Raw genomic sequence first — 52,778 nt, forward strand, 5'->3', positions numbered from 1 at the left:
TGCTCGGCGCACAACAAAAACGCCCGCTACTGAGTAGCGGGCGTTTTTTTAAATCTGAAGAGTCGATTACTCTACTTCATCCATTTTACCAAGAAGGTTACGGATGCGATCTTGCCATGCTGAATGCTCTTCCTGCATTTGCTGAGTTTTTTGCTCTAGCTCGTGACGGCTTGCTTTAAGCTCACCAGCTTCTGTTGCTAGTGCTTGTTTCTCTTCTTTAAGCTCTTCCACTTCCATTTGAAGAAGTGCAATTGTATCTACTGCTGTTTGAATTTTTGCTTCTAGCTGCTCTAGTACTTCAAAAGACATTCTGGCCTACCTTTAAGTTATCCGTTTGATGGTGAAGGTTCACTCCACTTATTTCCCCATTCTACTCAGCAGAGCAAGGATAAACACTCAATATATTCGATATTTTGCGCCATTCGATGAAAAAAACAGCACTTTTTACCGAATATTGACGTGAACGATTACCGCCACAACGGCAAACCGATTATTTTGATGAATAATAACTGTTTTCCACTGCGAATTGATCGAGAGCAATCTCCAAAAAACAAAAAGGCAAACGTTTCCTTTTGGATATGGTAAAATTCGCCGCGAAATTTCTATTCCCCCTTTGAAAATTTTGGAGTCCGCATGAAACGCGATTTAGCAATGTCATTCTCTCGTGTCACAGAAGGTGCAGCACTAGCTGGTTACAAGTGGCTTGGCCGTGGCGATAAAAACGCTGCAGATGGCGCTGCTGTAGAAGTAATGCGTAGCCTATTAAACAAAACCGAAATTAGCGGTGAGATTGTTATCGGCGAAGGTGAAATCGATGATGCACCTATGCTATACATCGGCGAAAACGTAGGTGTGGGCGGCGACGCTGTCGACATCGCAGTTGACCCAATTGAAGGGACACGCATGACAGCAATGGGCCAATCAAATGCATTGGCTGTATTGGCTGCGGGCGAAAAAGGCAGCTTCCTTAAAGCGCCTGATATGTACATGGAAAAGTTGGTTGTTGGCCCTGGCGCTAAAGGCGTGATTGACCTAGAACTGCCACTAACAGAAAACCTAGAAAACATCGCTAAAGCACTAGGTAAAACACTTGATACTCTAGTCGTAACCACGCTTGCTAAGCCTCGTCATGATCAAGTCATCGCCGACATGCAAGCAATGGGCGTTCGTGTATTTGCTGTGCCAGACGGTGATGTTGCGGCTTCTATCTTAACCTGTATGCCAGACAGTGAAGTAGACGTCATGTACTGCATCGGCGGCGCACCTGAAGGTGTGGTCTCAGCGGCGGTAATTCGCGCACTCGACGGCGACATGCACGGTCGTCTTCTACCTCGCCACGAAGTGAAAGGCGACACAGAAGAGAACCGCAAGCACGGTGAACTTGAACTTGAGCGCTGCGCAGAAATGGGCGTAACGGCGGGTATCGTATTGAAGATGGAAGACATGGCACGCAGCGACAACGTTGTATTCTCAGCAACAGGCATCACTAAGGGTGACTTGCTAGAAGGTATTTCTCGTCAAGGTAATATCGCAACCACAGAAACCCTGCTTATCCGTGGCCGCTGCCGTACAATTCGCCGCATCAAATCTATCCACTACCTAGAGCGTAAAGATCCAGAAGTAGTAGGTCATATCCTGTAAGCCTAAATTCGGTGAAACAGAATATTCCAAGGCTGATACCTAGTATCAGCCTTTTGTTTTATTAGCGCACCAGAATCTGACCATGGCAGCCAATAGAGTAAAACGCTATCTATAGAGTAAATTATCATCAATATAGTAAATGGTTTGCTTTATAAACACCTTGCCTCATAATAGTAAGGTTCATTAGGTAGGGATAGTATGAAAACAAGCGACAGAATCTTACAGACCATTAAGCGTCAAGGCGCGGTAACCGCGAAACAACTGTCAGAAGAATTTGGCATGACGACAATGGGGGCAAGGCAACATCTGCAAAGCCTGGAAGATGACGGTATTCTTGCGTTTCATGATGTGAAAGTGAAAGTGGGTCGCCCGACTCGCCACTGGTCCCTGACTCAACAAGGTCATAACCAATTTTCAGACCGACATGGTGAACTCACCATTCAAGTGATTGATGCTGTCGAGAATCTATTTGGTAAAGAAGGGCTGGCTAAGGTTGCTGCCGAGCGTGAACAACACACTCTTAAGCAGTATCAAACTGCGCTGTCTGGCTGTGATTCACTCATCAGCAAGCTTAAAAAACTCACCCAGCTTCGTGAAGACGAAGGCTACATGGCTGAGCTTCAAGAGCATGATGATCACTACATCTTAATTGAGAACCACTGCCCTATCTGTAAGGCTGCAACTCGCTGCCCTAGCCTGTGCCAATCTGAGCTCAACGTGTTTACTGAGTTACTAAAAGATGAGTGTCACGTGAGCCGTACAGAGCACATCATTGCTGGCGAACGACGCTGCACTTACACCTTAACACCCGCCCTTTGATTGCAAAGGTAATCGGCTAATACCGTCTCAATATTGAGAAAATACAAATAGATTAAAATTTGTACAGATTTCTTTCTTAAGCTTAGAGCATATGAAACACGCTTAATGCTAAGGAAGGAATGATGGCGCATCCACAACCCGCTCAAAAACTGCCACCCTTTGATGAACTTGTCCAACTCGCGAAAAGCGACCCGAAAGCATTCAATCAATTCAAACACGAGATGTGCGAACAGATGATTTGTTCGGCTTCAGACGTGATGCAAGACCGACTTCGTGCGCAGCAAAGTCACATCGACTTAGTGGTTAGCCGTTGTAAAAACCCACACCACGCCAATGTCGTACTCATGCAAGAGCTGCGCTGTCAGGTCTGTAAGTTCCAAGATGCACTCGAAGGGCGCTGCGGCTTTGAAGAATCTCTGCCTGAAAATGTCGTGCCTTTTAAGCCGAATACCGAACCTAAAATGTACTGAAATTAGCAAAGCACTAAAAAGAAAAAGGGAGCGTAATGCCCCCTTCTTATTGGTTCGCTGTTCAATATTTACATGGGTCTTCGCCGTAGTCATTACGGCCTTCTGTACCTTTCAACAAACCACACTCAATCAGAATCCAGAAACCACACACTAATGCCGCGACGGTTGCCGCCATATGAATTGGCGATACCGGCTCTGTCGTCGTTGCAACCATTGGCGAAGCTAAACGACCCAATACTAATGGCACATTCAATAGTAGCCAGTAATTAGACTTATTGCGGTCGTGCCAGCGCTTAGCGGTTACCGCAAGGTCTGGGATCACAAGCATCAATAGGATGATTGGTAGCAGGATATAAGAGTAAGCAGGGAACAACACAGAGATACCTGAAGCAAAACCGGTAATCGCTATGTAGTAGAAAACATTCCAAATCCAGTAAGTCTTACGACCAATTCTCCCCTTGAAAGAGAGCAGTAATTCTTTCATCGACATCTTAAATACTCAAATTTATACGCCGCTAAAAGTCAGCAGCAATGGTTAGTTTATTACTTTTTGAAAGCAACTTTTATCCATATCACGAATATTCACCGTTAAGCTTCTTACATGACTCGCTTGTTCTTGCAGGATCTGCATTAACGATCGTGACAATTCTCGCTTTTGCTCTTCCGTTCGTCCCGAAAGTAACTCAAAGCTGATATGAATAAAGTCTACACTATCTTCCTCATCACCGACCAACCAATTATGGCAACGCAGTGAACGAGATTTCACTGATGGCACATCAAACAAGCCACATGTGAGAGCGACTTGGTGGAGATCTTCCAGTAAGCCTTGGATATTTACTCGCTCATCCACTGAATTGGAGTACTCTAGAACTAGATTCGGCATTGTTACTTCCTGTTGTTAACGCAATCGTTTGTCCCTTAATAACAACTAACGATGAAAAATCCGAGAAGTTAGCTATTATTCTGTCTGCCGGATCACTGATATATGCTCAAAATCTACTCTGACCATTGAGTAAGATCCAAGAAAGTCATGACCACAGTCATGATCTGTTGATATTAATCTGTTATATTATTTCGTAATAAAGTTTACTTTTTTACATTCGATTTATTTAAATACTTTGGAGATATTCCTATGCGTCATCCTGTAGTTATGGGTAACTGGAAACTAAACGGCAGCAAAGAAATGGTTGTTGATCTACTAAACGGTCTTAACGCTGAACTTGAAGGCGTAACAGGCGTAGACGTAGCAGTTGCTCCACCAGCACTTTTCGTTGATCTAGCAGAGCGTACGCTTACTGAAGCGGGCAGCGCGATCATCCTAGGTGCTCAAAACTCTGACCTAAACAACAGCGGTGCATTCACTGGCGACATGTCTCCAGCAATGCTTAAAGAGTTCGGCGCATCTCACATCATCATCGGTCACTCTGAGCGTCGTGAATACCACAACGAATCAGATGAGTTCGTAGCTAAGAAATTCGCATTCCTAAAAGAGAACGGCCTAACTCCAGTTCTTTGTATCGGTGAATCTGAAGCACAAAACGAAGCAGGCGAAACTGTTGCAGTATGTGCTCGTCAACTTGACGCTGTTATCAACACTCAAGGTGTTGAAGCTCTTGAAGGCGCTATCATCGCTTACGAACCAATCTGGGCTATCGGTACTGGTAAAGCAGCTACAGCTGAAGATGCACAACGCATCCACGCTCAAATCCGTGCACACATCGCAGAGAAATCTGAAGAAGTTGCTAAGAAAGTTGTTATCCAATACGGCGGTTCTGTTAAGCCAGAAAACGCAGCAGCTTACTTCGCACAACCAGACATCGACGGTGCTCTAGTTGGCGGCGCAGCTCTAGACGCGAAAAGCTTCGCAGCTATCGCTAAAGCAGCAGCTGAAGCAAAAGCTTAATTTAAACCTCACCGTTTAGATTAGATGAAAGGTCAACTTAGGTTGGCCTTTTTTGATCTCGCTCGAAAACCGCCACTCCCAACCTCTTTTTTGCACTGAGCTCTTTGTAACTTAATAACATTCCGGTTTATTAGACTGCGTTATGAAGATTTATACACAAGCTCATCTAAACACATTTCGAAAACAGCTCCGAAACAACATGCCTCAACCAGAACGCAAGCTATGGTTTTATATACGGAACAAGCAGCTTGGTATTAAGTTTCGCAGACAACATAGCATCGGAAAGTACGTCGTGGATTTCTTCAGCTGTGAACTAAAACTGGCCATTGAGATAGATGGTAATAGCCACTTTTCAGAACAAGCACAGGCTTACGATCATCAGCGTACACGAGACTTAAACAAGATTGGAATCAAGGTGCTTCGCTTTACCAATAATGAAGTTAATCAGAATCTTGAAGAAGTTTTGGTGAAAATCATGAATTCAATCCCCAAATAAACTTCTGTGTACACATCCCCCTCTAACTCCCCCTTATTTCAACATTTTCGATTACCCTGCCGATCTAAGGTAAAGGGGGAGAACTTTCTTTGTTCACTTAGGTTCCTAGGCTTACTGAAACCATAAAATGTTCAATAAATCGCTAATAGGAAAGCTTACGTTAATCGCTAAAATTTGTTGTAGTCGGTATATGCTCCAACAACTACGGAACGGTTCCTCCCCTTTCCAATGAAAGCTAAAGGGCTCTAGAAACCTGACATAAGGGGAGGCTAGGAGGGGATTTTACAATGAATCTAAAGAACGGCAGGCACAAAAAAACCGCTGAATAATCAGCGGTTTTTAAATTCTTTAAGCGAACGCTAAGCGTGGCTTAGAACAACTCTTCTGCAACGCGGAACAGCTCAGAACGGTCTGGGTTCTGCATGTTCTCGATACAATCGATGATGTCGTGGTGAACAAGTTCTTCTTTCTCGATACCCACACAACGACCACCGTGACCTTCTTGAAGAAGGTGAACAGCGTAGTTACCCATGCGAGAAGCCAATACACGGTCAAATGCAGTAGGACGACCACCACGTTGGATGTGACCAAGAACCGTTGCACGAGTTTCACGACCTGTTGAAGATTCGATCTCTTTAGCCAGTTCGTTAGCATCCATCATTAGCTCAGTTAGAGCGATGATTGCGTGCTTCTTACCTTTCGCAATACCATCTTGGATGTTGCTGATAAGCTGTTCTTTATCTAGGCCAGTCTCTGGAGTAATGATGTACTCACAACCACCCGCGATTGCTGACATAAGCGTAAGGTCACCACAGTGACGGCCCATGATTTCAACAATAGAAATACGTTGGTGAGAAGAAGACGTGTCACGTAGACGGTCAATTGAATCAATAACAGTGTTAAGCGCTGTTAGGTAACCGATTGTGTAGTCAGTACCCGCGATATCGTTATCGATTGTGCCTGGAAGACCGATACATGGGTAACCCATTTCAGTCAGCTTCTTAGCACCCATGTAAGAACCGTCACCACCGATAACAACAAGTGCTTCGATACCGTGTTTCTTAAGGTTCTCAATGCCTTTCTCACGAACAGCAACGTCTTTAAATTCAGGGAAACGTGCAGAACCTAAGAAAGTACCACCACGGTTGATCACGTCAGATACGCTTGAACGGTCAAGCTTTTCGATACGGTCTTCAACAAGGCCTTGGTAGCCATCGTAAATACCGTAAACTTCAATGCCAACTGATAACGCAGTACGAACAACGCCGCGAACTGCTGCGTTCATACCTGGAGCGTCACCACCACTGGTCAAAACACCGATCTTCTTAATCATGCTCACCCTCGATTTTTGGGAATCTATTATTCAATTCTTGTTCTTGCTGATTGTATATCAACAAGATTTTAAATCTATATTTGTGCGTTATGTTACATTTCCTCAACAGGAATAGCACTCAAATCGCGTAAAATTATGTAACATTTCTACTTCTGTAAGAGTATTACAGTTTTACTCAATAACTTTGTTGATTCACATCAGAATCAACATTAATTGTTACTAAGGTGGTTTTTGAATCACCTAACAGTTAATAATTTTTACTCACTTTAGTTCAAAAGCCACTCACTTACCATTTGCCCGCTGATTTTTAGCACGCATTACCACGAGTGGAATTTCTGCTGCTTCTCTGGTCCAAATACGACCGAATACGGGTCTTGGTGAATTAATACATCAGCATCAGGGAACACGGAGATAAGCTTAGCCTCTACTTCGTCAGAAATGCGATGCGCTTCAATAAGTGGGATATTATCTTCCAATTCTAGATGCAGTTGGATGAAGCGTATTGGCCCCGAGCGACGCGTTCGTAATTGATGCACACCCAACACGCCTTCCACGCTCAATGATGTCTCTTTAATCTGTTTCAGCTCATCATCTGGCAGCTTATGATCAAGCAGAGACTGAACCGCTTCCATCGCCATTTGATAAGCGCTGTACAGAATGTAGATACCGATACCGACCGCGAATACTGAGTCCGCCTGACCAATCCCAAACCAGCTCAATGCCAGTGCCAGCATGATCGCAGCGTTCATATAAAGGTCTGATTGATAGTGCAGAGAGTCGGCCGCAATAGCTTGGCTGCCTGTTTTGTTGACCACATGCTTTTGGAATCGAACCAAACCGAAGGTCATCACCATCGCAAATAAGCTGACATAGATACCAATCTCTGGAGAATTCAGTTCATGAGGTCGGAAGAAGCGCTCAATACCATTGAGAATAAGGAAACATGCAGAGCCTGAAATAAACATTGCCTGCGCTAATGCAGCGAGAGATTCAGCCTTACCATGACCAAAGGTGTGCTCTTTGTCGGCAGGCTGCAGAGAGTAACGAACCACGATAAGGTTAACGACAGAGGCCGCGATATCTAGCATTGAATCCACGACGGAAGCCAACAGACTCACGGAACCTGTCACCCACCAAGCTGCGACTTTCACTATCAATAAAATAGTGGCGATGGTGGTGGCTGCCCAAGCGGCGAGCGTAACTAAACGTGCGTATTCTTGTTTCATAACTTGGCTATAAAGTGACTGATAGCACAAAGTATAACCTGCAAACCACCAATTGAATATGACAGCCATGATGTAAAACATTCATTTTTAAGGATCAAAAAAAGCGACACTCGGCCGCTTCTTTCTAAACACTTTCATTCAACGCTGATTTCTCAAGCAATGAATTACTTGTCTTTGTTCATGCGTTTTCCCATTTTGTCAGCACACTTAGTCATGCGCTCTTGTTGGATTTCTTTCAGTTGAGTCTTTTGCTCAGCCGTTAGTACGCTCATCATTTGGTGTTGCTTCTTAAGCATTGCTACGCGACGCTCAGTTTGCTTCTCAACCATTTGGCTTGCTAGGTCGTTTGCTGCTGCTTCGTCAAAGTTGTCAGCAAGTACCAATGCTTGAACCTTTTCGTGATGCGCTTTCATTTGCGCCATTTTTGCCGTTTTGTTTGCACCGCGCTTTGCTTTCATCTCAGCACGGTCTGCTTCACGCATCTCTTTTAACTGTTCTTTTTGAGCGTCGGTTAGGTCTAGTTGGCGCATTACTTTTTTATCGAAACCGCCACACTTGTCGTGCATACCTTTGTGGTCACCTTTATCACCACCACCGTAAGCATACGCGCTTGCTGTACCAAAAATAAGTGGAAGTGCCGCAGCTGCTAGTACAAGTTTCTTAGTCATTTTCATAATTGTTGCCTCAATTCGGTATAATAAGTCATGTGTTGCGTCTGTTTCTCAGCGCTTGAATATAGATTAGTCTTTCCCTCGTAAAGTGACGTTTAGAAAGCGTAAAGAATCGTAAAGAGTGAAAGTTGACGAATAATTAGCAGTATTATTAACCTAACTAAATGATTAAGGCTTCCCAATGGCGAACATTCTTCTTATTGATGACGACACAGAGTTAACCAGCTTACTTAAAGACATTTTGAGCTTTGAGGGCTTCACTGTCTCCGAAGCCAATGATGGCTATGCCGGGCTTGAAGCGATCAATGATGAGATTGACCTGATTCTTTTGGATGTGATGATGCCGCGCCTTAATGGCATGGAAACGCTAAAAAAGCTGAGGGAAAATTGGGAAACGCCGGTACTAATGCTGACCGCAAAAGGCGAAGAGATCGACCGTGTGATTGGTCTTGAACTTGGCGCGGATGATTACCTACCTAAACCTTTCAGTGACCGAGAGTTGTTAGCTCGTATTCGAGCTATCTTGCGTCGTACTCAAACCAACACCGCACCTAAGGCGGCCAGTGATAGAGTTCAATATCAAGACATCGAAGTCTTCCCGGGCAAACAAGAAGCCTACTGCAATGGGGAGCTCATCGACCTCACCACAACCGAGTTCGCCCTACTGAGTCACCTTATCCAAAACCCAGGGCAAGTGATCACCAAAGAAGCATTGAGTTTGGATGTGCTGGGTAAAAGGCTCGCAGCGTTTGACCGCGCGATAGACATGCACATCTCTAATCTACGTAAGAAGATTCCTGAGCGCACTGACGGCAAATCACGTATCAAAACCTTACGAGGCCGTGGCTACTTATTGGTAGAGGAAGATTAATGCGTATACCTAAAATCACCAGCTTATATGGACGTATCTTTGCTATCTTTTGGTTCACCATGTTACTGGTGCTTTTGTCGGTGCTGTCACTTCCCCATTTAGACCCTCGAGTCGCGCGAGATGTGCCCGCAGATCACCTCGATAAACTCGAGCGTATCGCTAAAATCACAGAGAAACGCTACGCCAAAGAACCTAATCTGGGCAAGATTGTCTTCCAACTGGAGGCGCCACGCAGCCGCAAGGATTCTAGAGCTCGCATCTACCTGACCGATCTTGAGGGCGCAGTCCTTACCTCGAAAAGGCATTCAGACTATAAGCTAAAGGCGATTCGTAACTTTGTTACCTCGATTGATAACCCTGACATACCGAAGCAAAAACTCTACGGACACTACATGGTCGCAGGGCCAGTGCCAATTACTCTCGCTGGTGAAGAGTTGCTGATGTATGCCGGAGTGAAGTGGAACCAACCACCGCCATTCTTACTGCGCCTGTTTGATAGACCTCTGCAGCTATTGCTTGCCGTGATGTTGGCGAGTACCCCGCTATTACTTTGGTTAGCTTGGGCACTGAGTCAACCCGCTCGCAGGCTAGAACGCGCGGCACAACGCGTGGCGAAAGGTCAATTCGAGGTCGATCCAACACTCGAAAAAGGTACTTCAGAGTTCAGACAAGCTGGTGAAAGCTTTAACCAGATGGTAGAAGCGGTAAACCAGATGATTTCGGGGCAACAACGCCTGCTCTCTGATATCTCACACGAGCTCCGCTCGCCACTGACACGTCTTCGCATGGCCAATGCACTGGCAATTCGTAAACAAGGCGAGAGCCAAGAGTTAGAACGCATTGATACCGAAGCACAGCGTTTGGAACAGATGATCAGTGAGCTGCTGACGCTATCTCGTATGCAGGTCGACAGCCATATTACTCGTGAGGTTCAGCCTATCTCGAGCCTATGGGAAGAGATCTTAAAAGACGCAGAGTTTGAAGCCGAACAGATGGGCAAACAACTGACGTTCTCGGAGATCCCAGAACGCTCTATTTCGGGGAACCCTAAACTGCTGATGAGTGCGCTAGACAACATTACACGCAATGCCATCTACTACGGTAAAGACCAAGTGGATGTACAGTTCCATGTGGTTCAAGATCAGCTAACAATTTGCGTCAATGATAATGGTGATGGTGTTCCAGAGGATGAACTCGATTCTATCTTCAGACCTTTTTACCGTGTCTCAACAGCGCGTGACAGAAACTCTGGCGGCACAGGGCTTGGATTAACCATTACTGAAAGTGCGATTCGCCAACACAGCGGAACCATCACCGCAACCCGCAGCCAGCTCGGTGGATTACAACTCGAAATCACCCTGCCTATCTTACCGGTGTAATACCCCTACAAAGATCGCAGTTGATAATGATTGCTATTATCATTATGGTGAATCCTCTAATTATGGAGGATTTACCATGTCGCACACTTTCCCTGAACTACCCTACGCTTACGATGCCCTAGAACCTTACATTGATGCTAAAACGATGGAAGTGCATTACAGCAAGCACCATAGAACCTACTACGATAAGTTTGTTGCGGCGGTGTCTGGCAGCGAACTAGAACAGCAATCTCTGACTGAGATCTTCGCTAATATCTCACAGCACAGCCCTGCCGTGCGCAACAATGGTGGCGGCTACTACAACCATATCTTGTACTGGAACTGCATGTCGCGAGACGGCGGTGGTGAACCTACGGGCGAGCTTGGTGAGGCTATCAAGAGTACCTTCGGTGATTTCGAGACATTCCAAGATCAGTTCGCCCAAGCGGCGATCAATACCTTTGGCTCCGGCTTTGCTTGGCTAGTGGTAGAGCAAGGGCAACTGAAGATCATCTCAACCTCGAACCAAGATAATCCGTGGATGGATACCGTTGTCAGTGATGGCGAACCGATTCTTGCGCTCGATGTTTGGGAACACGCCTACTACATCAGCTACCAAAACCGTCGTCCTGATTACATCAACGCATGGTGGAATGTGGTGAATTGGAAGGCGGTTGCTGAAAACTACGCACAAGCACTCGCGAATAAAGCGTAAGCGAATGGTGGTGAACTGTACTCACTCAGCTTGCCACCGTATACTCGGGCTATCTTTGATTACTCTTGTGAACCAACATGTTTGATATCGCTCTATACGAACCAGAAATTGCACCCAATACGGGTAACATCATCCGCCTATGTGCTAACTGCGGCGCAAACCTGCACCTGATTGAACCGCTTGGCTTTGATTTTGAAGAGAAGAAGGTTCGTCGTGCTGGCTTGGATTACCACGACCTTGCGCGAGTTAAGCGTCACAAGAACCTAGAAGCTTTCCTTGAGTATCTTGAGAATGAACGCGAGGGTGACTTCCGCATCTTTGCCTGCACCACTAAAACGACAGGTCACCACGTTGATGCAAAATTCCAACAAGGTGATGTGTTGATGTTTGGCCCAGAGACTCGCGGGCTGCCTGCTGAATTCATCGAAAGTATGCCAATGGAACAACGCATTCGTATTCCAATGATGCCAGACGCGCGCAGCCTGAACCTGTCTAACGCAGTGGCAATCATTGCTTTTGAAGCATGGCGACAAATGGGTTTTGAAGGCGCGGTATAACCGAACACTCAAGCTTATCTTTTATCTGTTATCTGTTATCTGTTATCGATAGTAAACAGTAAGTAACAGCTAGCGACAGACAATAAAAAAGGCTCTTACCATTATCACTTTCTTGCGAAGGATAAAGGTAAGAGCCTTTTCTGTTTTCCCTCTTTATAAAGAGAGAAAAAATTAATTAGTTTAAGCGGTTACGATCGTTGTTGTCGTCGTCTTTCTTCTCAAACTCACCTTCAAAGGTGTTGCCGTCTTTTGATTGGTCAGATGGATCGCGATTGAATGGGTCTTGTCCAAATGGGCTCTGGCCAAAACCAGCTTGTCCACCGGCATGGAAACCACCAGACATGTTGGTCACCACCATTTTTTCCATCATTTTCTTGGCAATCATCGCTCTTGGTGCTGGCAATAATACCAACATACCGAGTGCGTCCGTCATAAAACCCGGAGTCAGCAGCAATACACCGGCAACTGCAAGCATCACGCCTTCAAGAATCTGTTGTGCTGGCATTTCGCCTTGTTGCAAGCGACCTTGCACAGACATAAGTGTCTGAATGCCTTGGCTACGAACCAGCGATGCACCCACAAATGCAGTGATCAGAACCAACGCAATAGTTGGCCACAATCCTAAGAAGCCACCAACTTGAATAAATAGCCCAATCTCAATGATGGGTACGAAGATAAATAGTAATAATAAGATAGGAAACACACGCCCTCCTTTGTTACTTGCAGTTTACGCTGAAAGCCCTAACAATCTCAAATTTATCCTGTAAATAAGCGTGTTTATTGACCAAGAATAACTTTGCAAAATATTGACGAAACAAAACCGAAAAAGGTGATCCACTTAATATTTTTATGCGCTAAGTACAGTATCATGTGCCACATAAGTCAGGACGGATTTATCAGCCCAATATTCTAGCGAACGGAGTATTTGCACACAGAATAGGCTAATAACTATATAATCAGAATAATTCTCTAAGGATCCTGTTATGGCTACTCAATCAGAAGCTCAAGTTGAAGCTCCTCAAGCTACTCGTCTCGAAGAAGATCTATTAGGTCAACGTCATGTTCCGGCTGATGCTTACTACGGCATCCACACTCTACGCGCAGTTGAAAACTTCAACATCTCAAATGTAACGATCTCAAATGTACCTGAATTCGTTCGCGGTATGGTGATGACTAAGAAAGCGGCGGCTTTAGCAAACAAAGAGTTAGGTGTAATTCCAAGCGAAGTGGCTAAATACATCATCCAAGCTTGTGACCTAATTCTAGACACGGGTAAGTGCATGGATCAGTTCCCATCGGACGTTTTCCAAGGTGGTGCTGGTACTTCTGTAAACATGAACGCAAACGAAGTTGTTGCGAACGTGGCTCTTGAACTTATGGGCAAAGAAAAAGGCCAATACGAGTTCATCAACCCGAACGACCATGTAAACCGCAGCCAATCTACAAACTGTGCTTACCCAACTGGCTTCCGTATCTCTGTTTACAACAGCGTTCGTAAACTGATTGATGCGATCGAATACCTAAAAGGTGCATTCGAGCTTAAGAGCCAAGAATTCAACACGATTTTGAAGATGGGTCGTACTCAGCTTCAAGACGCAGTTCCAATGACGGTTGGCCAAGAGTTCCACGCTTGGGCTGTAACCATCAATGAAGAAATCAAAAACCTAGAATACACTTCAAAACTACTGCTTGAAGTAAACCTAGGCGCAACGGCTATCGGTACAGGTCTGAACGCAGCACCGGGTTACCAAGGCCTAGCAGTGAAACACCTAGCAGAAGTAACAGGCCTAGAGTGTGTAGCGGCTGAAGATTTAATCGAAGCAACGTCTGACTGTGGCGCATACGTAATGACGCACGGCGCACTTAAGCGTCTAGCAGTTAAGCTATCTAAGATCTGTAACGACTTGCGTCTACTTTCTTCAGGTCCACGTACTGGTTTGAACGAGCTAAACCTACCTGAACTGCAAGCAGGTTCTTCAATCATGCCTGCTAAAGTAAACCCAGTTGTACCTGAAGTAGTAAACCAAGTTTGCTTCAAAGTTCTAGGTAACGACAACACGGTTTCTTTCGCTGCGGAAGGTGGTCAACTTCAACTGAACGTAATGGAACCTGTTATTGCACAAAGCATGTTTGAGTCTCTAGACATCCTAACAAACGCTTGTGTGAACCTACGCGACAAGTGTGTAGACGGCATTACGGTGAACAAAGAAGTATGTGAAGCGCACGTATTTAACTCTATCGGTATCGTCACTTACCTAAACCCATACATTGGCCACCACGAGGGTGACATTGTTGGTAAGATCTGTGCTGAGACAGGTAAGAGCGTTCGTGATGTGGTTCTAGAGCGCGGTTTATTAACCGAAGAAGAACTTGATGACATTTTCTCTGTTGAAAATTTGATGCATCCTCAGTATAAAGCGAAGCGCTACGAATAAAGTTAGCGAGAAAGGGTTCCAAACGGAGCCCTTTTTTAGGCTCCAATACGGTTAACCATGATTATTTTGTGGATTTCCGTTGGTTGCGCTTTTGCCAAATTGAATCTAAACCATAGAACTATTATGTGAACATTCCAGCGGCGAATGTTCACATAATAAAATCTAAATGAGGTGTTACTTATGATTGCAGTAGAACTGTTTGTCGTCCTGCTCTTTATCTTTTTGGGGGCCAGAATTGGCGGTATCGGTATTGGTTTTGCCGGTGGTGCTGGTGTTATTGCCCTTTCACTTATTCTTGGCGTTCCAACAAGCCAATCTTTCATCCCGATCGACGTAATCTTGATCATCATGTCAGTTATCACCGCAATTGCTGCAATGCAAGTTGCTGGCGGTATGGACTGGTTGGTACAAATTGCCGAAAACTTTTTGCGTAAACACCCTGAACGCATCACCTTTTACGCGCCGATTGTGACCTTTGTAATGACATTAATGGCGGGTACTGGTCACACAGCATTCTCTACGCTTCCTGTTATTGCAGAAGTAGCGAAAGGCCAAGGTGTTCGTCCTTCTCGTCCACTGTCTATCGCAGTTGTCGCTTCTCAAATTGCTATCACAGCTTCGCCAATCTCGGCTGCAGTTGTGGCTTTCGCAGCAATGTTGGCACCATTTGGTGTTGATTACCTAACGCTATTGATGGTTTGTATCCCAACAACCTTCATCGCTTGTATGGTTGGTGCGGTTGTTGCTAACTACATGGGTAGCGAATTGAAAGACGATCCTGTTTATCAAGAACGTCTAGAGAAAGGTCTAATCAAACTGGCGACAGAAGAGAAACGCGAAATTCTACCTACAGCGAAGAAAGCAACGTACATCTTCCTAGCAGCGATTGGTTTCGTGGTTTGTTACGCAGCGGCTATCTCTAGCTCTGTTGGCCTAATTGAAAACCCAGCTCTGGGCCGTAACGAAGCGATCATGTCTGTGATGCTGGCAGCAGCAGCGGCTATCGTGATGTTCACTAAGATTGATGCGGCGAAGATTTCTTCTGCGCCAACGTTCCGCTCTGGTATGACGGCATGTGTATGTGTACTTGGTGTGGCTTGGTTAGGTTCAACATTTGTAAACGCACACGTAGCTGAAATCAAAGACGTAGCAGGCGCTCTACTGGCTGACTACCCATGGATGCTGGCTCTTGTTCTGTTCTTCGCTTCTATGCTGCTTTACTCTCAAGGCGCAACAACGGTTGCACTGATGCCTGCAGCACTAGCGATTGGCGTAGCACCACTAACAGCCGTTGCTTCTTTTGCTGCGGTAAGTGCGCTGTTCGTACTTCCAACTTATCCTACGCTACTGGCAGCGGTTGAGATGGATGATACAGGCTCAACGCGTATCGGTAACTACGTATTCAACCACCCATTCTTCATTCCAGGTGTGGTAACAATCAGTACTGCGGTAGCACTAGGCTTCGCATTCGGCGGTCTGTTTATCTAACATTCGCTGGTGATTGAACATTTAAAAGGAAGCTTCGGCTTCCTTTTTTGTTTTCTACTCAATGTGTTATTTGATACGCATCAAATAACCATTATAAACTTTAAAAACCGCCTAAAAATAAAGTTTGAATAAAATTCCAAGATTATTCAAACCGATCATAAACAACACCTATCAAATCAATCTCCTCCCACTTCTAGTTAATCCACAACGAATATTAATCCAAGCTAACTAACCAAAAAACCTAGGCGATTTCCTGCCATTTTTCAGCCCATTCATTAGCCATTATTTTTGTGAACAGCACCAAACTTAAATACCAAAGTAAGGAATAAAATAACCGCAGCTAAATTAAATCTAACTTCATTTGGATTAGTAAATATAAAAAACCTTAATTTAAAGTCAGCAACTTTATATCGTTGAGTGCTTTATAAGTGTCCGTGTATTTACAATCTATAAATCATTAGTCGCTAATTCACATCACTTCTATTTAAGATGATGTAAGGAGATAGCCATGACAACTCAAACGATACCAAGCGAGAAAAAAAAGGGCGGCTTCTTTGCCAACTTTAAATTCCCTTCTGCCTACACCATTCTATTTATTCTGATAGCGTTCGTCGCTCTGCTTACCTGGATTGTTCCAGCAGGCCAATACGACCGAGCAATGAATGAAGAGCTAGGCCGAGAAGTACCCGTAACCGGAACCTATCAAGCGGTAGAAGGTAACCCTCAAGGCGTGATTGACGTACTGCTAGCGCCTATTGACGGCTTCTACGACCACAATAGCTATGAAGCTGCGGCAATCGACGTTTCGCTGTTCATCCTAATCATTGGTGGCTTCTTAGGACTAGTAACTAAGACGGGGGCGATTGATGCCGGTATCGAACGCGTTACCGCCCGATTAGAAGGGCGAGAAGAGTTGATGATACCAATACTGATGGCACTGTTCGCCGCAGGCGGTACTGTCTACGGCATGGCGGAAGAATCACTACCATTCTATACATTGTTGGTGCCTGTAATGATGGCTGCTCGCTTTGACCCTCTGGTGGCTGCTGCGACGGTACTACTTGGCGCAGGGATTGGGGTGCTAGGTTCAACCATTAACCCATTCGCAACCGTGATCGCTGCCAACGCCTCTGGCATTCCATTTACCGACGGTATCGTGTTGCGTATTGCGATGTTGATTATTGGTTGGGGTATCTGTGTCGCCTACGTGATGCGCTACGCAAGAATGGTTCAAGCCGATCCAAGCAAATCCATTGTGTACGACAAATACGAAGAGAACAAAGCGCACTTCCTTGGCAACGCAAGTGGCGAAAAACTGGAATTCACCGCAACTCGTAAACTGATTCTGACCATTTTTGGTGGTTCATTCGCGGTAATGATTTACGGTGTATCCGTTGCTGGGTGGTGGATGGCAGAGATCTCTGCAATGTTCTTAGCAGCAACCATCATCGTCGGTATTGTGGCTCGTATGAGCGAAGAAGAGTTTACCACCAGCTTTATTGATGGTGCCCGCGACCTACTTGGTGTTGCGCTTATCATAGGTATTGCACGTGGTATCGTAGTGGTGATGGACCGCGGTATGATCACCGATACCATTCTCTTCTCTGCAGAACAAATGGTAACGGGGCTTTCTTCGGTTATCTTCATTAACGTGATGTTCTTCTTAGAGATTCTACTGTCGTTCTTAGTTCCATCGACCTCTGGCTTGGCGGTACTTACCATGCCAATCATGGCACCACTGGCTGACTTTGCTGGCGTAGGTCGTGACCTGGTTATCACTGCGTACCAATCAGCATCTGGCTTGGTGAACCTAATTACGCCAACCTCCGCGGTGGTGATGGGTGGCTTGGCGATTGCTCGCGTCCCTTATGTACGCTGGGTTAAATGGGTAATGCCACTAGTCGGTATCTTGATGGTGTTCTGCATCATTGTTCTGAGTATTGGTGCGCTTATCTAAAACCTACACACCTCACTTTCTCACTCAAAGCCGCTTTCTAGCGGCTTTTTTTGTCACTATCGATGACCAACAAAACCCTTCCATCGAAACACCCTCACAAGCTGCACACGCATCATTTAAAGCCACTCTATTAATCTATCTACCTATCAAAGCCGCAAAGCCTAAACGAGCTGAGACACTTGCTAGAAAGCAAAGATAACCTTTAAATATCGATACTAAGGTTAATTAAAAATCAAATATTCATCGCTACTATATTTAGATAAATACTTAGTCACTTATTAGAGTTAATTATATTCAAAGTAAATTAATCTGTAATAACCAAAGGACAAGCATTAGCTATTTTCATAGAAAATCGGATTAAAACACTCGATTGTAAAGTGTGACCGCAATAGCTTTATTCGCATTTAAATTGTTAAAGAATAATTAATTTCATATTCAAAATTAAATATATAAATACTAACATTGCATACTTCCATCTTAAGCTCATTCTTATCAATAAAATTATTTTGCATATAAACCCCTGTAATTCCCACTCTAGTAATACGAGTGAAAAAAGTATGCATAATGTTCCCAAAGAGTTAACTATTTAGAAGGGATAGCCAATAGTTAAAAGTGCATAAAGTTTGTTAAAACCCTTAATTTTAAAGGGCTGAGGGATAAAAAACGATTTGTGATAGATCTCTAAGAATACCTGACTAGCAGGCGTAATATTAATTCCAGACAAGAGATATGAATAAATAATTCATTCTTCTCAACTGAAAATAAATAATTACTCTTAGCGATAAAAGTAATTCAAATATATAAGAGAGAGACGATCATGAGTAAGTTCTATGTAGGTTCTGAAATAGGTCAATTACGCCGCGTTCTAGTTCACCGTCCAAGACGCGCACTGACTCACCTAACACCCTCTAACTGTCACGATTTACTATTTGATGACGTACTGGCTGTTGAGCGTGCAGGTAAAGAGCATGACGCATTTACTCAAACGCTACGTGATCAAGGTGTTGAAGTTCTTCTTCTTACTGACCTACTAGCGGACACGCTAGCAGTGCCAGAAGCGAAAGATTGGCTTTTGAATCATCAAGTTTCTGATTACCGCTTAGGCAAAACTTTTGCTAACGACGTGCGCTGCTACTTGGGCGACTTACCAAACCTAGAGCTAGCAAAAATCCTAACGGGCGGCCTGTCTTACGCTGAAATGCCAATGAAATCATCTTCAATGATGCAAGGCATGCATGCACCAACCGACTTCATTATCGAACCGCTACCAAACCACCTATTTACTCGTGACACATCTTGCTGGGTATACGGTGGTGTATCCATCAACCCGATGGCGAAACCAGCTCGTCAACGTGAAACCAACCACGTTCGCGCTATTTACCGCTGGCACCCAACATTCGCAGGCCAAGATTTCATTAAATACTTCGGCGATGAAGAAAACATCAGCTATGACAATTCAACGATTGAAGGCGGTGACGTTCTTGTAATCGGTCGCGGCACGGTGCTTATCGGTATGTCTGAGCGCACAACAGCACAAGGTGTTGAGCACTTAGCGTCTAGCCTATTCAAACACGGTCAAGCGAAACAAGTTATCGCAATGCAACTACCGAAACACCGCTCTTGCATGCACTTAGACACCGTGATGACGCACATGAACGAAGATACGTTCTCTGTATACCCTGAAGTGGTGAGTAAAGACGTGCAGTGCTGGAACCTAACTGGCGATGAGTCTGGCGCAGTGAAAGTGAAAGAAGAAGGCTACTTCGTAACAGCTATCGAAAAAGCACTTGGCGTAGACAAGCTAAACCTAATCACGACCGGTGGTGACAACTTCCATGCAGAGCGTGAGCAGTGGAACGATGCAAACAATGTTCTAACGGTTAAACCTGGCGTCGTGATTGGCTACGAAGGCAACACCTACACCAATGAAAAATACGACAAAGCAGGCATCACAGTTCTTCCTATCCCTGGTGATGAACTTGGCCGCGGTCGCGGTGGCGCACGCTGCATGAGCTGCCCTATTGAGCGTGATGGTATCTAATCACTAAGACGAAACGGCCAAGTTGGCGAACGCAAATAACCTCAACTTGGCCACAATGAGAGAACACAATTATGACTAAACAAACTGTTGTTGTTGCACTCGGTGGTAACGCCCTACTTCGTCGCGGTGAGCCGTTAGAAGCTGACGTTCAGCGCCGTAATATTGAAACAGCGGTGAAAACCATCTCGGAAATCGCCAAAGAGTACAACGTGGTGTTAGTACACGGTAATGGCCCACAAGTTGGCTTACTTGCTCTGCAAGGTTTGGAGTACAAGAAAGTAAATCCATACCCACTGGATGTATTGGGTAGCGAAACGCAAGGCATGATCGGCTACATGCTGATGCAAGAGTTCAAGAACTATCTACCTAACCGCAACATCTCGTGCATGTTGACGCAAATGACCGTTGATCCAAACGATCCTGCATTCGCCGATCCAACGAAGCCGATTGGCCCGATCTACGAAGAAGCGGAAGCGCGTGAATTGGCGGAGAAATTCCACTGGATCGTCAAACCAGACGGCCAACACTTCCGTCGCGTTGTGCCAAGCCCACGCCCTACTGGCATTGTTGAGCACGAAGCGATCACCCAACTTATCGATGCAGGCCACCTAGTGATTTGTACTGGCGGCGGTGGCATCCCAGTGAAAAAAGAGAACGGCAAATTAGTGGGTGTTGAAGCGGTTATCGACAAAGACATGTCAGCGGCTTTCTTAGCGAAACAACTGGATGCGGATGCACTGCTTATTTTGACCGACGCGGACGCTGTTTACCTTGATTGGGGCAAACCGACTCAACACGCACTGCGCAGCACCACACCAAGTGAACTGGCGAAATTCGAATTTGATGCAGGCTCTATGGGACCAAAAATTGAAGCATCGTGCGAATTCATTCAGCAAGGCGGCAAAGTCGTCGGTATTGGTGCACTCGAAGATGGTTTGCAAATCCTGCAAGGCTTGGCGGGCACCAACATCACCAAAGATTAATCTACTCGCGAGCTTTTCAAACCTTGCGAGAAAACTGAATCACCGTTTGAACTGAAATTAATACACAAAAATTGAATCGCGCTTTCTTGAATTTTCTTTCCCTGTAACAAGAAAGCGCCTAAATCTAAGAAGGAATACATCATGGCTTTTAACCTACGCAATCGTAACTTCCTAAAACTACTAGATTTCACTCCACGCGAAATTCAACACTTATTAGATCTTTCTATGGAGCTAAAAAAAGCGAAGTACAACGGTTACGAACAGCCAACACTAACTGGCAAAAACATTGCGCTTATCTTTGAGAAAACCTCAACTCGTACTCGCTGTGCATTCGAAGTAGCGGCATTCGACCAAGGCGCTCGCGTGTCTTACTTAGGCCCATCTGGCTCTCAAATTGGCCACAAAGAATCAATGAAAGATACCGCTCGCGTTCTTGGCCGTATGTACGATGGCATTGAATACCGCGGCTTCGGTCAAGAGATTGTTGAAGAGCTAGGCGCTTACGCTGGAGTTCCAGTATGGAATGGTCTGACTGACGAATTCCACCCTACACAAATTCTTGCTGACTTCCTAACCATGACGGAATACGGCCGTGGTAAACAACTGCATGAAATCAGCTTTGCTTACCTAGGTGATGCTCGCAACAACATGGGTAACTCTCTGATGGTTGGCGCAGCGAAAATGGGCATGGACATTCGCCTTGTTGCTCCAAAACAGTTCTGGCCACAAGAAGAACTATTGGCTCAGTGTCGTGAAATCGCAGAGCACACAGGTGGCAAAATTACACTGACTGAAGATGTTCAAGAAGGCGTGCAAGGTTGTGACTTCCTGTACACCGACGTTTGGGTATCTATGGGCGAAGCGAAAGAAGCATGGGCTGAGCGTATCAACCTAATGATGCCTTACCAAGTGAACATGGAAATGCTGAAAGCAACGGGTAACCCACATGTGAAATTCATGCACTGTCTGCCAGCTTTCCATGGCGAAGATACCACGGTAGGCAAACAACTTGCGGCTGAATATCCACAGCTAAAAGACGGTGTGGAAGTGACTGATGAGGTAGTTGAGTCTGAATACTCTATCGTGTTCGATGAAGCTGAAAACCGCATGCACACCATCAAAGCAGTAATGGTTGCAACACTAGGCAGTTAATTACCTAAACAGCTAAGAATCGAAACAACTAAGAAGTTAAGCACTCACTTGTTCGCGAGACATTGACAAGTTAAGTGTAATGACAGGGAAATGCGGGCGGCGAACTTGGGATTTAGCCCTTGGATAAAGCCCGCATTTTTTTTCATGTACTTGAGGGCATTATCGCCCCAAAAACCCTGAGATTTTCTGTTTCAACAAGGGCTTAAATCAAAGCAAAATGTAGAGGTTGTTTCGCATAAAAATCCATTAAATGAATACTTTACGGAAAGTATTGCATGGCCTTTTTATCTGAGTATAATCCTCCGCAATTTGTCTTAAGAGAGCAAAAAATGAACTGCAATTCTGTCGCACATGATTGTCAAACTACACGCCAAAGAGTGGCGGTGGTGTCATTTTTATTTTGCTCTATTGATCGTTTCGAAGCCTCCTATTTTTAGGGGGCTTTTTTTTGTCCGCAATTTGACTGTATGCATAGAAGGAAGACCCGTTATGGCGCATTCGTTATTTAACAAGCACATCATCTCCATACCTGAGCTCACTCGTAATGAACTGGAGCTTATCGTCGACACAGCAGCAAGACTCAAGGCCGAGCCAAACCCAGAGTTGCTGAAAAATAAAGTCGTTGCGAGCTGCTTCTTTGAGCCTTCAACTCGAACTCGCCTTTCATTTGAGACCGCCGTCCAGCGCCTTGGTGGCACGGTCATTGGCTTTGATAATGGCGGTAACACCTCACTGGCGAAGAAAGGCGAAACACTTGCCGATTCGGTACAGGTTATCTCTTCTTACGTTGACGCCTTTGTGATGCGTCACCCACAAGAAGGGGCAGCACGTTTAGCGTCTGAATTTTCTAACGGTGTGCCGGTAGTAAACGGCGGCGACGGTGCTAACCAGCACCCGACGCAGACCTTGCTGGACCTGTTCTCGATTTACGAAACACAAGGCACGCTCGATAACCTCAATGTGGCGTTCGTCGGCGACCTAAAATATGGCCGTACCGTGCACTCATTGACGCAAGCACTATCGAAATTCAATAACGTGCGTTTCTTCTTTATCGCGCCAGAAGTCTTAGAGATGCCAGATTACATCTGTGAAGAATTGGAAGAGATGGGCATCCAATACAGCACTCACTGCAGCATTGAAGAAGTCGTGCCGGAACTGGATGTTCTGTACATGACTCGCGTGCAGAAAGAGCGCTTTGATGCGTCGGAATACGCACACATGAAATCGGCTTACATCCTCACCGCCGATACATTGAAAGACGCTCGTCAAAACATGAAGGTACTTCACCCGCTGCCACGCGTCGACGAAATCACCACCGACGTTGATAAAACGCCACACGCTTACTACTTCGAACAAGCTGAAAACGGTGTATACGCTCGCGAAGCCCTATTGGCCCTAGTTCTTAACGACACTTTATAAGCAGGAGAAACAGTCATGGTTAAACAAACTCAGCTACAAGTAGAAGCGATCCGTAACGGCAGCGTGATTGACCACATCCCTGCTCACCTTGGTATCAAAATCCTTAAACTGTTTAAGCTACACAAGACAGAACAGCGCATCACTATGGGCTTAAACCTGCCATCATCGGCACTTGGCCATAAAGATCTAATCAAGATTGAGAACATCTTTCTGACCAAGGAACAAGCCAACCAATTGGCTCTGTACGCCCCGCAAGCGACGGTCAATCAGATTGAAGAGTACAAGGTGGTTAACAAGCTAACATTAGTGCTGCCAGAGCAAATCAACAGTGTCTACTCTTGCCCGAATAGCAACTGTATTTCGCACGGTGAGCCAGTCGAAAGCAGCTTTAAAGTGCAGCTAAAACAGGAAAACGTGCAGCTAAAATGTCACTACTGTGAAAAAGTATTCTCTCGCGAGATCATGAGTGAAATTCGCTAACCCTTAGCGCCATTATCACGGTCTCCAAAGCACCCTAATACCGATGGATATTTATGCCAAACTTGGAATAAATATCCATTTAACAAAAGAATAAAACTCCAAAATAAAAGCAATTAACTAGAATTTTATTTGGTGATCCCCTTCAAAAAGATAACTATCCTTTAGTGGTAGACTCAATGGGTAGACGATCATACATCACGCATACCTTCCCTCTTTATTTCGGGATTCATCGGTAAGCCCTATTTAACAATCGTACTCTACGGCTTTGGGAGCACGCTCGGCGCTATGGACAAGCGATAACCACATGTTGACCTTAAGGAGTTGTTCATGAACCCAATCACTGAGCACGGTTGCTTGTATTCAGCTGAAGATAAAACACTGACTGCAGCGTGCAAACGCTTACTACAACAACAAAGCTTCTCGACCCAAAATCAACTGCGAGAGAAACTCGTCGATATTGGCTATACCGGTATCAGCCAATCGACCGTATCTCGTATTTTGTCACAGCTTGGTGTTGTCAAAATTCAGAATGCTTGCGGTAAAAAGGTTTACTGCATCACGGTTGAAAGTGCACCGGTTCGTGTCGATGCATCCATCTCATCGCAAATCGAATTCATCACTCATAACCAAGCGATGGTCATCGTAAAAACTCATCCAGGTTGTGCTCAATTAGTCGCAAGATTAGTCGATATCGACCCACATACTGAGATTATCGGCACCGTTGGCGGTAATGATACCGTGCTTATTATTCCAAAAGATACGATGAATATTGATGCTTGCGAACAAGTAGTAAAAGCACGCTTGGGTGTAGCTTAAATGTCTCTTTTACAAAGGCAAGTCACTCAAGTTGAATTGCAGCTCCCCACTCGATTACCCAATAAAATCGCTATCCCGCCTTAGGGGATATTTGTTTGCCGATGAAACTAATAGCAAACTATTACGGTCTGATTGAGTTAAGATACCTTCAACTCCATTTTGATGACTAAATAGTATGCGACGACTTGCCACATTACTTTTTGTTTGTGTTTCCCTATTCACCCAGCCTGCGTGGGCGCTATTTGGGAACGACAACGCCGAGCCAAGCTTCGGAGGCAATAACAATGGTTTTGTCCCTGTAGACCAAGCTTTCCCTTTCAATTACTACCAGCAAGACGACAAAGTCCTTCTCGACTGGCAAGTAAAAGAGGACTACTACCTCTATCAACATAGCCTCTCGTTCACCGGGCAAAATCTCGCTATCGGTAATGTTGAATTAGAAGATGGTAAGCCGCACCAAGATGAATTCTTCGGTGAGGTGAGCATTTATACTCAGCCGTTATTCGTGCAAGTTCCTCTGCAGAGTTACCAAGATGGCTCACAGCTGATCGTTAAGTATCAAGGCTGTGCGGACGCAGGGTTCTGCTACCCACCAGAGACTCGTATCATCGACATTGAACCTTTCACAGCAACAGGTTCTGCTAATTCGCAAGGTAGTGACTCACAAGCTTCATCTTCTGCTGGCAACGAAACCGATGTTTCTATACAACCAACATCTCCGAAAGCAGACGTTGTAAGTAACACGACTCAACAGCCAAATACCCCTGTTTCAAAAGAAGCAGGCTTAGCCGATAAGCTCGGTGACAGTTGGTGGACCCCTCTATTATTCTTAGCACTCGGTGTTGGTTTAGCCTTTACGCCGTGTGTGCTGCCTATGTATCCGATTCTAACGGGTATCGTTTTAGGTGGTGGCAAACTCAGCCAAGGTCGCGCGCTGATGCTGTCCTTTATTTACGTGCAAGGCATGGCGTTAACCTACACCTTATTAGGTTTAGTGGTTGCTTCAGCAGGCATGCAATTCCAAGCCGCTATGCAGCACCCTTACGTGCTGATCGCGCTGAGTGTTCTGTTCGTGGCGTTAGCAATGTCGATGTTTGGCGTTTATAACCTGCAACTGCCAAGCAGCATCCAAACTTGGCTCAACAACCAAAGCAACAAGCAGCAAGGTGGCAATACCTTGGGCGTATTCGCAATGGGCGCTATCTCTGGCTTGGTGTGTTCACCTTGTACCACGGCGCCATTGTCAGGCGCACTGCTGTATGTGGCTCAGAGTGGTGACCTATTTACCGGTGCAATTGCTCTGTACGCGTTGGCTATGGGTATGGGTATCCCACTGATTTTAGTGGCAGTGTTTGGTAATAAGCTATTGCCTAAAGCGGGCAGCTGGATGAACAAGGTGAAGATCGTATTCGGCTTTATCTTGCTTGCCGCGCCTATCTTCCTGCTAGAGCGCATCATTCCTGAATTGTGGGCAACCGTGCTTTGGTCTGGCCTTGGCTTCATCGCCTTTGGTTGGCTTTACCACAGTAAGAATGCACTGCCATTTGGTGGCTGGAAGCAAAGCGCTGTGGGCATCATTGCGATGCTTGGCCTGTTCGCATCAGCTCAACCTGCGCTCAATTACTGGTTTGCAGAAAAGAGCGTGACGGTAGAACAACAGCACATCCAATTTGCACGCATCAACACGGTTGAAGAGCTAGAAATCCAGCTCATCGAAGCGAAGAAACTCGGTAAGCCTGTGATGCTCGACTTCTACGCCGATTGGTGTGTGGCGTGTAAAGAGTTCGAGAAGTACACCTTCCATCAAGCTGATGTGGAAAACAAGCTTTCTGACTTTGTACTGCTACAAGCCGATGTAACGAGAAACATGCCTCAAGACATTGAACTGCTTAAACAATTACAGGTACTTGGCTTACCGACGATTGAGTTCTGGGATGGCGAGGGTAACCATGTTCCAAATGCTCGTGTAACCGGTTTTATGCCTGCTGATGTATTCTTAAAACACATGCAAAACCACCAGCTATAACGGCAATATTCACTAAAATATAAGCCGAATCGAAAGCCGCACCGCCCCTCCGTAACGAGATGGCAGTGCGGCTTTTTTGCTATTCAGAGTAACGCTTTCTTATTCCGGGGATAAAAGTCGATATGGTTCAGACTTTTAATGCATAGATATTGTCCACATACTCAATCAGGATGATAATAAATATTAACTAAATTGTTAAAAGTATGAACGTCATGGACTCGACCTATACCATCATCATTGCTGATGACCACCCTCTCTTTCGCAACGCCCTGTTTCAGTCAGTTCATATGGCGATCAGTGGTGCGAACCTGCTTGAGGCCGATTCTCTCGATGCCTTACTGACTCTGCTAAAGAAAGAAGGCGAGCCGGATCTATTACTGCTCGATCTGAAAATGCCGGGCGCCAATGGCATGTCAGGCTTAATTCAACTGCGCGCTGAATACCCAGATCTACCGATTGTGGTGGTTTCTGCCAGTGAAGATGCCAGCGTGGTCACTCAGGTGAAGAGCCACGGTGCGTTTGGCTTTATTCCTAAGTCGAGTGATATGCGTGAGTTGGTGAGTGCACTGAATCAAGTGCTGAATGGCGACCCGTTCTTCCCTGAAGGGCTTATCACCAATAATGCAGCGTGTAGCGACCTTGCAGAAAAGATTTCCACACTGACGCCTCAGCAATACAAGGTATTAGGGATGCTTTCTGACGGCTTGCTTAACAAGCAAATCGCGTATGAATTGAATGTTTCGGAAGCGACCATCAAAGCACATATGACGGCCATCTTCCGTAAACTGGATGTGAAAAATCGTACTCAAGCGGTTATCTTGCTACAAGAAGTCCACAATTAAGCTTCACTGATATCCTCTTCTAAAGTCGTCTTAGGTAAACATAAACCCAACCTGACGACTTTATGATCATCTATCTCTGCAACCACCCAAGTGATGTCATGCCACTCAAAGCTATCACCCAATACAGAGTGTGCGCCAAGCTCTTGAGCAACCAATTGTTTTAGCGTCATTTCTCGCTCTTCTTCCGAGCCAAGTTCAATACCATAACAATCACTCACTGCCGCAACTGATAGCTCAACATCCAAGAAGAAGTCACCAAAGAATCGTGCCGCCTCTTCTGCTAGAGGCGCCTCACTGAACAACGAACTTAAGCTGTCCAAATCTTTGTCTTGACCAAGCACACATAAGATATCGTTCGCCTCTAACACGGTGCTGCCTGATGGGTGAAGCAAGGCATCCTTTCTAAACAGTGCAGTAATTCGCGTTCCTTCCGGCATAGACAAACGCTTTAGTGGTTCGCCCACACACCACTTCTCTTCTTTCAGCTTGTAGACAAACATCTCCCACTCACTAGCAGGGTAAATTTCAATGCCAGTACGAGAAATCGGTGTCGGCGTTGGCGGTAGCGTCACTTGAGCCAATCTCGCGACTTTCATCAAGCTGCCGCCTTGAACAATCAGCGACACCATAACCACGAAGAAGGCGATATTGAAATACAGCTGAGCATTGGGCAGGCCTGCCATCATCGGGAATACCGCTAAGATGATTGGTACTGCACCACGCAAACCTACCCAAGAAACAAACCAACGTTCCTTGGTGGTAAAGCTTCTGAACGGCAGCAAACCCAACCAAACCGACAGCGGACGAGCAAACAAAATCATACCGAAGGCCAGTGCCAGCGCAGGCAGAGCAATGTCCATCAACGTTGATGGCGTCACCAATAAACCCAATACCAAGAACATCACGATCTGGCTTAGCCACGTCATGCCATCAAGAACATTAAGAATCGAGTGTCGCGAGCGCGTCGGACGATTACCAATGAACAAGCCCACTAGGTAAATCGATAAGATGCCGCTGCCGCCAAGCATGTTAGAGAACGCAAACAGAGCCACGCCCCCACTGAGTACCAGAATGGAATAAAGGCCATCAGCCAATTGTACTCGATTGATTAAGCTCCATAGAACCCAGCCGCCGCCAATACCAACAAGAGTACCGATACCAAACTGCATCGCAAAACTTTGCAGTAGGAAGTTCATTCCCATCTCAGCGTCAGGGTTACCTAACAGCGCAATTAAGGTCACCGTCAGGAAGACCGCCATTGGGTCGTTAGTGCCCGATTCGATCTCTAGGGTTGAGCCAACACGCTCATTGAGACTCTGTCCTTTCAGCAAAGAGAATACCGCTGCCGCATCGGTTGAACCAACAATCGCCCCGACCAAGATGCCCTGCATTAATGACAAGTCAAACAGCCAAGCCGCCATTAATCCGGTTAAGGTTGCTGTACATGCGACACCTATCGTCGCCAGCGAGAGCGAAGGCCAGAAAGCGACCTTGAAGCTCGCCACCTTGGTTCGCATACCGCCATCCAACAGAATCACGGCAAGCGCAAGGTTACTCACCAAGTAGGTCAGTGAGTAATCATCGAAATGAATATTACCGGGTCCATCTTCACCCGCTAACATACCAACGAACAAAAAGATCAAAAGAATAGGAACGCCCAATCGAGAGGACACTTGTGAGAAAAGCACGCTGATGGCGATGAGTACGGCACCAGTCAAGAATAAGTGGTTAATGGTTATTGCGTCCAATTCGTTCCCCCAAAGAATAAAATCCGAGCTTTAAGCCTGTTGATCTTTTGCCACTAGCTTGTTGATCTTCTGCCGTTTAGCAAGGCACGGTCGGTGAAAGTGCCGTTGTTACTATAACAAACTTATGTTTCGCTTCGTGTCATAAGCAGGGCTAAATACCGTTTCTCGGTCATTTAGTTGTTAAATTTTATGACTCGCAGTCTAATTCATCCCTTTTTGTTAGACCTTTGGCTAATTTAACAACATTGTAACATCACATTTTTCTATGGTTATGTCTCCTAGCTCCCATATTTCAGTACATTAGCGCTAATACCATCCCGACTAAAGTTGCACAGATCCCTTGACTTATCCTTGCTACATTCTAAATCGTAACATTACGTTAACACGCTATTTTACAAAACGGTTTCACAAAAACAGTTTCTACGAAAACGGAATAAAGGAGAAGGCAATGGCGTTCGAATCTACGGAACATGCTCAAGCCTACTGGAAGGAAAACTTGGGAATTATGGGAACACTGCTTGCGGTCTGGTTTGCGGTGTCTTACGGCGCTGGCATCTTATTTGTGGATGCCCTCAATACCGTTCAGTTTGGCGGGTTCAAGCTAGGATTTTGGTTCGCTCAGCAAGGTTCGATATACACCTTCGTGGCGCTGATATTTATTTACGTTGTCCGCATGAATGCGCTCGACAAAAAATACAACGTACAGGAAGACTAGAGGCTAGAACATGGATATTCAAACTTGGACGTTTATTCTCGTCGGTATTACTTTCGCGGTATATATCGGCATCGCAATCTGGGCTCGTGCAGGGTCTACTAGTGAGTTCTACGTTGCTGGCGGTGGTGTACACCCAGTAGCAAACGGCATGGCGACCGCCGCTGACTGGATGTCGGCAGCATCATTCATCTCAATGGCAGGTATCATCTCATTCGTTGGTTACGACGGTGCGGTTTACCTAATGGGTTGGACAGGTGGTTATGTACTACTTGCGCTATGTTTAGCACCTTACCTACGTAAGTTCGGTCAGTTTACGGTTCCTGATTTCATCGGTGAGCGTTACTACTCGAAAACGGCACGTATGGTAGCGGTATTCTGTGCAATCTTCGTATCGTTTACGTACGTTGCAGGCCAGATGCGTGGTGTGGGCGTTGTATTCTCTCGTTTCCTAGAAGTTGATATTAACCTAGGCATCATCATTGGTATGGGTATTGTGTTCTTCTACGCAGTACTAGGTGGCATGAAAGGCATCACTTATACGCAGGTAGCTCAATTCTGTGTCCTCATTTTCGCCTTCCTTGTTCCAGCAATCTTTACCTCAATCATGATGACAGGTAACCCACTTCCACAAGTTGGTATGGGCTCTACGCTATCAGGCACAGATGTTTACCTTCTTGATAAACTGGATGGACTGACCGAAGAACTCGGATTTACCGCCTATACCGAAGGTAACAAGAGCATGGTAGATGTATTCTTCATCTGTGCGGCTCTAATGGTCGGTACTGCGGGTCTTCCACACGTAATCATTCGTTTCTTCACGGTACCAAAAGTACGTGATGCTCGTATCTCAGCGGGTTGGGCACTACTGTTCATCTCGTTGCTATACACAACAGCACCAGGCGTTGCAGCATTCGCTCGTGTAAACATGATCGAAACAATCAACGGCCCTGACATGCAAGGTGTCGCTGCAGCGGACGCACCAAGCTGGTACAAAAACTGGGAAAGCACTGGCCTAGTAGGTTGGGAAGATAAGAACGGCGATGGCAAAATGTTCTACTCGGGCGATGAGCGCAACGAGATGAAGATTAACCGTGACATCATCGTACTGGCTTCTCCAGAGCTAGCGAAACTACCAAACTGGGTTGTAGCACTGCTTGCAGCCGGTGGCCTAGCAGCCGCACTATCAACAGCCGCGGGTCTACTATTGGTCATCTCAACGTCGATTTCACATGACTTGTTGAAGAAAGGCTTCAGACCAAACATGACCGACAAGCAGGAGCTGTTAGCCGCTCGTCTGGCAGCCATGGTCGCGATTGTCGGTGCCGGTTACTTAGGTATTAACCCACCAGGCTTTGTAGCACAGGTAGTAGCGTTTGCCTTCGGCTTAGCCGCAGCATCCTTCTTCCCAGCGATTATCCTAGGTATCTTCTACAAGAAGATGAACAAGGAAGGCGCAATTGCAGGTATGTTGTCAGGTATTGCCTTCACAGCAAGCTACATCATCTACTTCAAGTTCATTAACCCAGCAGCAAGCACACCTGAAAACTGGTGGTTTGGTATCAGCCCAGAAGGCATCGGTACGCTAGGTATGTGTCTAAACTTCGTAGTATCGATTGCTGTAAACAAAGTAACTGCTGAAGTACCACAAGATGTACAAGATATGGTTGAGAACATCCGTTACCCGAAAGGTGCAGGTGAAGCTCACGACCACTAAGCACGACCATTAAACAAAGATGTTTAGCAAAAAATGAATCAGTACTTACATTGTAGGGATTAGGTACTGACTCCAGAAAGCCGATACTTCGTGTATCGGCTTTTTCTTTTTCTGCTCACTTTATAAAAAGATAAACAAAGGGTTGTTTTTAAAATTTTATTTGATAATAATTATCATTAACATCCAATAAAGAGATGCAGATGATGATGAAAGAGCAGCAGGTTCTCTATTCGAGATTTTACAAAGCACAGGATCGCTTTGCTTCATTAGAACAAGTTCAAGGCCATGAGCCGTTTGTAATTCGAGAGTATATCGAGTGTGCACTGACGCTTTCGGCTTACTATGAAAAGCATGCCGCTCAAGAAAACATCTTGTTGTGCGAGCTGTATCTACGCCAAGTTTTCTTTCATTTGATTGAAGCGATTGAGTCTCCTCAGCGCAGTTTCGCCTTTCGTCATATCTGCCTAGACTCTATTCACTCACCACTATTTTATTTGAAGCGCCACTACTGCCAGCAACCTCAAGGCCAAGCGCGTTTTTTGAATCTCAGCCAAACACTAAAACAAGTCCAAGCCCCACTTGGCTAACAAGGATAGAACATGACCCTACAATTTCGGATTGAAAAAGACAGCATGGGCGAAGTGAAAGTCCCTGCCGATGCGCTATACCAAGCACAAACTCAGCGTGCAGCGGATAACTTCGCGTTTAGCTCTCACAAGATGCCGACCAGTTTTATTCAAGCACTGGCGTTAATTAAACAGGCAGCGGCAGATACCAATGCTCAGTTAGGTCTACTGGAAGGTGATATTGCCAACGCGATAGCCGAAGCCAGCCAAGAGATCATTGAGGGCAAACACCTCGATCAATTCCCTATCGATGTCTACCAAACCGGTTCAGGTACCAGTTCCAACATGAATGCCAATGAAGTGATTGCTACGCTTGCCTCAAGAAGCTTGCAAGGCGACGTGAACCCCAATGATCACGTCAACATGGGCCAAAGCAGTAACGATGTGGTGCCAACCGCAATTCAAGTGAGCGTTGCTTTGATGGCTGAAAATAAGCTATTACCTGCATTAACTCACCTTGCGGAAGCACTCACTATCAAGCAACAGGAACTTGCAGAGGTCGTGAAGACCGGCCGCACTCATCTAATGGATGCGATGCCAATGACCTTTGCTCAAGAGCTAGGTGGTTGGAAATTTCAGATAGAACACGCTAAGCAAGCAATAGAGAACACCCTGCCCGCTATCAAGGCTTTAGCACAAGGTGGTACTGCGGTTGGAACAGGGATCAATGCTGACCCACGCTTTGCCGATAAGTTTGCGAGTAACCTGTCTCAATCGACAAAGATCAGTTTTAGCTCGAGTGAAAACTTCTTTTTTAGCCTCAGCAGTCAAGACGCGATCGTTGCGCTGTCAGGTCAGCTCAAAACGGCAGCAGTTGCGATCATGAAGATCTCAAACGATCTTCGCTGGATGAACTCTGGGCCGTTGGCTGGCTTAGGGGAAATTGAATTACAGGCTCTACAACCAGGCTCATCGATCATGCCTGGCAAGGTAAATCCTGTGATTCCAGAAGCTGCAGCTATGGCGGCGGCGCAAGTCATTGGCAACGACACCACCATTACCGTAGCCGGACAATCAGGTAACTTCCAACTTAATGTGATGCTGCCAGTGATTGCTCATAACGTGTTGGAAAGTATTGAGTTATTGGCAAACAGCTCAGTCGCTTTAGCGGACAAAGCCATCGCGACCTTCACGGTACGCCAAGACAATCTCGATTTGGCACTGTCAAAGAACCCAATCCTAGTGACCGCACTTAACCCTGTGATTGGCTACTTGAAGGCGGCTGATATTGCCAAGAAAGCTTACAAAGAAGGCTTACCAATTCTGGATGTCGCAGAAAGAGAAACCGATCTTAGCCGAGAAGAGCTCAGTAAACTGCTTGATCCAACCACACTGACACAAGGTGGCATTGCTGGTTAGTTATTGAATTAACAAGCGAATCGGCGTTCGCAAAAAAAACAGAGACAAAAAAGGCCTCATCTGAGGCCTTTTCACTATCCGCTCACGAACGTACTAATCCGAGCCTGTTAACCCAAACTAGCTCACTCGATTCAAGACCGCTCTTAACTTAAGTGGTTTCACTGGCTTGGCAATAAAGCTAAAGCTGTTGGCCTTTATCGCTGCCAACATGTCATCGGTTCTATCGGCACTGATGATGACACCTTCAAAAGAATCTCCAAGGCGCAAGCGACACTGCTGCAGGACTTCGAGACCCGTTCTGCCATTATCTAAACGGTAATCAGAGAAAATCACATCAGGTAGCCAACCCTCATCTAGGCACTGCAAGCTTTCGACCAAATCAACCGCCGTCTTAACCTCACAGCCCCAACGTCCGATCAGGTTTTCCATACCGACTAAGATTTCTCGTTCATTATCGACACACAATATCTTGAGATGTTCGATGTCGCTGGTCGCCATTGGCGTCGAAGCTTGCACAACTGGAACCACTTTTTCCGCTCTAGCTAAGGTGATGGAAAAGACACTGCCTTGCCCCGGCCATGAGCGCATCGAAATTTGATGGCCAAGCACATGAGCAATACCTTTCGAGATAGCCAGCCCTAACCCCAATCCTTGATCGGCTCGTACTTGGCTGCCACGAGTAAACTCTTCAAAGATTTCTTGTTGCTTGTCTTCATCGATACCGGTTCCATTATCCCACACATCAATTCGAACCTGTCCATTCACTCTTCTCGCACCCAGTACCACTTTCCCTTCCGGGTTATAGCGGAACGCATTGGTCAAAAAGTTCTGAATCACACGCCTCAACAGCTTAGGGTCTGAATGAATGAACAATGACGACGGAATCATCTTAAACTCAATTTTCTGTTGTCTCGCTAGAGCGCTAAATTCCGCGTTCAAATTGGTTAATACGTCATGCACGGCAATCGCGTGAATGTTGGTTTCTAACTTTCCGGACTCCAATCGAGAGATATCCAGCAAGTCACCAATCAAATCTTCTGCGGCGCCAAGTGCACTCTCGATGTGAGATGACAATTGCTTCACCTCTTGCTCTTTTGCCACCTCAGACAGTGACGAAGCAAATAGACGTGCGGCATTGAGCGGCTGCATCAAATCGTGGCTTACCGCGGCTAGAAAACGACTCTTAGATTGTGATTCTTGATCCGAAATCTGCGTGGCTTTTACCAAGCGATGGTTCAGTTTTTCGAGTTCTTGAGTTCGCTCATGCACTCTCGATTCCAAACTTTCGTTGGCATCTTTTAGCGCTTGCTCTGCTTGTCGGAATACCGTGATGTCGGTAAAGCTCATCACAAAGCCACCACTTGGCATCGGGTTACCTTGCACTTCAATCACTCGACCATCAGGACGAATGCGAGAAGAGGTATGTCGAGTGCCTTGCTCCAAATGATAAACACGGCGACGCACATGATCTTCAGGGTCACCCGGACCACACAAACCTTGCTGAGCATTATGGCGAATCACATCGGAGATCGGCCTGCCCACTTGTATCAAACCAGCAGGGAACTCAAACAATTCTAGATAGCGCTGATTCCACGCCACCAGCCTCATTTGTTTGTCGATTACTGCGATGCCTTGGCCAATATGTTCAATCGCGCCTTGCAGTAAACCACGGCTGAAGTCGTACAGTTCCGAAGCTTCATCCACGATGGTCGCGACTTCTTCAAGCTGCATGTTTCTTCCCTGTAAAGCGGAAGTAAGTACTAACTTAGCAGACGAAGCACCGAATACTCCGGCGAGCACGCGCTCTGCGTGTCGAATCAGACTTGCAGGCGCTTGTTGATTAGGAAGCAGCGGCTGACCGTGTTGTTGCCAATAGCTGTGTAAGGCACTTTTGGCACGCTTACGGCCTACAAAACGCGACGCCAGCATCTCTAATTCAGCGACCGTCACTCGGTTCTGGTAAAGGCTGATATTCTCGTTTTCAGGCAGCGGCGTGCCAACAAATGCTGCTGATTGTAAGCGCTCACTTAGGCTTGGGCGAGTCGTCATCGAAACCACGGCATAGCACAAGGTATTAAGTACAATACTCAGCACAATGCCCCAGTTTGAACTGCTGATATTCCAGCTACTGAGCAGTTCTGGCGGCGTGATAATCCACAGTAAAAGGTTACTGTCACTGTCGCCAGCCAACATGCTGGTTTGGCTCATCAAGGTAATCAGCCAAATCAACGAGCCCACCATTAAGCCGACATACACGCCCTTGCGGTTACCCGGGCGCCAGTACAAACCACCAATAAGTGCTGGCGCGAATTGAGCAATCGCAGCAAAGGAAAGAAAGCCAATCGCTGACAGTGAATGGATGGTATCGAGCGCCTGATAAAACAGCCAAGCACCCAGTAACAGCAGTAAAATTAGCCCGCGGCGAATCACCAATAGCAGGCCAGAAAAGTGTCGATGGGTTCTTTGAGTTAGGCGCATACGGCGCAGTAACAATGGCATCACTAAATCATTCGACACCATGATCGCCAAGGCGATGGTCGACACTATCACCATGCCACTTGCCGCAGACGTACCACCAAGGAAAGCCAGCAAGGCAATGTGATTAGCGCCTTCTGACATTGGCACACTGATCACATAGGTATCCGCTGGCATACCAGTAAGTAGTCCTTGTCCTGCCCAAGCAATTGGCAGCACGAACAGTCCCATCAAAATCAGGTAAAGCGGAAACAACCAACGAGCGGTATGCAGGTCTTGAGGACGTTCGTTCTCTACCACCATGGTATGGAACTGGCGTGGCAGACAGACAATCGCCAACATGGTCAAAACGGTATGAATAATTAAGGTCGGAATATTGGGTGATTCGTAGGTGGAAGCCGCCACATCAAGCAAGTCGATCTTGTCGCTGCTCATCGCCAGATACATGATGAATAGGCCAACGATCAGGAATGCCGCGAGCTTAACGATGGATTCAAACGCCACCGCCATCATCATGCCACGGTGATGCTCTGTGTTATCAATGTGTCTTGTACCAAACAGCATGGTGAAAATAGCCAAAGCACCGACCACAAACCAAGACACATGATAGTCCTGATAACCGAAGTCAGCCGCTAGGTTGGGTGCAACAATATCCAACCCCATGGTAATACCACGCAGTTGCAGAGCAATATAAGGAAGGATACCAACCACGGCGATAACCGTCACCGCCACCGCTAAGCCCTGAGATTTTCCATAACGAGCCGCGATAAAGTCGGCAATGGAGGTGATATGTTCCCGCTTCGCAATCAGGATCAGCCGCGCCAAGATCCGCCAGCCTAGTGTAAAGACTAGAATCGGGGCGAGGTAAATGGGTAAAAAAGACCAAGGGTTGTTACTCGCCTGCCCGACCGTTCCATAGAAGGTCCAAGAGGTACAATACACGGCAATCGAAAGGCTATAGATCCACGGGCGCCAACGCGATAGCCAACGAACCTGCCTGTCTCCATACCAAGCGATCAGAAATAACACGCCCAAGTAGGCTAAAGAGACTGGAATTACTATCCATCCTTGCATTGAAAACCCTTTTTTCATCCATAAAAAAACCTCTCCATAAGGGAGAGGTTTCATTTAACTAAGGATGGGTGATTAACTCAATCGCATCGCTTAAATTCTGTGCTTTAGACTCTAATTATCAGCATTTGCTGTGAGATTCTGACTGTTCCGAATCTGATTGATTAATCTCAACCACTGAACTTCTTTCATCCAACTTAATGAACAGAGCAAGTGCACCCATTGCAGCCATGCCCCAGAAGATATTTGCGCCCCAAAGCTCATAACCCCAACCACTTAAGGTGGTCATCAGTGCAATAAAGGCACCTAATGGAATCGCGTTATACAGGGCTTGTAGCGCAACCATCTTGTTTTGTTCTTCAGATTGGATGTATTGAATCGCGGCGATGTGTGCCATGGCAAATGTCACACCGTGCAGCAACTGCACCATCACCAGTGCAAAAATCGCCGTGGTTGATGCGGTAATACCCCAACGCGCCATCACCCCAATAGCCGCGACGACAAACAAAGTACGCAGTGACCAGCCTGAGAATAATCGCTTACTCAGAGCAAATACGGCCACTTCAGCAACAACACCTAAACTCCACAAATAACCGATGATAGCTTCTGAGTGACCCGCTTCTTTCCAATAAATCGCACTAAAACTGTAGTAAGCCGCATGACTACCTTGCAGCAGCGCCATCAAGGCTAAAAACTTTACCACTGACGACTCACGCAGCAGTTCACCTAGTTTTGGTCGCGCCGCTTGTTGCTCAGATTGTGTTACTGGCATCACATTGGGGTTTCTCATCGCAAGAATCAATGACAGCAACACACCGGCAAGCGCAGTATACAAAATCATGTCGGTGCCGAATTGTGCCACCAAATAGCCAACAACCGTTGAACCTGCGATAAAGGCAATTGATCCCCAAAGACGAGTTCGGCCGTAGTCGAGCATTTTCAAACGACTGTAATGGTTAGCCATCGCATCAGAAAGAGGAATGATCGGCCCACAACAGAGGTTAAACAGTACCGTTGCCAACAACATCAGTATAAAGCTGCCACCGGTGAAGAAGTGGAAACCGACAAACAGCAGCGCAGCGAAACTCAAACAGCGTAGCGCTGGCATCAAGTGTTCCACTTTATGGATACGCGGCGTAATCACTAAGTTGGCCACACAACGAGTCGCAAAGCCGATACCAATCAATACGCCAATATCACCAGCAGACACGCCTTGGTCTTCAAACCACAACGCCCAAAATGGCAAATACACGCCATACGCAAAAAAGAAACCAAGAAAATACTGAGAGATCCAGCCATAGGGTGAAGGGCTAAACATAAATGACCTATAAAGTGTGCGGAAAAAGGCAGCACCAATTATGCCTATCTCGCATACGATGAAAAAGGGAATTATTACTGGGATAGTATTCCCATATTCAATGGGTCTGGATATCGCATTTCAACAAGAGATTTCACGCTCATCAATACTCATACTCGCATTTAGACTAAAGTCGTCTGGAGCTTCGCTGGTATTTTGTCAGACTGATTAAAGACTCCCATTTCTTCTTGTGATGCTTATGCCTGACAAATTTAATATGCAGCACCCGCCCTTCGATAGCCTGTCCGACGCCGAACAGTTGAAGCTTCGCTCTTCATTAGACGTGGTGTATTACCGCTCTCAAGAAGTGATACTGGAAGCTGAAAGGCCGAGCCGACACCTGAATATTTTGATCAAAGGAGCTGTTGAAGAGCGCGCGAGCAGTGATGGTGAGATTTACGCACACTATGCCAATGACGATATTTTTGATGTCCGCAGCCAGTTTGAACCCCACACCAAACACCAATATATCGCACTCGAAGATACATTAAGTTATCTGCTGCCCACCGATATTTTTCTTGAGCTTTACCACGCCAATGGCCAATTCGCTGCCTACTTTGATAGCAACCTATCAACACGAAAAGCTTTGATAGAAGCCGCCCAGCAGCAACAGAATCTTGCCGAGTTTATATTAACCAAAGTGGATGACTCTATCTATCACCCACCACTGATACTTGAACCAAACCAACCGATCAACCAAGTCACTCAAACCCTTAAAGAACAAGGGTTAGACTCGGCCCTAGTCCATTTGGAACATAATGATCCAAAAGCTTTTGGATCATCATGTTCCTTATCGTATGGAATCGTCACTCGAACCAATTTATTGCATGCTGTGATGCTCGATAATTTCACACTGGATGCGCCTGTCGGTGAGATCGCAACGTTTCCGGTGATGCACGTGAACCAAGGCGATTTCTTATTTAACGCCATGATTACCATGACCAGAAATCGAGTAAAAAGGTTGATGGTTTGTGATGGTAAAAATGCGGTCGGCATGGTGGATATGACACAGATTCTCAGTGCATTCTCCACACACTCCCACGTTCTTACTTTGCGTATTGCGCGCGCCACCAGCGTTGAGGAATTGGCAATGGCATCCAACAAACAACGTCAACTGGTCGAGAGCTTGCTCAGTAATGGGATTCGCACACGCTTTATCATGGAGCTGATTTCTGCGGTCAACGAACAGATCATAGAGAAGGCTTTTGAGTTGGTGATCCCACCTGCACTGCATAATCATTGCTGCCTAATCGTGTTGGGTTCCGAAGGCCGTGGGGAACAAATTCTCAAAACCGATCAAGACAACGCGCTCATAATTCAAGATGGCTTGGAGTGGCATCAATGCCAAAGTGCCATGAACGACCTCACTCATACCCTTCAACAATTGGGTTACCCACTGTGCCCGGGCAACGTGATGGTCAACAATCCGAAATGGGTGCATTCAGAGCAAGAGTGGAAACAAACCCTTACCCATTGGGTAAAAAAAGCCACGCCAGACACCGTGATGGATATCGCGATCATGGCAGATGCACACGCAGTAGCGGGGAATAGAGAGTTATTAAAACCTGTAAAGCAGCACCTCAGTGATTTAATGCTCGGACAAGAATTGATTCTGACGGAGTTCTGCCGCCCGGCGCTGAACTTCTCAGTTCCCCTGACCCTGTTTGGTAATGTGAAGCAATCCAAGTCCGGACTCGATATCAAACAAGGCGGTATTTTCCCTATCGTGCATGGTGTGAGAGCGCTTTGCCTAGAACATGGTGTCACGGTCAACAACACCTTCGAACGCATTGAGCAGCTGGTCAGCAAGAAAGTATTAGAGCAAAGTACTGCCGATAATCTCAGTGAAGCACTCAAGCAATTCTTTAAGTGGCGCTTAGCCCAAAGGCTTTCTCAGCAGCACAGCAGCAACAAGATTAACGTCAAACTGATGGAACGAGCAGACAGGGATCTGCTTCGTCATAGCCTGCACGTGGTGAAGAAATTCAAGCAATGGCTCGGCTACCACTATCAGATACGGGATTAGGCATTGAACGATGAATAGGTTGGTTCGCTATTACTGGCATCACAAGCTCAAAGGCTCCCTCTATCAGCCTCTGTTTACTGCGCCTATTGATCATGAATATGTATCGCTCGATTGTGAAACCACCAGCCTAGATCCCAATCAGGCAGAATTAGTTACCATTGCCGCGACCAAGATCATCGGTAACCGAATCATTACCAGCCAACCTTTTGAAGTCCGGTTGCGCGCCCCCCAATCGCTCGATTGCAATTCAATAAAAATCCACCGTATCCGTCATCAAGATCTAAAGCACGGCATCGAAGAAAAACAGGCTTTAATCGAGCTACTGAACTTCATTGGAAATCGTCCTTTAGTCGGCTATCACATCCGCTATGATAAAAAAATTCTCGACCGCGCCTGTTTAAAACAGCTTGGATTTCCACTGCCTAACCGATTAGTCGAAGTGAGCCAACTCTATCAAGACAAACTCGAAAGACAGCTGCCCAATGCCTATTTTGATCTCAGTATGGACGCCATCTGTCGCCAACTCGATTTACCTATCCCGGTCAATAAACATGATGCATTACAAGACGCTATCTCCGCTGCGCTGATCTTTGTGCGCCTGAAACATGGTGATCTTCCCCGTTTCAACTCTTCTTATTCTTAATTCAACCACTGGCGCTTCACATAGAGAGCAACATCTCAAAATTGAACTTAACTCGCTATTTTGTAAGTGAAAAGCAGCGTCTCATCCTAAAGTCTAATTGTGGAAATCGCCGTCCTAGCCGAGAGTGATAACACAAAGACGGTTCTGTAATAGACCTAGAAACTGAACACAAAGGAAGTTGCCAGTTCATTAGGAATGTAGGCACAAGGAGAGATGCAATGAGTGAAGCCCACGTTTATCCGGTAAAAGAAAATATTAAATCAACCACACACGCGGATAATGACACTTACCTAGCCATGTACCAGCAATCTGTTTCTGACCCTGAAGGCTTTTGGGGTGAACACGGAAAAATCGTTGATTGGATCAAACCTTTCACACAAGTAAAAAACACCTCTTTCGACCCTGGCCACATTGATATTCGCTGGTTTGAAGATGGCACGCTTAACGTTTCGGCTAACTGTATCGACCGCCACCTTGCTGAGCGCGGTGATGAAGTCGCTATCATCTGGGAAGGCGATGACCCGGCAGATGATAAAACTCTAACTTTTAATGAACTGCATAAAGAAGTGTGCCTGTTTTCGAATGCTCTAAAAGAGCAAGGCGTGCGCAAAGGTGATGTGGTTTGTTTATACATGCCAATGGTGCCAGAAGCGGCAGTAGCCATGCTGGCGTGTACCCGTATCGGTGCGGTTCACACAGTCGTATTTGGTGGTTTCTCACCAGAAGCACTGTCTGGTCGTATTATCGATTCAAATTCTAAAGTCGTTATCACTGCCGATGAAGGCGTGCGTGGCGGCCGTGCTGTTCCACTGAAAAAGAATGTCGATGAAGCACTGACGAACCCTGAAGTGAAAAACATCGAGAAGGTTGTTGTATTCAAACGCACTGGCGGTGATGTGGCATGGCACGAACATCGCGATGTGTGGTGGCACGATGCTATTGCCAATGTATCTGCAGATTGCCCACCAGAAGAGATGAACGCAGAAGATCCACTATTCATCCTTTATACGTCAGGCTCAACAGGTAAACCTAAAGGCGTTATGCACACCACAGGTGGCTACCTTGTTTATGCTGCGATGACCTTCAAATACGTATTCGATTACCAAGAAGGCGAGACTTTCTGGTGTACAGCCGATGTGGGTTGGATTACCGGTCACACATATCTTGTTTACGGACCGCTTGCTAATGGCGCAAAAACGATTCTGTTTGAAGGCGTGCCAAATTACCCGAACACCAGCCGCATGAGCGAAGTGGTCGATAAGCACCAAGTTAATATTCTTTATACGGCGCCAACGGCTATTCGTGCATTGATGGCGAAAGGCAATGAAGCCGTTGAAGGTACTTCTCGTGACAGCCTAAGAATCATGGGCTCAGTGGGTGAACCTATCAACCCAGAGGCGTGGGAGTGGTACTACAAAACAATCGGTAATGAGCAATCTCCAATTGTTGATACATGGTGGCAAACAGAAACGGGCGGTATCTTGATTGCACCGCTACCAGGCGCAACAGACCTGAAACCGGGCTCTGCAACTCGTCCATTCTTCGGTGTGCAACCGGCACTGGTTGATAACATGGGTAACATCATTGAGGGTGCAACAGACGGCAACCTAGTGATTCTTGACTCTTGGCCAGGCCAAATGCGTACCGTTCATGGCGATCATGACCGCTTCGAACAGACTTACTTCTCGACCTTTAAAGGCATGTACTTCACCAGTGACGGCGCTCGTCGTGATGAAGACGGTTACTACTGGATTACGGGGCGTGTCGATGATGTACTTAACGTATCAGGTCACCGTATGGGTACTGCTGAGATTGAATCGGCTCTAGTCGCGTTCGATAAGATTGCAGAAGCCGCGATTGTGGGCATCCCTCATGATATTAAAGGCCAAGCGATTTACGCTTACATCACGCTGAATGATGGTGAGTTCCCAACCGCAGAGCTTCATAAAGAAGTAAAAGACTGGGTACGTAAAGAGATTGGCCCAATTGCAACGCCAGATGTACTGCACTGGACCGACTCTCTACCAAAAACTCGTTCGGGTAAAATCATGCGTCGTATCCTGCGTAAAATCGCGACTGGCGATACAGGTAACCTAGGTGATACCTCGACACTGGCCGACCCAAGTGTGGTTGATAAGCTGATTGCCGAGAAAGCAGAACTGGCATAAGCAACCAGTCACAGCAGCTAATCACTGTTTAAAACAGCACTTTCTAAACCGTCACCTATGTGGCGGTTTTTTTTATGGCTGATCTTGATCTCAAATATCCCGCCCCAAATTAAGGCTAAGACGCTTTTTTGTTAAGTTGGTAACAATTCCAAGCTGTATCAATAGGAGATTAGACCAGTAAATTGCTGCGATTTGCGCTGAATTAGCTATAATCTGGTTCTAATTTTTAAATTTGGGTTTTTCTCACTGGAAATTAACCGCAAATTTTCAATAAAATGGCAACATTCACGTTCGTAAACACGATAAAGGAAGATAGCCCCACGATGTCTACAAAGTTTCGCATTCTAGTTTTAAATGGCCCAAACCTTAACCTGTTAGGCCTTAGAGAGCCCGCACACTACGGTTCTCAAACACTTGACCAGATTATTAGCTCACTGACCGAGCAAGCGAAAGCACACGATGTTGAGCTATCTCACTTACAGTCAAATCGTGAGTACGAACTGATTGAAGCTATCCATAGTGCTTATCAAAATGTTGATTTTATTATTATCAACCCAGCAGCCTTTACACATACCAGTGTGGCACTGCGTGATGCACTACTTGGCGTTGCAATACCATTTATTGAGGTTCATCTATCGAATGTTCACGCGCGTGAACCATTCCGTCACCACTCTTACCTATCTGATAAAGCAGAAGGTGTGATTTGTGGCTTAGGTGCCCAAGGTTATCAATTTGCTTTGACCGCTGCGCTCAGCAAGCTCAACTCAAAGTAAACATAAACAACGAACTATTACTAACCTACTCAGTCATAGAGTAAGTTCAATTAACAGATAAAGAGAAAGAAACAATGGATATTCGCAAAATCAAAAAGCTAATCGAATTGGTTGAAGAGTCTGGTATTTCTGAGCTAGAAATCTCTGAAGGTGAAGAGTCAGTACGAATCAGTCGTAACAGCACTGCACCTGTAGCACCTGTTCAATATGCAGCTGCTCCAGCACCTGTAGCGGCAGCAGCTCCTGCGGCGGCACCTGTAGCAGCAGAAGCAGCAGCTCCTGCAGTTCCAGCTGGTCACCAAGTTCTTTCTCCAATGGTTGGTACTTTCTACGGCGCTCCAAGCCCAGACGCAAAACCATTCGTTAAAGTTGGTCAATCTGTAACTGCTGGCGAAACGCTATGTATCGTTGAAGCAATGAAAATGATGAACCAAATCGAAGCTGATAAATCTGGTGTTGTAACAGCTATCCTAGTTGAAGACGGTCAACCAGTAGAATTCGACCAAGCTCTAGTAATTATCGAATAATAGAGAGCACTCATTATGTTAGATAAATTAGTAATCGCGAACCGTGGTGAGATTGCACTACGTATTCTGCGTGCATGTAAAGAGCTTGGCATTAAAACGGTAGCGGTTCACTCAACTGCTGACCGTGACCTTAAGCACGTACTGCTTGCAGACGAAACCATTTGTATCGGTCCAGCTCGTGGTATCGATAGCTACCTAAACATCCCTCGTATCATCAGCGCAGCTGAAGTTACAGGTGCAGTAGCTGTTCACCCTGGCTACGGCTTCCTATCTGAAAATGCAGACTTTGCAGAACAGGTAGAGCGCAGTGGCTTTATCTTCGTTGGCCCTAAAGCTGAAACCATTCGCATGATGGGTGACAAAGTGTCAGCTATCACGTCAATGAAGAAAGCTGGCGTACCTTGTGTACCAGGTTCTGACGGCCCTCTTGACGACGACGAAGCAAAAAACAAAGCGCACGCTAAACGCATTGGCTTCCCAGTTATCATCAAGGCATCTGGCGGCGGCGGCGGTCGTGGTATGCGTGTTGTTCGTTCTGAAGCAGAATTAACAGAAGCTATCGCGATGACTCGTGCTGAAGCAAAAGCATGTTTCAACAACGACATGGTTTACATGGAGAAATTCCTAGAAAACCCACGTCACATTGAAGTACAAGTGCTTGCAGATGGCCAAGGTAATGCTATCCACCTAGGTGAGCGTGACTGTTCAATGCAGCGTCGTCACCAGAAAGTTGTGGAAGAAGCGCCAGCACCGGGTATCACTGAAGAGATGCGTAAGTACATTGGCGAACGTTGTACTCGTGCATGTATTGAGATCGGTTACCGCGGTGCAGGTACATTTGAATTCCTATACGAGAACGGTGAATTCTACTTCATCGAAATGAACACTCGTATCCAGGTTGAACACACGATTACTGAAATGGTAACGGGTATCGACCTAGTGAAAGAACAGCTACGTATTGCAGCTGGTCAGCCTCTATCATTCACTCAGGATGACATTAAGCTGCGTGGCCACTCAATCGAATGTCGTATCAATGCTGAAGATCCCGTTCGTTTCCTACCTTCACCAGGTAAGATTGAACGTTTCCACGCACCAGGCGGCATGGGCGTACGTTGGGAATCTCACATCTACACGGGTTACACAGTGCCACCACACTACGATTCAATGATTGGTAAGCTGATCACTTACGGTGAGAACCGTGATGTTGCTATCGCTCGTATGAAGAACGCATTGGGTGAAATGATTGTTGAAGGTATTAACGTTAATACTGAGCTTCAACTGTCTATTATGAACGACGAAAACTTCCAACACGGTGGTGCAAACATCCACTACCTTGAGAAGAAACTTGGTTTGTCATAATCCGTTCGTTTAAGAACAGTCAAAATGCTCACTTCGGTGAGCATTTTTGTTTTTGAACCGCCGAAAAAATCAATCTTTAATCCCCATTATATTCCGTGGGGTTTTGGTGAATTTGCTCATATTTTCTGCTAGACTCGCCATCCAATTTTTCTCATATAGAAGATGCAGCCATGCCTTGGATTCAAATCAAGCTTAATGCTACCAATGAAAATGCCGAACAAATCGGCGACATGTTAATGGAAGAGACTGGTGCTCTTTCTGTAACTTTCCTGGATGCACAAGATACCCCTGTATTTGAGCCTCTGCCAGGCGAAACTCGCCTTTGGGGTGATACTGACATTCTCGCGCTTTACGACGCTGAGACTGATACTGGTGTCGTTCTAGCGCAGATTAAAGCAAGCAACATGTTCCCTGCAGACTTTGCTCATAAAGTAGAGCAAATTGAAGACAAGGATTGGGAGCGTGAATGGATGGACAACTTCCACCCAATGAAGTTTGGTGAGCGTTTATGGATCTGCCCTAGCTGGCGCGATATCCCTGAACCTGACGCTGTTAACGTAATGCTAGACCCTGGCCTTGCATTTGGTACAGGTACTCACCCGACAACGGCATTGTGTCTTGAGTGGCTTGAAGGCTTAGACCTTGCAGGCAAAACCGTGATCGACTTCGGTTGTGGCTCAGGCATCCTAGCGATCGCTGCGATCAAACTAGGCGCAGCAAAAGTTATCGGGATCGACATTGATCCTCAAGCTCTGCTTGCATCAAAAGACAACGCACAACGCAATGGCGTTGCTGAGCAACTAGAGGTGTTCTTGCCACAAGATCAACCGGAAGGTTTGCTAGCAGACGTTGTTGTTGCCAACATTCTTGCGGGTCCATTACGCGACCTTTCTGGCATCATCAAGGGCCTAGTTAAGCAAAATGGTGTACTTGCGATGTCGGGTGTTTTAGATACACAAGCAGAAGATGTTGCCACTTATTATCGTGATGAGCTTCACATTGATCCGATCATCGAACAACAAGAATGGTGTCGAATCTCAGGTCGCAAGCAAGGCTAGACAAGACTTTGGGCGCTAATTGACTGAAATTTAAACAAATTACAAAAACAAATTGTAAATGCTCAAATATTAGTCTTTTCACGCAGCGAAAAAATGCGTAAAATGCGCGCCCTTGCTGGTACAGAACTGTGATGACATTTTTGAAAATCGGAAATTATCAACTTAAGAACAATCTAATCGTCGCTCCTATGGCTGGCGTAACGGATAGACCATTCCGTGAGTTGTGTCTTCGCTACGGTGCGGGGATGGCAGTCAGTGAAATGATGTCCTCCAATCCGAAAGTTTGGAAAACGTCAAAGTCTCAGCAGCGTATGGTACATGAAGGCGAATCGGGCATTCGTTCAGTACAAATCGCTGGTGCAGATCCACAGCTTATGGCCGAGGCTGCTCAATTTAATGTCGATAACGGTGCGCAAATCATCGATATCAACATGGGTTGTCCAGCCAAAAAAGTGAATAAGAAGCTTGCGGGCTCAGCCTTACTGCAGCATCCAGAACTCATTGAAGACATTCTGAAAGCGGTGGTAAATGCTGTCGACGTTCCAGTAACGTTGAAAACGCGCACAGGCTGGGATACAGACAATAGAAACTGTGTCCAAATCGCGAAAATAGCCGAAGACTGCGGCATACAAGCTCTTGCGCTCCATGGAAGAACTCGCGCTTGTATGTACAAAGGTGAGGCAGAATACAAACACATTAAAGCAGCGAAACAAGCAGTATCTATTCCGGTTATCGCTAACGGTGATATCGATAGTCCGGAAAAAGCGAAGTTTGTGCTGGAGTACACCGGCGCTGATGCTTTAATGATAGGTCGACCTGCCCAAGGACGTCCTTGGATTTTTAACGAAATCCTACACTATTTGGAAAACGGCACCACGATGGACCCACTCCCGATTTCGGAAGTGAAAGACATCATGCTTGGTCATGTGCACGCTCTACATGAATTTTATGGAGAGTTTTTAGGCCCTCGCATCGCTCGTAAGCATGTGGGTTGGTATCTAAAAGAACATGAACAAGCGAGTGAGTTTCGCCGTACCTTCAACGCATTCGAAGCAGGTGATCTGCAGCTTGAAGCGCTAGAAGGTTTTTTTGATAACGTTGCACCATAATTACGAGAAGAGCTAGACCGAATATGTTCGAACAAAATCTGACTTCAGAAGCATTGACAGTAACTACAGTTACATCACAAGACCAAATCACGCAGAAGCCACTACGTGACTCAGTTAAAGCATCATTGAAAAATTACCTTGCTCAATTAAACGGTCAAGAAGTCAGCGAGTTATACGAATTAGTATTAGCTGAAGTTGAACAGCCACTACTAGACACTATCATGCAGTACACTCGCGGTAACCAAACTCGCGCAGCAACCATGATGGGTATTAACCGCGGTACTCTTCGCAAGAAACTTAAAAAATACGGCATGAACTAATCGTTCTTTCGTAATTTATTGAATTGAAAGCCAAGCTCATTGTTGAGTTTGGCTTTTTTTTGGCTTGTCGATCCGTGATAGTCGCTGATTACTCTCCAGTGCGACAGCAGCGACCTTTGTCGACGTTTGCTGAGTCCAAGGCTGCTAGAATCGAACAATGGCTTGCATCATCGTCTACGTGACCACAACACGCATCATTAATCTTTTTAAGTGCGGTGCGAATCTTAGTTAACTCGGTAATCTTCTCATCGATCATCTCTAGTTTTGCTGAGGTAATTGATTTCACTTCGGCGCAACTGTGCTGTGTGGCTTCGAGACGAATCTCAAGCAATTCTTTAATCTCGTCCAGACTCAGTCCCAACGCTTTAGATTTGAGAATAAACGTTACCTGTTTCTGGTTATTTTCATCATATAGGCGATAACCCGACTCACTGCGACTGGCTGGCGCGATCAGGTTATTCTTCTCATAAAATCGTAAGGTATCGGCTGTCACACCGCATCGTTTCGCTAATTCACCGATCTGAAACATGTTTTTTCCTACTGTTCCGTCCATTCCACAATTAACCTTATCGTTACTTTTCAGGCTGAAATGGCACTTTTCATAATTAATTTTGAGATGCCAAACGATTGCGCGAGCTTTTTTGTAATAAATTAGTTAGAATCTGCGCCATCAAATTTGGAGTTGGTTATCTTATAGCTTAATCATAAGACTAACCCAAAAGGTCTTTACCAAAACTGGCCAATATTTTATCTCTTACTGGTATCTAAGATAATCCACGCTAAGAAGATAGAAACAAGTTCTTTTTTGGCAAATATCTTTATTTTAACCCCATGAATTTGAGGAAGATGGAAGCATGAATAACGCTCGTCCAATTCGCCGCGCTCTCATCAGCGTATCAGACAAAACTGGTATCGTTGAATTTGCACAAGCTCTTGCTAACCGTGGTGTAGATATCCTATCTACCGGTGGCACTGCTCGCCTGCTTGCTGAAAAAGGCATCTCTGTTACAGAAGTATCTGACTACACTGGTTTCCCAGAAATGATGGATGGCCGTGTTAAGACTCTGCACCCGAAAGTTCATGGTGGTGTTCTAGGCCGTCGTGGCCAAGATGATGACGTGATGGAAACTCACGGTATCAACCCTATCGATATGGTTGTTGTAAACCTATACCCATTCGCAGAAACCGTTGCTAAAGAAGGTTGTACCCTTGCTGACGCTGTTGAGAACATCGACATCGGTGGCCCAACCATGGTTCGCTCTGCGGCAAAAAACCACAAAGACGTAACGATCGTTGTAAACGCACACGACTACGAGCGTGTTGTGGCTGAAATGGACGCGAACGAGAAATCTCTAACACTAGAGACTCGCTTCGACCTCGCTATCGCAGCATTCGAACACACGGCTTCTTACGACGGCATGATCGCTAACTACTTCGGCACTATGGTTCCATCATACGGTGCCTCTCTACTTGATGAAGAAGGAAAGAAGGCTGACGAAGAGTCTAAGTTCCCTCGCACGTTCAACCAACAGTTCGAGAAGAAGCAAGACATGCGCTACGGTGAGAACAGCCACCAAGCAGCAGCATTCTACGTTGAAGCGAACCCTGAAGAAGCATCTGTATCTACTGCTCGCCAAATTCAAGGTAAAGCCCTTTCTTACAACAACATCGCTGACACTGACGCAGCACTTGAGTGTGTGAAAGAGTTCGACCAGCCAGCATGTGTGATCGTTAAGCACGCTAACCCATGTGGTGTTGCACTAGGTGAAGACATCCTAGAAGCTTACGACCGCGCATTCAAAACAGATCCAACGTCTGCATTTGGCGGCATCATCGCTTTCAACCGTGAACTAGACGCAGCAACAGCAACGGCTATCACTGAGCGTCAATTCGTTGAAGTTATCATTGCACCATCTGTTTCTGCTGAAGCAGTAGCAATCGTAGCGGCTAAGAAAAACCTTCGCCTGCTTGAGTGTGGTGAGTGGACAACTAAGACAACTGGTTTTGACGTGAAACGCGTTAACGGTGGTTTACTAGTGCAAGACCGCGACCAAGGCATGGTTTCAGAAGACGACCTAAAAGTAGTTTCTAAGCGTCAACCAACGGCTGAAGAGCTAAAAGATGCTCTATTCTGCTGGAAAGTAGCGAAATACGTTAAATCTAACGCTATCGTTTACTCGAAAGGCGACATGACAATTGGTGTTGGCGCTGGCCAAATGAGCCGCGTTTACTCTGCGAAAATCGCAGGCATCAAAGCTGCAGACGAAGGTCTACAGGTTGAAGGCTGTGTGATGGCATCAGATGCATTCTTCCCATTCCGTGACGGTATCGACGCGGCTGCAGAGGCTGGCATCAAGTGTGTTATCCAACCGGGCGGCTCTATGCGTGATGACGAAGTTATCGCAGCAGCAGACGAACACGGCATGGCGATGATATTCACAGGCATGCGTCACTTCCGCCACTAATTTCCTCTTCGTATTTGGCACTGTGGCGTCGTTAGCTGCTTTCGCCCACCCCGGTCACATAGCGCGCTATGCTCCCGGGATGGGCTCAATTGCTGCCTAGCCACATCACCAACTACTTTGAGCAGAATTTATAATTTTGTTTTTTTAAATATTTAGATATTTGAGATTAAGGATTTTACAATGCGAGTTTTAATCATCGGTGCTGGCGGTCGTGAGCATGCACTAGGTTGGAAAGCAGCACAAAACCCAAACGTTGAAACAGTATTCATCGCTCCAGGTAACGCAGGTACTGCACTTGAGCCAAAACTAGAGAACGTAAACATCGGCGTTGAAGACATCGCTGGTTTAGTGGCGTTTGCTCAAGAGAAAAAAATCGAACTAACTATCGTTGGCCCTGAAGCGCCATTAGTTATTGGTGTGGTTGACGCATTCCGCGAAGTGGGTCTTCCTATCTTTGGTCCAACTCAAGCGGCAGCACAGCTTGAAGGTTCGAAAGCATTCACTAAAGACTTCCTAGCTCGTCATGATATCCCAACAGGTTACTACTCAAACTTCACTGAGATTGAGCCAGCTATCGCTTACGTTCGCGAGCAAGGCGCTCCTATCGTAGTGAAAGCTGACGGTCTTGCGGCAGGTAAAGGCGTTATCGTTGCGATGACCCTTGAAGAAGCAGAAGACGCAATCAAAGACATGCTAGCGGGCAACGCCTTTGGCGAAGCAGGCAGCCGCGTTGTTATCGAAGAGTTCCTCGAAGGCGAAGAAGCAAGCTTCATCGTAATGGTTGACGGCTCTAGCGTGCTTCCTATGGCCACCAGCCAAGATCACAAACGTGTTGGCGACAAAGACACTGGGCCAAACACGGGCGGCATGGGTGCTTACTCTCCTGCGCCGGTTGTAACTCCAGAAATCCACAACCGTATCCTTGAGGAAGTTATCTACCCAACGGTACGTGGTATGGACGCAGAAGGCGCACCTTACACAGGTTTCCTTTACGCTGGCCTAATGATCGATGCTGACGGCACACCTAAAGTTATCGAATACAACTGCCGCTTTGGCGACCCTGAAACGCAACCTATCATGATGCGTATGGAGTCAGACCTTGTTGAACTTTGCCTAATGGCTATCGACGAGAAGCTCGACGAAGCAGAATCGAAGTGGGATCCACGCGCTTCTATCGGTGTTGTTCTTGCGGCTGGCGGTTACCCTGCTGACTACGCAAAAGGTGACGTTATTTCACTACCAACAAGCGAAGTTGAAGGCCAAAAGGTTTTCCACGCGGGTACGACAAATAATGAAGCTGGCGACGTTGTGACAAACGGCGGTCGTGTACTTTGTGCAACAGCACTGGGCAATACGGTTTCTGAGGCTCAAGAGCGCGCTTACGCGTTGACGAAGCAAGTTAGCTGGAATGGTATGTTCCACCGCAATGATATTGGTTACCGTGCGATTGCGCGCGAACAAGAGCAGTAAACAATCTTGTTGCTCGCTTACTTTCCAATAACAGTAAGCAAATGACAGCAAGTGAATAACAGAAAAAGGCGCCTCAATAGGCTGTCTCTTATACAC

General features: G+C 46.0%; 46 protein-coding genes. 35 read left to right on the forward strand and 11 right to left on the reverse strand.

The features are described 5' to 3' along the window. Window positions 1-66: 66 nt before the first annotated feature. Complete coding sequence (gene zapB, locus AB4371_RS13865) at window positions 67-309, reverse strand: cell division protein ZapB (RefSeq protein WP_008219652.1); 243 nt, start codon at window positions 307-309, stop codon at window positions 67-69. 324 nt (window positions 310-633) lie between these two features. On the opposite strand from zapB, the gene glpX reads away from it, so the two are divergent. The 3 genes from glpX to AB4371_RS13880 all read left to right on the forward strand — a co-directional run bounded on the left by glpX (window position 634) and on the right by AB4371_RS13880 (window position 2,930). Next, window positions 634-1,641, forward strand: a complete 1,008-nt coding sequence (gene glpX / locus AB4371_RS13870) for a class II fructose-bisphosphatase (protein WP_017061153.1) — start codon at window positions 634-636, stop codon at window positions 1,639-1,641. 198 nt (window positions 1,642-1,839) lie between these two features. Next, complete coding sequence (locus tag AB4371_RS13875; RefSeq protein ID WP_017063674.1) at window positions 1,840-2,460, forward strand: metalloregulator ArsR/SmtB family transcription factor; 621 nt, start codon at window positions 1,840-1,842, stop codon at window positions 2,458-2,460. Between the two features lie 122 nt (window positions 2,461-2,582). Then, window positions 2,583-2,930 (forward strand): DUF3135 domain-containing protein, encoded by a 348-nt coding sequence (locus tag AB4371_RS13880; RefSeq protein ID WP_017061155.1) that lies wholly within the window; start codon window positions 2,583-2,585, stop codon window positions 2,928-2,930. 61 nt (window positions 2,931-2,991) lie between these two features. On the opposite strand, the gene AB4371_RS13885 is transcribed toward AB4371_RS13880, so the two are convergent. Then, window positions 2,992-3,420 carry a DUF805 domain-containing protein gene (locus AB4371_RS13885; RefSeq protein ID WP_017063673.1) on the reverse strand — a complete coding sequence of 143 codons (429 nt, stop codon included), beginning with the start codon at window positions 3,418-3,420 and terminating at the stop codon, window positions 2,992-2,994. A gap of 45 nt (window positions 3,421-3,465) precedes the next feature. Beyond that, window positions 3,466-3,813, reverse strand: coding sequence for a 5-carboxymethyl-2-hydroxymuconate Delta-isomerase (locus AB4371_RS13890; RefSeq protein WP_017061157.1), 348 nt, complete (start codon window positions 3,811-3,813; stop codon window positions 3,466-3,468). Window positions 3,814-4,062: 249 nt separating this feature from the next. Here AB4371_RS13890 and tpiA point away from each other — a divergent pair, with 249 nt between their 5' ends. Further along, window positions 4,063-4,833, forward strand: coding sequence for a triose-phosphate isomerase (gene tpiA, locus AB4371_RS13895; protein WP_017061158.1), 771 nt, complete (start codon window positions 4,063-4,065; stop codon window positions 4,831-4,833). A 142-nt stretch (window positions 4,834-4,975) separates the two neighbouring features. Beyond that, a complete protein-coding gene (locus AB4371_RS13900) occupies window positions 4,976-5,329 on the forward strand; it encodes an endonuclease domain-containing protein (RefSeq protein WP_017061159.1) in 354 nt (117 codons plus the stop codon). Between the two features lie 370 nt (window positions 5,330-5,699). Here AB4371_RS13900 and pfkA read toward each other — a convergent pair whose 3' ends face one another. The 3 genes from pfkA to AB4371_RS13915 all read right to left on the reverse strand — a co-directional run bounded on the left by pfkA (window position 5,700) and on the right by AB4371_RS13915 (window position 8,562). Then, on the reverse strand, window positions 5,700-6,662 hold the full coding sequence (pfkA, locus tag AB4371_RS13905; protein ID WP_017061160.1) for a 6-phosphofructokinase: 963 nt from the start codon (window positions 6,660-6,662) through the stop codon (window positions 5,700-5,702). A gap of 317 nt (window positions 6,663-6,979) precedes the next feature. Next, window positions 6,980-7,888 (reverse strand): CDF family cation-efflux transporter FieF, encoded by a 909-nt coding sequence (fieF, locus tag AB4371_RS13910; protein WP_029235400.1) that lies wholly within the window; start codon window positions 7,886-7,888, stop codon window positions 6,980-6,982. Window positions 7,889-8,052: 164 nt separating this feature from the next. Beyond that, the gene (locus AB4371_RS13915; RefSeq protein WP_017063671.1) at window positions 8,053-8,562 is read right to left on the reverse strand and encodes a CpxP family protein; all 510 of its coding nucleotides are present in this window, start codon (window positions 8,560-8,562) and stop codon (window positions 8,053-8,055) included. A 178-nt stretch (window positions 8,563-8,740) separates the two neighbouring features. Between AB4371_RS13915 and AB4371_RS13920 the strand changes: the two genes are divergently transcribed. The 4 genes from AB4371_RS13920 (at window position 8,741) to trmL (ending at window position 12,060) form a co-directional block, all read left to right on the forward strand. Beyond that, on the forward strand, window positions 8,741-9,430 hold the full coding sequence (locus AB4371_RS13920; RefSeq protein WP_017061163.1) for a response regulator: 690 nt from the start codon (window positions 8,741-8,743) through the stop codon (window positions 9,428-9,430). After that, complete coding sequence (gene cpxA / locus AB4371_RS13925; RefSeq protein ID WP_372150138.1) at window positions 9,430-10,809, forward strand: envelope stress sensor histidine kinase CpxA; 1,380 nt, start codon at window positions 9,430-9,432, stop codon at window positions 10,807-10,809. The genes AB4371_RS13920 and cpxA overlap by 1 nt, the downstream gene beginning before the upstream one ends. A 76-nt stretch (window positions 10,810-10,885) precedes the next feature. Beyond that, window positions 10,886-11,503, forward strand: a complete 618-nt coding sequence (locus AB4371_RS13930; RefSeq protein ID WP_372150140.1) for a superoxide dismutase — start codon at window positions 10,886-10,888, stop codon at window positions 11,501-11,503. 77 nt (window positions 11,504-11,580) lie between these two features. Further along, the gene (trmL, locus tag AB4371_RS13935) at window positions 11,581-12,060 is read left to right on the forward strand and encodes a tRNA (uridine(34)/cytosine(34)/5-carboxymethylaminomethyluridine(34)-2'-O)-methyltransferase TrmL (RefSeq protein ID WP_009844716.1); all 480 of its coding nucleotides are present in this window, start codon (window positions 11,581-11,583) and stop codon (window positions 12,058-12,060) included. 175 nt (window positions 12,061-12,235) lie between these two features. Here trmL and AB4371_RS13940 read toward each other — a convergent pair whose 3' ends face one another. Next, window positions 12,236-12,763 (reverse strand): FxsA family protein, encoded by a 528-nt coding sequence (locus AB4371_RS13940; RefSeq protein WP_372150143.1) that lies wholly within the window; start codon window positions 12,761-12,763, stop codon window positions 12,236-12,238. A 280-nt stretch (window positions 12,764-13,043) separates the two neighbouring features. Here AB4371_RS13940 and aspA point away from each other — a divergent pair, with 280 nt between their 5' ends. From aspA to AB4371_RS13995, 11 genes are all read left to right on the forward strand, one after another. Beyond that, entirely contained in the window at window positions 13,044-14,495 is a 1,452-nt protein-coding gene (gene aspA / locus AB4371_RS13945) for an aspartate ammonia-lyase (protein WP_372150145.1), read from the forward strand. A 180-nt stretch (window positions 14,496-14,675) separates the two neighbouring features. After that, the gene (locus tag AB4371_RS13950; RefSeq protein ID WP_017061168.1) at window positions 14,676-15,983 is read left to right on the forward strand and encodes an anaerobic C4-dicarboxylate transporter; all 1,308 of its coding nucleotides are present in this window, start codon (window positions 14,676-14,678) and stop codon (window positions 15,981-15,983) included. A gap of 508 nt (window positions 15,984-16,491) precedes the next feature. Then, window positions 16,492-17,940: a YfcC family protein gene (locus AB4371_RS13955; protein WP_048659196.1), complete on the forward strand. Its 1,449-nt coding sequence runs from the start codon at window positions 16,492-16,494 to the stop codon at window positions 17,938-17,940. Between the two features lie 817 nt (window positions 17,941-18,757). Beyond that, complete coding sequence (gene arcA / locus AB4371_RS13960) at window positions 18,758-19,981, forward strand: arginine deiminase (protein WP_017062724.1); 1,224 nt, start codon at window positions 18,758-18,760, stop codon at window positions 19,979-19,981. A 71-nt stretch (window positions 19,982-20,052) separates the two neighbouring features. Further along, window positions 20,053-20,964 carry a carbamate kinase gene (arcC, locus tag AB4371_RS13965; RefSeq protein ID WP_102394140.1) on the forward strand — a complete coding sequence of 304 codons (912 nt, stop codon included), beginning with the start codon at window positions 20,053-20,055 and terminating at the stop codon, window positions 20,962-20,964. 141 nt (window positions 20,965-21,105) lie between these two features. After that, window positions 21,106-22,116 carry an ornithine carbamoyltransferase gene (locus tag AB4371_RS13970; protein WP_017062722.1) on the forward strand — a complete coding sequence of 337 codons (1,011 nt, stop codon included), beginning with the start codon at window positions 21,106-21,108 and terminating at the stop codon, window positions 22,114-22,116. Window positions 22,117-22,605: 489 nt separating this feature from the next. After that, complete coding sequence (pyrB, locus tag AB4371_RS13975; protein WP_102394139.1) at window positions 22,606-23,535, forward strand: aspartate carbamoyltransferase; 930 nt, start codon at window positions 22,606-22,608, stop codon at window positions 23,533-23,535. A gap of 15 nt (window positions 23,536-23,550) precedes the next feature. Then, window positions 23,551-24,015 (forward strand): aspartate carbamoyltransferase regulatory subunit, encoded by a 465-nt coding sequence (gene pyrI, locus AB4371_RS13980; protein WP_050647091.1) that lies wholly within the window; start codon window positions 23,551-23,553, stop codon window positions 24,013-24,015. 327 nt (window positions 24,016-24,342) lie between these two features. After that, the gene (locus AB4371_RS13985; RefSeq protein ID WP_017063664.1) at window positions 24,343-24,831 is read left to right on the forward strand and encodes an arginine repressor; all 489 of its coding nucleotides are present in this window, start codon (window positions 24,343-24,345) and stop codon (window positions 24,829-24,831) included. Between the two features lie 175 nt (window positions 24,832-25,006). Further along, window positions 25,007-26,857 (forward strand): protein-disulfide reductase DsbD, encoded by a 1,851-nt coding sequence (locus AB4371_RS13990; RefSeq protein WP_102394138.1) that lies wholly within the window; start codon window positions 25,007-25,009, stop codon window positions 26,855-26,857. Window positions 26,858-27,069: 212 nt separating this feature from the next. Continuing rightward, window positions 27,070-27,699, forward strand: a complete 630-nt coding sequence (locus AB4371_RS13995) for a response regulator transcription factor (RefSeq protein WP_017062717.1) — start codon at window positions 27,070-27,072, stop codon at window positions 27,697-27,699. Here AB4371_RS13995 and AB4371_RS14000 read toward each other — a convergent pair. Further along, the gene (locus tag AB4371_RS14000) at window positions 27,696-29,447 is read right to left on the reverse strand and encodes a potassium/proton antiporter (protein ID WP_017066561.1); all 1,752 of its coding nucleotides are present in this window, start codon (window positions 29,445-29,447) and stop codon (window positions 27,696-27,698) included. The genes AB4371_RS13995 and AB4371_RS14000 overlap by 4 nt on opposite strands. Window positions 29,448-29,895: 448 nt before the next feature. Between AB4371_RS14000 and AB4371_RS14005 the strand changes: the two genes are divergently transcribed. The 4 genes from AB4371_RS14005 to AB4371_RS14020 all read left to right on the forward strand — a co-directional run bounded on the left by AB4371_RS14005 (window position 29,896) and on the right by AB4371_RS14020 (window position 33,861). Next, window positions 29,896-30,162 (forward strand): DUF4212 domain-containing protein, encoded by a 267-nt coding sequence (locus tag AB4371_RS14005; protein WP_010435433.1) that lies wholly within the window; start codon window positions 29,896-29,898, stop codon window positions 30,160-30,162. Window positions 30,163-30,172: 10 nt separating this feature from the next. Beyond that, the gene (locus AB4371_RS14010; RefSeq protein WP_017062715.1) at window positions 30,173-31,876 is read left to right on the forward strand and encodes a sodium:solute symporter family protein; all 1,704 of its coding nucleotides are present in this window, start codon (window positions 30,173-30,175) and stop codon (window positions 31,874-31,876) included. Window positions 31,877-32,076: 200 nt separating this feature from the next. After that, window positions 32,077-32,463 (forward strand): hypothetical protein, encoded by a 387-nt coding sequence (locus AB4371_RS14015; RefSeq protein ID WP_017068852.1) that lies wholly within the window; start codon window positions 32,077-32,079, stop codon window positions 32,461-32,463. A 12-nt stretch (window positions 32,464-32,475) separates the two neighbouring features. After that, the gene (locus tag AB4371_RS14020; RefSeq protein WP_102398375.1) at window positions 32,476-33,861 is read left to right on the forward strand and encodes a lyase family protein; all 1,386 of its coding nucleotides are present in this window, start codon (window positions 32,476-32,478) and stop codon (window positions 33,859-33,861) included. Window positions 33,862-33,978: 117 nt separating this feature from the next. Here the strand turns inward: AB4371_RS14020 and AB4371_RS14025 are convergent, their stop codons facing one another. Further along, window positions 33,979-37,410 (reverse strand): PAS-domain containing protein, encoded by a 3,432-nt coding sequence (locus AB4371_RS14025; protein ID WP_372150149.1) that lies wholly within the window; start codon window positions 37,408-37,410, stop codon window positions 33,979-33,981. Between the two features lie 118 nt (window positions 37,411-37,528). Next, window positions 37,529-38,725, reverse strand: a complete 1,197-nt coding sequence (locus tag AB4371_RS14030; protein ID WP_017062710.1) for a 3-phenylpropionate MFS transporter — start codon at window positions 38,723-38,725, stop codon at window positions 37,529-37,531. 232 nt (window positions 38,726-38,957) lie between these two features. Here AB4371_RS14030 and AB4371_RS14035 point away from each other — a divergent pair, with 232 nt between their 5' ends. The 9 genes from AB4371_RS14035 (at window position 38,958) to fis (ending at window position 48,747) form a co-directional block, all read left to right on the forward strand. Next, entirely contained in the window at window positions 38,958-40,790 is a 1,833-nt protein-coding gene (locus AB4371_RS14035; RefSeq protein WP_372150154.1) for a DUF294 nucleotidyltransferase-like domain-containing protein, read from the forward strand. A 10-nt stretch (window positions 40,791-40,800) separates the two neighbouring features. Then, window positions 40,801-41,433, forward strand: a complete 633-nt coding sequence (locus tag AB4371_RS14040; RefSeq protein ID WP_017062708.1) for a 3'-5' exonuclease — start codon at window positions 40,801-40,803, stop codon at window positions 41,431-41,433. A 218-nt stretch (window positions 41,434-41,651) separates the two neighbouring features. After that, entirely contained in the window at window positions 41,652-43,601 is a 1,950-nt protein-coding gene (acs, locus tag AB4371_RS14045) for an acetate--CoA ligase (protein WP_009844693.1), read from the forward strand. A gap of 323 nt (window positions 43,602-43,924) precedes the next feature. Beyond that, the gene (aroQ, locus tag AB4371_RS14050; RefSeq protein WP_010435475.1) at window positions 43,925-44,374 is read left to right on the forward strand and encodes a type II 3-dehydroquinate dehydratase; all 450 of its coding nucleotides are present in this window, start codon (window positions 43,925-43,927) and stop codon (window positions 44,372-44,374) included. 74 nt (window positions 44,375-44,448) lie between these two features. Next, window positions 44,449-44,901, forward strand: a complete 453-nt coding sequence (gene accB, locus AB4371_RS14055; protein ID WP_017062707.1) for an acetyl-CoA carboxylase biotin carboxyl carrier protein — start codon at window positions 44,449-44,451, stop codon at window positions 44,899-44,901. Window positions 44,902-44,916: 15 nt separating this feature from the next. Next, window positions 44,917-46,260, forward strand: a complete 1,344-nt coding sequence (accC, locus tag AB4371_RS14060) for an acetyl-CoA carboxylase biotin carboxylase subunit (RefSeq protein WP_017062706.1) — start codon at window positions 44,917-44,919, stop codon at window positions 46,258-46,260. Window positions 46,261-46,430: 170 nt separating this feature from the next. Further along, window positions 46,431-47,318, forward strand: a complete 888-nt coding sequence (prmA, locus tag AB4371_RS14065; RefSeq protein WP_372150151.1) for a 50S ribosomal protein L11 methyltransferase — start codon at window positions 46,431-46,433, stop codon at window positions 47,316-47,318. A gap of 140 nt (window positions 47,319-47,458) precedes the next feature. Continuing rightward, window positions 47,459-48,427: a tRNA dihydrouridine synthase DusB gene (gene dusB, locus AB4371_RS14070; RefSeq protein WP_032546269.1), complete on the forward strand. Its 969-nt coding sequence runs from the start codon at window positions 47,459-47,461 to the stop codon at window positions 48,425-48,427. A 23-nt stretch (window positions 48,428-48,450) separates the two neighbouring features. Next, window positions 48,451-48,747, forward strand: coding sequence for a DNA-binding transcriptional regulator Fis (fis, locus tag AB4371_RS14075; protein WP_004729744.1), 297 nt, complete (start codon window positions 48,451-48,453; stop codon window positions 48,745-48,747). Between the two features lie 88 nt (window positions 48,748-48,835). Here fis and zntR read toward each other — a convergent pair whose 3' ends face one another. Then, complete coding sequence (zntR, locus tag AB4371_RS14080; protein ID WP_048612394.1) at window positions 48,836-49,276, reverse strand: Zn(2+)-responsive transcriptional regulator; 441 nt, start codon at window positions 49,274-49,276, stop codon at window positions 48,836-48,838. Between the two features lie 325 nt (window positions 49,277-49,601). Here zntR and purH point away from each other — a divergent pair, with 325 nt between their 5' ends. Further along, a complete protein-coding gene (purH, locus tag AB4371_RS14085; RefSeq protein WP_009844686.1) occupies window positions 49,602-51,212 on the forward strand; it encodes a bifunctional phosphoribosylaminoimidazolecarboxamide formyltransferase/IMP cyclohydrolase in 1,611 nt (536 codons plus the stop codon). A 180-nt stretch (window positions 51,213-51,392) separates the two neighbouring features. Next, the gene (purD, locus tag AB4371_RS14090; protein WP_280542193.1) at window positions 51,393-52,682 is read left to right on the forward strand and encodes a phosphoribosylamine--glycine ligase; all 1,290 of its coding nucleotides are present in this window, start codon (window positions 51,393-51,395) and stop codon (window positions 52,680-52,682) included. The last annotated feature ends 96 nt before the right edge of the window (window positions 52,683-52,778 follow it).

This window comes from Vibrio sp. 10N.261.51.A3 (assembly GCF_041471965.1).
GTDB classification, from domain to species: Bacteria; Pseudomonadota; Gammaproteobacteria; order Enterobacterales; family Vibrionaceae; genus Vibrio; species Vibrio crassostreae_C.

What these genes read in the sequence shown, in the direction of transcription:
- AB4371_RS14010 (WP_017062715.1), top strand. Translation starts at nt 30,173, where the DNA reads ATGGATATTCAAACTTGGACGTTTATTCTCGTCGGTATTACTTTCGCG.
- AB4371_RS14025 (WP_372150149.1), bottom strand. Translation starts at nt 37,410, where the DNA reads ATGCAAGGATGGATAGTAATTCCAGTCTCTTTAGCCTACTTGGGCGTG.
- acs (WP_009844693.1), top strand. Translation starts at nt 41,652, where the DNA reads ATGAGTGAAGCCCACGTTTATCCGGTAAAAGAAAATATTAAATCAACC.
- AB4371_RS13890 (WP_017061157.1), bottom strand. Translation starts at nt 3,813, where the DNA reads ATGCCGAATCTAGTTCTAGAGTACTCCAATTCAGTGGATGAGCGAGTA.
- glpX (WP_017061153.1), top strand. Translation starts at nt 634, where the DNA reads ATGAAACGCGATTTAGCAATGTCATTCTCTCGTGTCACAGAAGGTGCA.
- accC (WP_017062706.1), top strand. Translation starts at nt 44,917, where the DNA reads ATGTTAGATAAATTAGTAATCGCGAACCGTGGTGAGATTGCACTACGT.
- AB4371_RS13985 (WP_017063664.1), top strand. Translation starts at nt 24,343, where the DNA reads ATGAACCCAATCACTGAGCACGGTTGCTTGTATTCAGCTGAAGATAAA.
- purH (WP_009844686.1), top strand. Translation starts at nt 49,602, where the DNA reads ATGAATAACGCTCGTCCAATTCGCCGCGCTCTCATCAGCGTATCAGAC.
- AB4371_RS13930 (WP_372150140.1), top strand. Translation starts at nt 10,886, where the DNA reads ATGTCGCACACTTTCCCTGAACTACCCTACGCTTACGATGCCCTAGAA.
- pyrI (WP_050647091.1), top strand. Translation starts at nt 23,551, where the DNA reads ATGGTTAAACAAACTCAGCTACAAGTAGAAGCGATCCGTAACGGCAGC.
- AB4371_RS13920 (WP_017061163.1), top strand. Translation starts at nt 8,741, where the DNA reads ATGGCGAACATTCTTCTTATTGATGACGACACAGAGTTAACCAGCTTA.
- AB4371_RS13970 (WP_017062722.1), top strand. Translation starts at nt 21,106, where the DNA reads ATGGCTTTTAACCTACGCAATCGTAACTTCCTAAAACTACTAGATTTC.
- AB4371_RS13900 (WP_017061159.1), top strand. Translation starts at nt 4,976, where the DNA reads ATGAAGATTTATACACAAGCTCATCTAAACACATTTCGAAAACAGCTC.
- AB4371_RS13950 (WP_017061168.1), top strand. Translation starts at nt 14,676, where the DNA reads ATGATTGCAGTAGAACTGTTTGTCGTCCTGCTCTTTATCTTTTTGGGG.
- AB4371_RS14030 (WP_017062710.1), bottom strand. Translation starts at nt 38,725, where the DNA reads ATGTTTAGCCCTTCACCCTATGGCTGGATCTCTCAGTATTTTCTTGGT.
- AB4371_RS13885 (WP_017063673.1), bottom strand. Translation starts at nt 3,420, where the DNA reads ATGTCGATGAAAGAATTACTGCTCTCTTTCAAGGGGAGAATTGGTCGT.
- arcA (WP_017062724.1), top strand. Translation starts at nt 18,758, where the DNA reads ATGAGTAAGTTCTATGTAGGTTCTGAAATAGGTCAATTACGCCGCGTT.
- AB4371_RS14040 (WP_017062708.1), top strand. Translation starts at nt 40,801, where the DNA reads ATGAATAGGTTGGTTCGCTATTACTGGCATCACAAGCTCAAAGGCTCC.
- prmA (WP_372150151.1), top strand. Translation starts at nt 46,431, where the DNA reads ATGCCTTGGATTCAAATCAAGCTTAATGCTACCAATGAAAATGCCGAA.
- AB4371_RS14005 (WP_010435433.1), top strand. Translation starts at nt 29,896, where the DNA reads ATGGCGTTCGAATCTACGGAACATGCTCAAGCCTACTGGAAGGAAAAC.
- AB4371_RS14035 (WP_372150154.1), top strand. Translation starts at nt 38,958, where the DNA reads ATGCTTATGCCTGACAAATTTAATATGCAGCACCCGCCCTTCGATAGC.
- pyrB (WP_102394139.1), top strand. Translation starts at nt 22,606, where the DNA reads ATGGCGCATTCGTTATTTAACAAGCACATCATCTCCATACCTGAGCTC.
- AB4371_RS13955 (WP_048659196.1), top strand. Translation starts at nt 16,492, where the DNA reads ATGACAACTCAAACGATACCAAGCGAGAAAAAAAAGGGCGGCTTCTTT.
- purD (WP_280542193.1), top strand. Translation starts at nt 51,393, where the DNA reads ATGCGAGTTTTAATCATCGGTGCTGGCGGTCGTGAGCATGCACTAGGT.
- AB4371_RS14015 (WP_017068852.1), top strand. Translation starts at nt 32,077, where the DNA reads ATGATGATGAAAGAGCAGCAGGTTCTCTATTCGAGATTTTACAAAGCA.
- AB4371_RS13995 (WP_017062717.1), top strand. Translation starts at nt 27,070, where the DNA reads ATGGACTCGACCTATACCATCATCATTGCTGATGACCACCCTCTCTTT.
- accB (WP_017062707.1), top strand. Translation starts at nt 44,449, where the DNA reads ATGGATATTCGCAAAATCAAAAAGCTAATCGAATTGGTTGAAGAGTCT.
- zapB (WP_008219652.1), bottom strand. Translation starts at nt 309, where the DNA reads ATGTCTTTTGAAGTACTAGAGCAGCTAGAAGCAAAAATTCAAACAGCA.
- AB4371_RS13880 (WP_017061155.1), top strand. Translation starts at nt 2,583, where the DNA reads ATGGCGCATCCACAACCCGCTCAAAAACTGCCACCCTTTGATGAACTT.
- fieF (WP_029235400.1), bottom strand. Translation starts at nt 7,888, where the DNA reads ATGAAACAAGAATACGCACGTTTAGTTACGCTCGCCGCTTGGGCAGCC.
- pfkA (WP_017061160.1), bottom strand. Translation starts at nt 6,662, where the DNA reads ATGATTAAGAAGATCGGTGTTTTGACCAGTGGTGGTGACGCTCCAGGT.
- AB4371_RS13915 (WP_017063671.1), bottom strand. Translation starts at nt 8,562, where the DNA reads ATGAAAATGACTAAGAAACTTGTACTAGCAGCTGCGGCACTTCCACTT.
- AB4371_RS13990 (WP_102394138.1), top strand. Translation starts at nt 25,007, where the DNA reads ATGCGACGACTTGCCACATTACTTTTTGTTTGTGTTTCCCTATTCACC.
- aspA (WP_372150145.1), top strand. Translation starts at nt 13,044, where the DNA reads ATGGCTACTCAATCAGAAGCTCAAGTTGAAGCTCCTCAAGCTACTCGT.
- trmL (WP_009844716.1), top strand. Translation starts at nt 11,581, where the DNA reads ATGTTTGATATCGCTCTATACGAACCAGAAATTGCACCCAATACGGGT.
- aroQ (WP_010435475.1), top strand. Translation starts at nt 43,925, where the DNA reads ATGTCTACAAAGTTTCGCATTCTAGTTTTAAATGGCCCAAACCTTAAC.
- zntR (WP_048612394.1), bottom strand. Translation starts at nt 49,276, where the DNA reads ATGTTTCAGATCGGTGAATTAGCGAAACGATGCGGTGTGACAGCCGAT.
- tpiA (WP_017061158.1), top strand. Translation starts at nt 4,063, where the DNA reads ATGCGTCATCCTGTAGTTATGGGTAACTGGAAACTAAACGGCAGCAAA.
- AB4371_RS14020 (WP_102398375.1), top strand. Translation starts at nt 32,476, where the DNA reads ATGACCCTACAATTTCGGATTGAAAAAGACAGCATGGGCGAAGTGAAA.
- AB4371_RS13875 (WP_017063674.1), top strand. Translation starts at nt 1,840, where the DNA reads ATGAAAACAAGCGACAGAATCTTACAGACCATTAAGCGTCAAGGCGCG.
- fis (WP_004729744.1), top strand. Translation starts at nt 48,451, where the DNA reads ATGTTCGAACAAAATCTGACTTCAGAAGCATTGACAGTAACTACAGTT.
- cpxA (WP_372150138.1), top strand. Translation starts at nt 9,430, where the DNA reads ATGCGTATACCTAAAATCACCAGCTTATATGGACGTATCTTTGCTATC.
- arcC (WP_102394140.1), top strand. Translation starts at nt 20,053, where the DNA reads ATGACTAAACAAACTGTTGTTGTTGCACTCGGTGGTAACGCCCTACTT.